The sequence below is a fragment of the Actinosynnema sp. NPDC059335 genome, from assembly GCF_042752395.1.
In the GTDB taxonomy this organism is placed as follows: domain Bacteria; phylum Actinomycetota; class Actinomycetes; order Mycobacteriales; family Pseudonocardiaceae; genus Actinosynnema.
The window spans coordinates 29,700-80,375 of record NZ_JBHYXZ010000018.1 but is presented as its reverse complement, the minus strand read 5'-3'; the positions used below and the strand labels follow the sequence as shown (position 1 = coordinate 80,375).

At 72.8% G+C, this 50,676-nt stretch carries 44 protein-coding genes; 38 read left to right on the top strand and 6 right to left on the bottom strand.

Annotated features, from left to right (window positions below; all coding sequences use genetic code 11):
* On the bottom strand, positions 1 to 587 hold a 587-nt coding region (locus tag ACFXGA_RS08755; RefSeq protein WP_378085686.1), incomplete at its 3' end, for a non-reducing end alpha-L-arabinofuranosidase family hydrolase.
* Between the two features lie 1,011 nt (positions 588 to 1,598).
* Between ACFXGA_RS08755 and ACFXGA_RS08750 the strand changes: the two genes are divergently transcribed.
* On the top strand, positions 1,599 to 1,820 hold the full coding sequence (locus ACFXGA_RS08750) for a PLDc N-terminal domain-containing protein (RefSeq protein ID WP_378085684.1): 222 nt from the start codon (positions 1,599 to 1,601) through the stop codon (positions 1,818 to 1,820).
* 5 nt (positions 1,821 to 1,825) lie between these two features.
* On the opposite strand, the gene ACFXGA_RS08745 is transcribed toward ACFXGA_RS08750, so the two are convergent.
* Positions 1,826 to 2,293, bottom strand: a complete 468-nt coding sequence (locus ACFXGA_RS08745) for a hypothetical protein (protein WP_378085682.1) — start codon at positions 2,291 to 2,293, stop codon at positions 1,826 to 1,828.
* Between the two features lie 801 nt (positions 2,294 to 3,094).
* Between ACFXGA_RS08745 and ACFXGA_RS08740 the strand changes: the two genes are divergently transcribed.
* The 22 genes from ACFXGA_RS08740 (at position 3,095) to ACFXGA_RS08635 (ending at position 25,748) form a co-directional block, all read left to right on the top strand.
* On the top strand, positions 3,095 to 4,270 hold the full coding sequence (locus ACFXGA_RS08740) for a LuxR C-terminal-related transcriptional regulator (RefSeq protein WP_378085680.1): 1,176 nt from the start codon (positions 3,095 to 3,097) through the stop codon (positions 4,268 to 4,270).
* A gap of 244 nt (positions 4,271 to 4,514) precedes the next feature.
* Complete coding sequence (locus tag ACFXGA_RS08735) at positions 4,515 to 5,009, top strand: nuclear transport factor 2 family protein (RefSeq protein ID WP_378085678.1); 495 nt, start codon at positions 4,515 to 4,517, stop codon at positions 5,007 to 5,009.
* A gap of 38 nt (positions 5,010 to 5,047) precedes the next feature.
* Entirely contained in the window at positions 5,048 to 5,482 is a 435-nt protein-coding gene (locus ACFXGA_RS08730; protein ID WP_378085676.1) for a hypothetical protein, read from the top strand.
* A gap of 90 nt (positions 5,483 to 5,572) precedes the next feature.
* A complete protein-coding gene (locus tag ACFXGA_RS08725) occupies positions 5,573 to 7,312 on the top strand; it encodes an acetyl/propionyl/methylcrotonyl-CoA carboxylase subunit alpha (RefSeq protein ID WP_378085674.1) in 1,740 nt (579 codons plus the stop codon).
* A gap of 29 nt (positions 7,313 to 7,341) precedes the next feature.
* The gene (locus ACFXGA_RS08720) at positions 7,342 to 8,793 is read left to right on the top strand and encodes an FAD-dependent monooxygenase (protein WP_378085672.1); all 1,452 of its coding nucleotides are present in this window, start codon (positions 7,342 to 7,344) and stop codon (positions 8,791 to 8,793) included.
* 15 nt (positions 8,794 to 8,808) lie between these two features.
* Positions 8,809 to 9,135: a TcmI family type II polyketide cyclase gene (locus tag ACFXGA_RS08715; protein WP_378085670.1), complete on the top strand. Its 327-nt coding sequence runs from the start codon at positions 8,809 to 8,811 to the stop codon at positions 9,133 to 9,135.
* Positions 9,132 to 10,403, top strand: a complete 1,272-nt coding sequence (locus tag ACFXGA_RS08710; RefSeq protein ID WP_378085668.1) for a beta-ketoacyl-[acyl-carrier-protein] synthase family protein — start codon at positions 9,132 to 9,134, stop codon at positions 10,401 to 10,403. The genes ACFXGA_RS08715 and ACFXGA_RS08710 overlap by 4 nt, the downstream gene beginning before the upstream one ends.
* Positions 10,400 to 11,614 carry a ketosynthase chain-length factor gene (locus ACFXGA_RS08705; RefSeq protein WP_378085666.1) on the top strand — a complete coding sequence of 405 codons (1,215 nt, stop codon included), beginning with the start codon at positions 10,400 to 10,402 and terminating at the stop codon, positions 11,612 to 11,614. The genes ACFXGA_RS08710 and ACFXGA_RS08705 overlap by 4 nt, the downstream gene beginning before the upstream one ends.
* A 21-nt stretch (positions 11,615 to 11,635) precedes the next feature.
* A complete protein-coding gene (locus ACFXGA_RS08700; RefSeq protein ID WP_378085664.1) occupies positions 11,636 to 11,899 on the top strand; it encodes an acyl carrier protein in 264 nt (87 codons plus the stop codon).
* A gap of 16 nt (positions 11,900 to 11,915) precedes the next feature.
* Complete coding sequence (gene fabG / locus ACFXGA_RS08695; RefSeq protein ID WP_378085662.1) at positions 11,916 to 12,698, top strand: 3-oxoacyl-ACP reductase FabG; 783 nt, start codon at positions 11,916 to 11,918, stop codon at positions 12,696 to 12,698.
* Between the two features lie 25 nt (positions 12,699 to 12,723).
* On the top strand, positions 12,724 to 13,668 hold the full coding sequence (locus tag ACFXGA_RS08690; protein ID WP_378085660.1) for an aromatase/cyclase: 945 nt from the start codon (positions 12,724 to 12,726) through the stop codon (positions 13,666 to 13,668).
* A gap of 4 nt (positions 13,669 to 13,672) precedes the next feature.
* Positions 13,673 to 15,592 (top strand): SDR family oxidoreductase, encoded by a 1,920-nt coding sequence (locus tag ACFXGA_RS08685; RefSeq protein ID WP_378085658.1) that lies wholly within the window; start codon positions 13,673 to 13,675, stop codon positions 15,590 to 15,592.
* 13 nt (positions 15,593 to 15,605) lie between these two features.
* The gene (locus ACFXGA_RS08680; RefSeq protein WP_378085656.1) at positions 15,606 to 17,177 is read left to right on the top strand and encodes an acyl-CoA carboxylase subunit beta; all 1,572 of its coding nucleotides are present in this window, start codon (positions 15,606 to 15,608) and stop codon (positions 17,175 to 17,177) included.
* The gene (locus tag ACFXGA_RS08675; RefSeq protein ID WP_378085654.1) at positions 17,174 to 17,527 is read left to right on the top strand and encodes an acyl-CoA carboxylase subunit epsilon; all 354 of its coding nucleotides are present in this window, start codon (positions 17,174 to 17,176) and stop codon (positions 17,525 to 17,527) included. The genes ACFXGA_RS08680 and ACFXGA_RS08675 overlap by 4 nt, the downstream gene beginning before the upstream one ends.
* Before the next feature lie 15 nt (positions 17,528 to 17,542).
* Positions 17,543 to 18,526: an LLM class flavin-dependent oxidoreductase gene (locus tag ACFXGA_RS08670; RefSeq protein WP_378085652.1), complete on the top strand. Its 984-nt coding sequence runs from the start codon at positions 17,543 to 17,545 to the stop codon at positions 18,524 to 18,526.
* Positions 18,519 to 19,700 (top strand): MFS transporter, encoded by a 1,182-nt coding sequence (locus ACFXGA_RS08665; RefSeq protein ID WP_378085650.1) that lies wholly within the window; start codon positions 18,519 to 18,521, stop codon positions 19,698 to 19,700. Before ACFXGA_RS08670 ends, ACFXGA_RS08665 begins: the two co-directional genes overlap by 8 nt.
* Entirely contained in the window at positions 19,697 to 20,281 is a 585-nt protein-coding gene (locus ACFXGA_RS08660) for an NADPH-dependent FMN reductase (RefSeq protein WP_378085648.1), read from the top strand. Before ACFXGA_RS08665 ends, ACFXGA_RS08660 begins: the two co-directional genes overlap by 4 nt.
* A gap of 11 nt (positions 20,282 to 20,292) precedes the next feature.
* The gene (locus ACFXGA_RS08655; RefSeq protein WP_378085646.1) at positions 20,293 to 21,141 is read left to right on the top strand and encodes a TIGR03621 family F420-dependent LLM class oxidoreductase; all 849 of its coding nucleotides are present in this window, start codon (positions 20,293 to 20,295) and stop codon (positions 21,139 to 21,141) included.
* A 51-nt stretch (positions 21,142 to 21,192) separates the two neighbouring features.
* Positions 21,193 to 22,020 carry an SDR family NAD(P)-dependent oxidoreductase gene (locus ACFXGA_RS08650; RefSeq protein WP_378085644.1) on the top strand — a complete coding sequence of 276 codons (828 nt, stop codon included), beginning with the start codon at positions 21,193 to 21,195 and terminating at the stop codon, positions 22,018 to 22,020.
* Between the two features lie 79 nt (positions 22,021 to 22,099).
* Positions 22,100 to 22,900 carry an SDR family NAD(P)-dependent oxidoreductase gene (locus ACFXGA_RS08645; RefSeq protein ID WP_378085642.1) on the top strand — a complete coding sequence of 267 codons (801 nt, stop codon included), beginning with the start codon at positions 22,100 to 22,102 and terminating at the stop codon, positions 22,898 to 22,900.
* Between the two features lie 55 nt (positions 22,901 to 22,955).
* Complete coding sequence (locus ACFXGA_RS08640) at positions 22,956 to 24,023, top strand: methyltransferase (protein ID WP_378085640.1); 1,068 nt, start codon at positions 22,956 to 22,958, stop codon at positions 24,021 to 24,023.
* 267 nt (positions 24,024 to 24,290) lie between these two features.
* Positions 24,291 to 25,748: a LuxR C-terminal-related transcriptional regulator gene (locus ACFXGA_RS08635; protein ID WP_378085638.1), complete on the top strand. Its 1,458-nt coding sequence runs from the start codon at positions 24,291 to 24,293 to the stop codon at positions 25,746 to 25,748.
* Between the two features lie 72 nt (positions 25,749 to 25,820).
* Here the strand turns inward: ACFXGA_RS08635 and ACFXGA_RS08630 are convergent, their stop codons facing one another.
* From ACFXGA_RS08630 to ACFXGA_RS08620, 3 genes are all read right to left on the bottom strand, one after another.
* On the bottom strand, positions 25,821 to 27,104 hold the full coding sequence (locus ACFXGA_RS08630) for a cation:proton antiporter (RefSeq protein ID WP_378085636.1): 1,284 nt from the start codon (positions 27,102 to 27,104) through the stop codon (positions 25,821 to 25,823).
* A 265-nt stretch (positions 27,105 to 27,369) separates the two neighbouring features.
* On the bottom strand, positions 27,370 to 28,488 hold the full coding sequence (locus ACFXGA_RS08625; RefSeq protein WP_378085635.1) for a glycoside hydrolase family 43 protein: 1,119 nt from the start codon (positions 28,486 to 28,488) through the stop codon (positions 27,370 to 27,372).
* A 134-nt stretch (positions 28,489 to 28,622) separates the two neighbouring features.
* Positions 28,623 to 29,243: a hypothetical protein gene (locus ACFXGA_RS08620; protein WP_378085633.1), complete on the bottom strand. Its 621-nt coding sequence runs from the start codon at positions 29,241 to 29,243 to the stop codon at positions 28,623 to 28,625.
* 553 nt (positions 29,244 to 29,796) lie between these two features.
* On the opposite strand from ACFXGA_RS08620, the gene ACFXGA_RS08615 reads away from it, so the two are divergent.
* The 8 genes from ACFXGA_RS08615 (at position 29,797) to ACFXGA_RS08580 (ending at position 41,024) form a co-directional block, all read left to right on the top strand.
* Positions 29,797 to 30,465, top strand: a complete 669-nt coding sequence (locus ACFXGA_RS08615; RefSeq protein ID WP_378085632.1) for a DUF1990 family protein — start codon at positions 29,797 to 29,799, stop codon at positions 30,463 to 30,465.
* Between the two features lie 419 nt (positions 30,466 to 30,884).
* Positions 30,885 to 31,790 (top strand): hypothetical protein, encoded by a 906-nt coding sequence (locus ACFXGA_RS08610; protein WP_378085630.1) that lies wholly within the window; start codon positions 30,885 to 30,887, stop codon positions 31,788 to 31,790.
* A 23-nt stretch (positions 31,791 to 31,813) separates the two neighbouring features.
* Positions 31,814 to 32,188, top strand: coding sequence for a hypothetical protein (locus ACFXGA_RS08605; RefSeq protein ID WP_378085628.1), 375 nt, complete (start codon positions 31,814 to 31,816; stop codon positions 32,186 to 32,188).
* Complete coding sequence (locus ACFXGA_RS08600) at positions 32,185 to 33,447, top strand: hypothetical protein (protein ID WP_378085626.1); 1,263 nt, start codon at positions 32,185 to 32,187, stop codon at positions 33,445 to 33,447. Before ACFXGA_RS08605 ends, ACFXGA_RS08600 begins: the two co-directional genes overlap by 4 nt.
* Entirely contained in the window at positions 33,444 to 34,496 is a 1,053-nt protein-coding gene (locus ACFXGA_RS08595; RefSeq protein ID WP_378085624.1) for a polyprenyl synthetase family protein, read from the top strand. The genes ACFXGA_RS08600 and ACFXGA_RS08595 overlap by 4 nt, the downstream gene beginning before the upstream one ends.
* A gap of 19 nt (positions 34,497 to 34,515) precedes the next feature.
* Positions 34,516 to 36,186: a hypothetical protein gene (locus tag ACFXGA_RS08590; protein WP_378085622.1), complete on the top strand. Its 1,671-nt coding sequence runs from the start codon at positions 34,516 to 34,518 to the stop codon at positions 36,184 to 36,186.
* Positions 36,183 to 39,743, top strand: a complete 3,561-nt coding sequence (locus ACFXGA_RS08585; RefSeq protein WP_378085620.1) for a hypothetical protein — start codon at positions 36,183 to 36,185, stop codon at positions 39,741 to 39,743. Before ACFXGA_RS08590 ends, ACFXGA_RS08585 begins: the two co-directional genes overlap by 4 nt.
* A gap of 12 nt (positions 39,744 to 39,755) precedes the next feature.
* On the top strand, positions 39,756 to 41,024 hold the full coding sequence (locus tag ACFXGA_RS08580; protein WP_378085618.1) for a hypothetical protein: 1,269 nt from the start codon (positions 39,756 to 39,758) through the stop codon (positions 41,022 to 41,024).
* Between the two features lie 306 nt (positions 41,025 to 41,330).
* On the opposite strand, the gene ACFXGA_RS08575 is transcribed toward ACFXGA_RS08580, so the two are convergent.
* On the bottom strand, positions 41,331 to 41,729 hold the full coding sequence (locus ACFXGA_RS08575; RefSeq protein ID WP_378085616.1) for a hypothetical protein: 399 nt from the start codon (positions 41,727 to 41,729) through the stop codon (positions 41,331 to 41,333).
* 111 nt (positions 41,730 to 41,840) lie between these two features.
* On the opposite strand from ACFXGA_RS08575, the gene ACFXGA_RS08570 reads away from it, so the two are divergent.
* The 7 genes from ACFXGA_RS08570 to ACFXGA_RS08540 all read left to right on the top strand — a co-directional run.
* Positions 41,841 to 42,485: a hypothetical protein gene (locus ACFXGA_RS08570; RefSeq protein WP_378085614.1), complete on the top strand. Its 645-nt coding sequence runs from the start codon at positions 41,841 to 41,843 to the stop codon at positions 42,483 to 42,485.
* Between the two features lie 284 nt (positions 42,486 to 42,769).
* Entirely contained in the window at positions 42,770 to 46,021 is a 3,252-nt protein-coding gene (locus ACFXGA_RS08565) for a glycoside hydrolase N-terminal domain-containing protein (protein ID WP_378085612.1), read from the top strand.
* 195 nt (positions 46,022 to 46,216) lie between these two features.
* Entirely contained in the window at positions 46,217 to 47,068 is an 852-nt protein-coding gene (locus tag ACFXGA_RS08560) for a fumarylacetoacetate hydrolase family protein (RefSeq protein ID WP_378085610.1), read from the top strand.
* Positions 47,069 to 47,085: 17 nt separating this feature from the next.
* Positions 47,086 to 48,387, top strand: a complete 1,302-nt coding sequence (locus ACFXGA_RS08555; RefSeq protein WP_378085689.1) for an enolase C-terminal domain-like protein — start codon at positions 47,086 to 47,088, stop codon at positions 48,385 to 48,387.
* Entirely contained in the window at positions 48,384 to 49,136 is a 753-nt protein-coding gene (locus tag ACFXGA_RS08550; RefSeq protein ID WP_378085607.1) for an SDR family NAD(P)-dependent oxidoreductase, read from the top strand. Before ACFXGA_RS08555 ends, ACFXGA_RS08550 begins: the two co-directional genes overlap by 4 nt.
* A gap of 31 nt (positions 49,137 to 49,167) precedes the next feature.
* Positions 49,168 to 50,214 carry a sugar ABC transporter substrate-binding protein gene (locus ACFXGA_RS08545; protein WP_378085605.1) on the top strand — a complete coding sequence of 349 codons (1,047 nt, stop codon included), beginning with the start codon at positions 49,168 to 49,170 and terminating at the stop codon, positions 50,212 to 50,214.
* A gap of 22 nt (positions 50,215 to 50,236) precedes the next feature.
* Positions 50,237 to 50,676: ATP-binding cassette domain-containing protein (locus ACFXGA_RS08540; protein WP_378085603.1), on the top strand; the 440-nt coding region annotated here is incomplete at its 3' end.

Below are 50,676 nucleotides of genomic sequence, written 5' to 3'. Positions count from 1 at the left end.
TAGGTGAAGTCCTTGAGCGAGACCCAGCCCGACCTCGGGTTCGCCAGCACACCCGACGACGACCAGCGGTAGGTCGACGGCAGCGAACACCCGCCGGGCGTCGTGGTCGTAGTGGTGGTCGATGTCGTCGTGCTCGTCGTTGTCGACGATGTCGTCGTCGTCGTGGTCGTGCTACCGGTGCACGTCACGCCGTTCAAAGCGAAGGTCGTCGGAACCGGGTTGCTACCCGTCCACGACCCGTTGAAACCGAACGACGCCGAGCCGCCGGTGGGGATCGAGCCGTTGTAGTCCACGTTCTTCGCGGTCACCGCCGAACCGCTCTGCGTCACCGACGCGCTCCACGGCTGCGTCACCGTCTGGCCCGCGCCGAACGACCACGTCAACGTCCACCCGTTCAGCGGGTCGCCCAGGTTCGTGATCGACACGTTGGCGCTGAACCCGCCTTGCCACTGCGACGCCACGGCGTAGTTCACCGAACACCCCGCGGCCGCGGCGCCCGCCGGCATCGCCACGAGCACCGCGCTCGAAGCCAGCACCACGGCGCTCACCGCCGCGGCGCCGACATGAGCCGCTCTGAACCTTGTCATGAAGCTGCGTCTTTGCACGGACATGACGTCTCCTTCGTGGACGTTGCGCAGGTCGATCGGGATCGGCCCGTCGGGCTCGGGATGCCGGGGGGCACGGGTGATCGCCCGAGTGCGCGGCTCCGGGTGGACGCCGGTTCGCCGTTCGTGCCCGAGGTTGATCGACCGTGAAGCACCGTGCCACCCGCCGAGTCCGAGGAAGATCAGGTACAGCGTCCGGGACGCCGGCTTCAAGACCGTGCGCTCGGCGTCCCCAGCGCACGGTCGCCGCAGCTCGGCGTCCCCGGCCGACCCTGGCGGCCCGGCCCGAATGTTTCGGGCGAAGCCCTTTACCTTTCGGTCAATGTAGCTACCCGAGCGCACAGCGTCAACGAGCTGGTGGCCTCTGGATGTGAGCGCTAACGGCAAGAGCGGTTCGTGAGGCATCCATCGAATGATGTCGAATCCGCAGTACAGGCGCGGTCTTTCGCGGCTGATTAGGCTCTACCCGTGGCCCAGGGTGGCTGCCACCGCCGCTGCGTGTTAGCGCAAACAACCGTGCTGGAACAGCGTTGCCGCCGGCGGCGACACGGCCGGGCGCGGAAACGGTGGGCGTGGAGCAGGTGAGGTGACTGGTGGACCTCACGTGCCGTGCTCACGGCTGATGGGTGCCGACACACGCGCCACGGGATTCGCGCCGGATCCCTCCGGTCACTGCCGCCCGGCGACGGGCGCGAGCGGTCGTCGTAAGACTCTTCGTGTGGCTCGCCACCGCAGGGCTCGCTACCGTCGACGGCAGGGGATTGCCCAGCGGAGGGATTCGCGATGTCCGCACGTGCTTCCCGACTCGGGCACGCGGCAGGACCGCGTGGTCACGATCAAGCGGTTCGAGGTGGGCGTGAATGACGTGCACCGTCGCGCACTCGCGGGTGCAGCGCTCCAAGATGGACGGAGACGCCGACCACCACCGGCCGGTCGGTCCCCCCGGGACGTCGCCGTCGTGACATCGGGCGGAGGAAGGGCGGCATCGTGGACGTGAGCGAGCACAAGTCGTGGGCGCGGTTGAGCACCGGCCGGCGGTGGGCCGTCGTGGTGGCGGGTGTGGTCGAGGTCGCGCTCGCGGGTGCCGCGTGGACGGACCTGGCCCGCCGCCCCGCCGCGGAGGTCAACGGCGGCAAGAAGTGGTGGGCGTTGGCGATCGCGGTGAACTTCGTCGGCCCGCTGGCCTACTTCCGCTGGGGCCGCAAGCGGCGCTGAGCCGGTCAGGTCGCCGGCCGGTCGCGCACCACGTGGCGGATCATCGGCCCGCTGCTCGCCTCGATGACGGCGCCGATCGGGGCGTCGGCCCGGACGCGCATCGTGACGCTGCCGTGGTAGGTGCCGGGGGACAGGGGTCCGTCGTAGACGACGCTGACGGTCGGCCCGCCCTGCGCTTCGGGGGAGTAGTAGCCGTCCGGTCGGACGACGACGAAATCGAGCAACGGCGACAGGCGCACGTCGCGCAGGCAGCCCAGCACGTCGCCGTCGACGACTCGGATGTCGACCTGGTAGATGATCACCTGTCCGCGTGACACGGAGGTGCCGTCGGGTGGCAGCGCGCTGAACCGCCCGCCTTCGCACGTCCCGGTGTTGTCCTGCGCCGTCGCCGTCGGGGGAGCGAGCAGGCCCGCCCCGAGCGCCAGGGCGACCGCGGCCACCGCCCGTCGGACCCCGTGCCTCGATGTGCGCATCGCTCCTCCGGTTCCTCGTCGGTTGACTGGGTTCTCCGCTGACGATGACGCGGTGGCCGAGGAGGCGCGAGTTGACGTTCACCCGCGGTGCCGGGCGCGAGGGGCGGACGCCGTGCCGGGCGGAGGTGGTGGAGGGCCGCGCCGCACGGCAAGCCGCGCCGCACGGCAAGCCGCGGTTCCCGGTGCCGGGGGTCGGTGGCGGGCGGCACGCGGCCGGCGTCGGGATGAGGTCGGGGGCGAGTCGGAACCGTGGTGCGGCGACGGCGCGGTGAGCACGTCGGCCACCCGGGCTACCGCCGCCCCGAGACCTCGACCACGCTCCTGTCCGTTCACCCGATCGAACCACTGCGCGCCCCACTGTGCGGCCCGGCGAGGCAGGCGCGCACGGGCGAAGGTCCCGACCGACCGGGGAACCCCTGGGCCTGCCGTCGGCGGACGGCTGTCTCGTCCCTCACACCCCTGGAATTCCGCCCGAAAGGGCAACGTGGCAGCTCGGCGCGTCGGCGACCGCGAGCGGAACCGGAAGATCGCTCGCGTTCACAGGATCGTCGCGGGCGCGGGGGGTGTGCGGCAGTGGATCCCTCTGGATACTGAAAGGGATGGAATCACTGTGGGTTACCTGTGGTTCGGCCGAGCGTGACCGGTTTCGAGGAGTGTGCCGTGAGTGAGGGGCGGCGCTGTGGGGACGTTCACGAGGGGGCCGGGATGGCGCATTCGGCGGGTCGGCCGTGGTCTCGGCGGAGTAGGGACGCCCCGCTGTTCGAGGCGTTCCTGCCTTTGGGGCACCGGACGTCGGTAGCCGTGAGGCACGGCGACGCGGCTTCCGGGGCGGTGTGCGCGGCCGAGCGGGCGCTGCGCCTGCTGGTGGCCGGGCGGGACTGGGGCGGCGCGGTGCGGTGCGCCGAAGAGGCGCTGGAGGACGAGGCTTGTCGGAGCCGTGAGGTGTGCGTCGCACGGGCGCTGTCGACGTTGATCTACGGCGGTGAACTGGTCGCCGCCGACGCCCACAGCCTGCTCAACGCCGACCGGCCCGAGGTCTCCGGGGTGGTGGCGTTGCTCCAGGCGCGTATCGCGCGGTTGTTCGGCGACGTGGAGCGCGCGCACGCGTTGCTGGAGCCGTTGATGTCGGCCGACACGCCGTTGGAGACCCGGATGGTCGCGGTCGGGTGGGCGGTGGAGCTGCTGGCCGAGTGCGGCGACGTGGACGGCGCCCGGGCGCTGGCCCGGGAGCGCCGGATGGACGAGGCGCTGGACTCCGGGGTCGGGTGCCGTCCGGTGCTGCTCGCCACCCGCGGGGCGGTGGCCATGGCGGAGGGGCGGCCGGGGCCGGCCGTGACCGAGTACCTGACGTGCGGCCAGGACCTGATCGCGCGTGGCGTGGCCAACCCGGCGGTGATGCCGTGGCGCAGCGAGGCGGCGCTGGCGGCGTTCGCGGCGGGGCGCGACGACCTCGCCGTGGCGTTGGCCCGCCAGGAGTACGAGGCCGCGGTGCTGTGGGGCGAGTCGCGCACGGTCGGGCGCGCGTTGTGCGCCCTGGCCGTCGTGGACGCCGACGGTCACGAGCTGGAGCGGCTCCGCGAGGCCGTGCAGCTGCTGGAGCTGGCGCAGGCGTGGCCCGAGCTGGGGCGGGCGCAGCACGAGCTGGGCGTGCGGCTGGCCGCGCGCGGTGACGTGGTGGCGGCCCGGCAGCGGCTGCAGTGCGCGTCCTCGCTGGCCCGGCGGACCGGCAACCCGCACCGGGCGCAGTCGGCCGAGCGGGCGCTCGCCGCCGTCGCCGCGCCGCCGCGGCGGCCCGCGTTGACCCGTCAGCAGGCGCGCATCGCCCAACTCGTGGTCGCGGGCTACTCCAACCGGGAGATCGCCACGAAACTGTTTCTGGCGCTGCGCACGGTCGAGTTCCACCTTTCCAACACCTACGAAAAACTGGGCGTCACCGGGCGTGACGAGCTGCGTGCCGCACTGGAACAGCTGGGGTGAAGGCGGTGCCCCGGCCGTCGCGCGGCCATTCGGCGACGTGCCCCGGTGACTTGGATCACAAGGCGTCGGCGGCGAGTTTGCGGGTGGACCGTAGTATCCGGGAGCGGCCCTTGTCGGTCCGGAAGGCACCGTGCCAGCATCAATCCCGTAGGAATGAGTCGGGTCCCCGGACGACACTTCCGGCCAGAAGTCCGGATCGGGACCGCGGCACTGATCGCGAATGTGACGAAGGGTTTGGTGTGCCATGCCCGGAGAACCCGATCTGGTCACCCAGCTGAAAGCGCTTACCGAGCGCGTCCACGAGTTGGAGCAGGTGCGCGCGCTGCACGAATTGCGCAACCGGCTGCCCCGGCTGGTGAACGAGGACGCGTGGGACCGCGTCGGCGAGCTGTTCACCGAGGACGCCCACCTCGACTACGGCGAGGTGGGGCGGGCCGACGGCCGCGCGGCCATCGCGGCGTACTTCGCCGGGCTGCCCGCGCGGATCGAGGCGGACAACCCGGTGGCGTCCGGGGTGCTGGTCAAGCAGTTCGTGCACGGGCACGACGTGGAGGTCGACGGGGACCGGGCGACCGGCGTGTGCTTCTTCGAGGAGAAGGTCGTCTTCGACAAGGAGACGTACCTGGTCGCGGGCCGGTTCGCCGACGAGTACGCGCTGGTGGACGGCCGCTGGCTGTTCGACCGGATCACGCTCACGCCGTTCTGGGTGATCCCGTACGACCGCGGCCACGGCCGCTAGCCGCCACCGCCGGCCGCCACCGCACCAGGGGAGGGTCCATGCTCCAGCAGAACACCACCAAGCGGATCGGCTACTGGCTGCTCCTGCTGCACCAGGCGTTCGACGCCGCCACCACGACCGCCCTGCGGGACGTGGGACTCAACCGCAGGCAGTGGCAGGTGCTGCACGCCATCCACATCGGCGTGCGCACGGTGCCCGAGATCGACGAGGCGTTCGCGCCGTTCCTCGTCGCGGACCGCGAGCGGTCCTACCGCCCGGTCGTGGAGGATTTCGCCGCCCGCGGCTGGGCCCGGTTGGACGGCGACGCGATCACGTCCACCGACGCCGGCGCCGCGGCGCACGCGAGGGCCGAGGTGCTGGTCAACGCGCACGCCGAGAAGCAGTTGCGCGGTATCACGCAGGACGAGTTCCTCGCGGCCAACGACGTGCTGCGGCGGATCGCGGAGAACATGCGGGAGAACGGTTCCGCCTGAGCGTCCGCGCTCATTTCCCCCGAATTCTTTTCGGGGGCGGTCGAACCTGCCCGGGCACGGTCGTGGTCGAAACGGGATGGGGGTCCAACCGTGCGAAAAGTGCTCATCGCCAATCGCGGCGAGATCGCGGTGCGCGTCGCCCGCGCGTGCCGCGACGAAGGACTGAAAAGCGTCGCGGTCTACGCCGAACCCGACCGGGACGCACCGCACGTGCGCCTGGCCGACGAAGCCTTCGCGCTGGGCGGCGACACACCGGCGACGAGCTACCTCGACATCGACAAGGTGCTCGCCGCCGCACGGGAGTCGGGCGCGGACGCCGTGCACCCCGGCTACGGCTTCCTGTCCGAGAACGCGGCGTTCGCCCAGGCCGTCCTGGACGCCGGCCTGACCTGGATCGGGCCGTCGCCGGAGGCGATCCGGGCGCTCGGCGACAAGGTGCGGGCCCGGCGCATCGCCCGCGAGGTGGGCGCGCCGCTGGTCGCGGGCACCCCCGCGCCGATCACCGGCGCGGACGAGGCGGTCGCGTTCGCCGACGAGCACGGGCTGCCGATCGCGATCAAGGCGGCGTTCGGCGGCGGCGGACGCGGCCTGAAGGTGGCCCGGACCCGCGCGGAGATCCCCGAGCTGTACGAGTCGGCGGTGCGCGAGGCCACCGCCGCGTTCGGCCGGGGCGAGTGCTTCGTGGAGCGCTACCTGGACCGGCCGCGGCACGTGGAGACGCAGTGCCTGGCCGACCGGCACGGCACCGTCGTGGTGGTCTCCACCCGGGACTGCTCCCTGCAGCGCCGCCACCAGAAGCTGGTCGAGGAGGCGCCCGCGCCGTTCCTCACCGCCGCGCAGGTCGCCGAGCTGTACCGGGCGTCCAAGGCGATCCTGGCGCACGTCGGGTACGTCGGCGCGGGCACGTGCGAGTTCCTGGTCGCCCGGGACGGCACGATCTCGTTCCTGGAGGTCAACACCCGGTTGCAGGTCGAGCACCCGGTGACCGAGGAGGTCACGGGCGTCGACCTGGTGCGGGAGATGTTCCGGATCGCCCGCGGCGAGCGGCTGGACGACGTGGACCCGGCGCCGCGCGGGCACTCCCTGGAGTTCCGGCTCAACAGCGAGGACCCCGGTCGGGGCTTCCTGCCCGCGCCGGGCACGGTGACGCGGTTCGCGCCGCCGTCCGGGCCGGGCGTGCGGCTGGACTCCGGCGTGGTGAGCGGCACGGTCGTCCGGCCCGCCTGGGACTCGTTGCTGGCCAAGCTGGTCGTCACCGGGGCGACGCGCGAGCAGGCGTTGCGCCGGGCGGCCCGCGCGCTGGCCGAGTTCGAGGTCGACGGCGTGCCGACCACGCTGCCGTTCCACCGGGCCGTGGTGGCGGACCCCGCGTTCGCGGGCGAGCCGTTCGCCGTGCACACCCGGTGGATCGAGACCGAGTTCGACAACCGCGTGCCGCCCTACGACGGCGAGCCGCACGGCGAGCCCTCCACCGCGCCGCGCGAGACGGTGGTGGTCGAGGTCGGCGGTCGCCGCCTGGAGGTGTCGCTGCCGTCGCTCGCGCCCGCGTCGCGCGGACCCGTCGCCACGGCGGTCCGCAAGCCGCGCGCGGCGCCGCGCAAGGCCGCCTCGACCGGCGACGAACTGGTCTCGCCCATGCAGGGCACCGCGGTGAAGGTCGCCGTCGAGGAGGGCCAGCGGGTCGGCGCGGGCGACCTGGTCCTGGTCGTCGAGGCGATGAAGATGGAGCAACCGGTCCTGGCGCACCGCGCCGGGGTCGTGCGCGGCCTCACCGCGAAACCGGGCGACGCGATCGCCGCCGGCGCCGTCGTCTGCCGGCTCTCCGAATGAAACCTTCCACCACCCCCGGGGAGGGGCCTGTGTACGCATCGGTCGTTGTCGTGGGCGCGGGGCCGGCGGGTCTCATGCTGGCCGGCGAGCTGCGGCTGGCGGGCGTCGACGTGATCGTCCTCGAACGGCTGCCCGAGCGCACCGGCGAGTCGCGGGGCATCGGGTTCACCATCCGCACCATGGAGGTGTTCGACCAGCGCGGCCTGCTGCCGCGGTTCGGCGGCATCCAGACCGGCACGTTCGGGCACTTCGGCGGCATCCCGCTGGACCTCGGCGTGCTCGGCGCGGCGCGGGAGTCGGCGAAGACGGTGCCGCAGTCGCGCACCGAGGCCGTGCTGGAGGGCTGGGTGCGCCAGCTGGGCGCGGACGTCCGGCGCGGCACCGAGTTCGTCGGGTTCGAGGAGGACGCGGACGGCGTCACCGTGCACGTCCGCGGCACCTCCGAGACGGTGCGCGCCCGCTACCTCGTCGGCTGCGACGGGGGCCGCAGCACGGTCCGCAAGCTGGCCGGGTTCGACTTCCCCGGCACGGACGCGACGACCGAGCTGCTCATGGCCGACGTGCGCGGCATCGAGATCGAGCCGCGGATGATCGGCGAGCAGGTGCCCGGCGGGATGGTGATGACCGCGCGCCTGCCCGACGGCACCACCAGGGTCATCGTGGGCGAGCGGGGCACACCGCCGCGCCGCCGCTCCGGTCCGCCGGCGTTCGCCGAGGTCGCCGAGGTCTGGAAGCGGCTGACCGACACCGACATCTCGCACGCCGAGCCGGTGTGGGTGAGCGCGTTCGGCGACGCCGCCCGCCAGGTCGTCGAGTACCGGCGCGGCCGGGTGCTGCTCGCGGGCGACGCCGCCCACGTGCACCTGCCCGCGGGCGGCCAGGGCATGAACACCGGCATCCAGGACGCGCTGAACCTGGGCTGGAAGCTCGCCGCCGTGGTCAAGGGCACCGCCCCGCTGTCCCTCGTGGACACCTACCACGCCGAACGGCACGAGGTCGGCCGCCAACTGCTGGTCAACACCCGCGCGCAGAGCATGCTGATCCTCGGCGGCGCGGAGGTGTCGCCGCTGCGCGACGTGCTCACCGAACTGCTCCGCTACCCCGAGGTGGAACGCCACCTCGCCGCCCGGGTGAGCGGCCTGGACATCCGCTACGACGTCGGCGGCGGTGCGAACCCGCTGCTCGGCCTGCGGCTGCCCCACCTGGACCTGACCCGCGGCAACCGCCGGACCAGCAGCACCGAGCTGCTGCGCCGGGGCCGCGGCGTCCTGCTCGACCTGGCGGACAACGCCGTCCTGCGCCGACGGGCGGCCCCCTGGGCCGACCGGATCGACGTCGTCACCGCGAGCGCGGCCGACGACCTCCCCGGCGGGACCACGGCGGTCCTCGTCCGGCCCGACGGCCACGTGGCCTGGGCCGCGCCGGGCAGTCACCACGACCTGCCGATGGCCCTGGACCGCTGGTTCGGGCCGACCGGCTGACGCACCGGAGGAGCGATGCACAGCAGTTTGATCGTGGCACGGATGGACCCCGGATCCGCGGGCGACGTGGCCGCGCTGTTCCGGGAGTTCGACCAGAGCGACATGCCCGCCCGCATGGGCACGCGGCGGCGGCAGCTCTTCCACTACCGCGGCCTGTACTTCCACCTGCAGGACTTCGACGACGACAACGGCGGCGAGCGCATCGAGGAAGCCAAGGGCGACCCGCGCTTCGTCCGGATCAGCGACGACCTCAAGCCGTTCATCGAGGCATACGACCCGAAGACGTGGCGCTCGCCCGCGGACGCGATGGCGAGCCGGTTCTACCACTGGAGCGCACCGTGACCAACCGTCGAGTGGTGATCACGGGGGTCGGCGTGACCGCCCCCGGCACCCCGGGCGTGAAGAGCTTCTGGGACCTGCTCACCGCGGGCCGCACCGCCACCCGCCGGATCTCGTTCTTCGACCCGTCGCCGTTCCGCTCGCAGGTGGCGGCCGAGGTCGACTTCGACGCCGAGCTGCACGGCCTGAGCCCCCAGGAGATCCGGCGGATGGACCGCGCCGCCCAGTTCGCCGTCGTCACGGCGCGCCAGGCGGTCGAGGACAGCGGGCTGGAGTTCTCGTCGGTCGACCCCGACCGCGTGGGCGTGACCATCGGCAGCGCGGTCGGCGCCACGATGGGCCTGGACCAGGAGTACCGGACGGTCAGCGACGGCGGCCGGCTGGAGCTGGTCGACCACCGGTACGCCGTGCCGCACCTGTACAACTACCTCGCGCCCAGCTCGTTCGCGACGGAGGTCGCCTGGGCGGTCGGCGCGGAGGGGCCGAGCACGGTCGTCTCCACCGGCTGCACCTCGGGCCTGGACGCGATCGGCTACGCCACCGACGTGATCCGCGAGGGCTCGGCGGACGTGATGGTCGCGGGCGCCACCGACGCGCCCATCTCGCCGATCACCGTCGCCTGCTTCGACGCCATCAAGGCCACCACGCCGCGCAACGACGACCCCGAGCACGCGTCGCGGCCGTTCGACGCGAGCCGCAACGGGTTCGTGCTCGGCGAGGGCGCGGCGGTGTTCGTGCTGGAGGAGCTGGAGAGCGCCCGCGCCCGCGGCGCGGCGGTGTACGCGGAGGTCGCCGGGTACGCGACCCGCTCCAACGCGTTCCACATGACCGGCCTCAAGCCCGACGGCCGGGAGATGGCCGAGGCGATCCGGGTCGCGCTGGCGCAGGCGCGGCTCAACCCGGAGGACATCGACTACGTCAACGCCCACGGCTCCGGCACCCGGCAGAACGACCGGCACGAGACGGCGGCGTTCAAGCGCAGCCTCGGCGAGCACGCCTACCGCGTGCCGGTCAGCTCGATCAAGTCCATGGTCGGGCACTCGCTGGGCGCGATCGGGTCGATCGAGGTCGCCGCGTCCGTGCTGGCCATGCGGCACGACGTGGTCCCGCCGACGGCGAACCTGCACCACCCGGACCCGGAGTGCGACCTGGACTACGTGCCGCTGGTGGCCCGGGACTGGCGGACCGACGCGGTGCTGTCGGTCGGCAGCGGGTTCGGCGGCTTCCAGAGCGCCGTGGTGCTGGCCGACCCGGGGTTGGTGCGGCGGTGAGCGTCGTGGTGACCGGCCTGGGCGTGGCCGCGCCGACCGGGCTCGGCGTGGACGCCTACTGGGCCAACACCCTGGCGGGCGTGGGCGCGCTGGACCGGATCTCCCGGTTCGACGCGTCGGGCTACCCGGCCCGGCTCGCCGGCGAGATCCGCGACTTCGTCGCCGAGGACCACCTGCCGGGCAGGCTGCTGCCGCAGACCGACCGGATGACCAGGCTCGCGCTGGTGGCCGCCGACTGGGCGTTCGCCGACGCCGAGCTGACGCCGTCCGACCTGCCCGACTACGACATCGGCGTGATCACCGCCAGCCACTCCGGCGGCTTCGAGTTCGGCCAGAACGAGCTGCGGGCGCTGTGGAGCAAGGGCGGCCAGTACGTCAGCGCCTACCAGTCGTTCGCCTGGTTCTACGCGGTCAACAGCGGCCAGATCTCCATCCGCAACGGGCTGCGCGGCCCGAGCAGCGTGGTGGTGAGCGACCAGGCGGGCGGCCTGGACGCGGTGGCGCAGGCCCGGCGGCAGATCCGCAACGGCACGTCGGTGGTGCTGGCGGGCGCGGTGGACGCGTCGATCTGCCCGTGGGGCTGGGTCGCCCAGCTCACCAGCGGCCGGCTCAGCGAGCGCGACGACCCGCGGCGCGCCTACCTGCCGTTCGACGAGGACGCCGCCGGCCACGTGCCGGGCGAGGGCGGCGCGCTGCTGGTGCTGGAGGACGGCGCCCACGCCCGTGCCCGGGGCGCGCGCGTCTACGGCGAGATCGCGGGCCACGCGTCCACGATGGACCCGGCGCCGGGCACCGACCGCGCGCCGACGTTGCAGAAGGCGATCCAACGCGCGCTGACCGACGCGGGCGCGGTGGCCGACGAGATCGGCGTGGTGTTCGCCGACGCCGCCGCCGTGCCGGAGCTGGACCGGGCCGAGGCGGAGGCGATCACCAAGGTCTTCGGCCCGCGCGGGGTGCCGGTGACGGCGCCGAAGACCGGGACCGGGCGGCTGTACTCCGGCGCCGCGCCGCTGGACCTGGCCGCCGCCCTGCTGTCGCTGCGCGAGGGCGTGATCCCGCCGACGGTGCACACCCGCCCGGCCGAGCGCTACGAGCTGGACCTGGTGACGGGCGCGCCGCGCCGCGCGGACCTGCGGGCCGCGCTGGTGGTCGCGCGCGGCCACGGCGGGTTCAACTCCGCGATGGTGCTGCGCGCACCGGACCCGTCCTGAGACCTGCCGAGAGGATCCACCATGTCCGTGACGTTCAGCATCGACGACCTGAAACGCATCCTCCGCGAGGGCGCCGGCGCCGACGAGACCGTCGACCTCGACGGCGACATCGCCGAGCGCGACTTCGAGGAGCTGGGCTACGAGTCGCTGGCGCTGCTGGAGACCGGCAGCCGCATCGAACGCGAGTACGGCATCTCCCTGGACGAGGACGCGCTGGCCGACGCCCGCACGCCCGCCGCCCTGATCGACCTCGTCAACTCCCACCTCGCCGCCCGAGCGGTCTGACCCGGAAGGAACGACCATGACCGACAGCGGAAAGGTCGCGCTGGTCACCGGCGCGACGAGCGGTATCGGCCTGGCCACCGCGCGGTTGCTCGCCGAGCAGGGGCACCGGGTCTTCCTGTGCGCCCGCGGCGAGGAAGCGCTGCTGCGCACCATCAAGGATCTCCAGGACGACGGCCTGGACGTCGACGGCACGACCGCCGACGTGCGCGACAAGGACGACATCGCCCGCGTCGTGCGGGCCGCCGTGGACCGCTACGGCCCGATCGACGTGCTGGTGAACAACGCGGGCCGCAGCGGCGGCGGCGTGACCGCCGACATCGCCGACGAGCTGTGGGAGGACGTCATCGAGACCAACCTCAACAGCGTCTTCCGGGTGACCCGCGAGGTGCTCAACGCGGGCGGCATGCGGGCCAAGGACCGCGGCCGGATCATCAACATCGCCTCCACCGCGGGCAAGCAGGGCGTGGTGCTCGGCGCGCCGTACTCGGCGTCCAAGCACGGCGTCGTCGGGTTCACCAAGGCCCTGGGCAACGAGCTGGCGCCGACCGGCATCACGGTCAACGCCGTCTGCCCCGGGTACGTGGAAACGCCGATGGCGCAACGGGTCCGGCAGGGCTACGCGGCGGCGTACCAGACCTCCGAGGAGGCGATCATGGAGAAGTTCACCGCCAAGATCCCCCTCGGCCGGTACTCCACGCCGGAGGAGGTGGCGGGCCTGGTCGGCTACCTGGCCTCGGACACCGCCGCGTCGATCACCTCGCAGGCGCTCAACGTCTGCGGCGGGCTGGGCAACTTCTGAGCAGCACCGACCGGGGAGGACACCCATGACCGGATTTCCCGTCCGCGAGGTCGAGCACGAGATCACCGTGCACGCGCCGGCCGAGGACGTCTACCGCATGCTCGCCGAGGTGGAGAACTGGCCCAGGCTGTTCCCGCCCTCGGTGTACGTCGACCACCTGGAGCGCGACGGCAACAGCGAGCGCATCCGGATCTGGGCCACGGCCAACGGCGAGCCCAAGAACTGGACCTCGCGCCGCGAGCTGGACCCGGACAACCTGCGCATCACGTTCGCCCAGGAGGTGTCGTCGCCGCCGGTCGCGGAGATGAGCGGCACCTGGGTGGTCGAGCCGCAGGGCGACCGGACCCGGCTGCGCCTGCTGCACACCTACCGCGCGATCGACGACGACCCCGAGGGCCTGGCGTGGATCGACGAGGCCGTGGACCGCAACAGCAACGCCGAGCTGCCGTCGCTGAAGGCCAACGTCGAGCTGGCCACCCGCACCGCGGAGCTGACCCTGTCCTTCGTGGACTCCGTCACGATCGACGGCGCGGCCAAGGACGCCTACGACTTCGTCTACGACGCGGGCCGGTGGACCGAGCGCCTGCCGCACGTGGCGTCGGTGGTGCTGACCGAGGACACGCCCGGCCTCCAGGTGCTGCGGATGGAGACCCTCACCAAGGACGGCTCGTCGCACACCACCGAGTCGGTCAGGGTCTGCTTCCCGCACCACAAGATCGCCTACAAGCAGACGACCCTGCCCGCGCTGATGACCCTGCACACCGGGTACTGGACGTTCGAGGAGGACGGCGACGGGGTCACCACGGCGTCGTCCCAGCACACGGTGGTCATCAACCCGGACAACATCGCCAAGGTGCTCGGCCCGGACGCGGGCGTGGCCGAGGCGCGGGCGTTCGTCCGCGACGCGCTGGGCAACAACAGCCGGGCGACCCTGGGCCACGCCAAGACCTACGCGGAAGCGCGGCGCTGACGCGATGGACACCGACGTCGTCGTGGTCGGGGCGGGCCCGGTCGGGCTGCTGCTCGCGGGCGACCTGTGCGCGGGTGGCGCGCGGGTCACCGTGCTGGAGCGCCTGACCGAGCCCACCACCGAGTCGCGCGCCTCGACCCTGCACGCCCGCACCATGGACGTGCTGGCCGAGCGCGGCGTGCTGGAGGCGCTCGGCGACCTGCCGCCGGGCGGCCCCGGCCACTTCGGCGGCATCCGGCTCGACCTCGCCGCGGCCGACCCCGGCCACCGGTTCGCGGGGCAGTGGAAGTGCCCGCAGGCCGTGCTGGAGAAGGTGCTCGGCGACCGGGCGACCCGGTTGGGCGCGCGGGTGCTGCGCGGCCGGGAGCTGACCGACCTGCGGCAGCACGGGGACCACGTCGTCGCGGTGGCCGGCGCGGACCGGATCACCGCCGGCTACCTGGTCGGCTGCGACGGCGAGGAGAGCACCGTGCGGGTGCTCGCCGGGTTCGACTTCCCCGGCCAGGACGCCACGCTGGAGATGCTGCGGGCCGACGTCGAAGGGCTCGACATCCCCGACCGGCGGTTCGAGCGGCACCCGAACGGCCTGGCCACGGCCCACCGCTGGCCCGACGGCAGCACCCGCGTGATGGTGCACGTGTTCGGCACGACGCCGTCGCCGCGCTCGGGCCCGCCGACGTTCGCCGAGGTCGTCGAGGCGTGGGCGGAGGTCACCGGCGAGGACATCGGCGGCGGCCGGCCGACGTGGCTCAACGCGTTCGGCAACACCCGCCGCCAGGCCGCGACCTACCGCCGCGGCCGGGTGCTGCTCGCGGGCGACGCCGCGCACCGGCAGATGCCGGTCGGCGGCCAGGCGCTCAACCTCGGGCTGCAGGACGCCGCCGAACTCGGGCAGCGGCTGCTCGCCCGGCTCGCGGGCGGCGGCGACGGCCCGCTGGAGCGGTACGACGCCGTGCGGCGCGCCGCGGGCGAGCGGACTTTGACCAACATCCAGGCGCAGGCACTGCTGCTGCTCGGCGGACCCGAGGTGGAGCCGCTGCGCGAGGTCTTCGGCGAGCTGATGCGGTCCGACGTCGTGCAGGCCCACCTCGCCGGGATGGTCAGCGGCCTCGGCACGCCGCCCGCGCCACGGGACAGACCCCAGGAGAGGACCACGATGGGCAAGCTCGACGGCAAGACCGCGCTGGTCACCGGCGCCAGCCGGGGCATCGGACGGGCCACCGCGCAGCGGCTGGCCGAGGAGGGCGCGCTGGTCGCCGTCCACTACGCCACCAACGACGAGGCGGCGGCCGAGACCGTCGCGCTGATCGAGAAGGACGGCGGCCGGGCGTTCGCCGTGCGCGCCGAACTGGGCGTGCCCGGCGACGTGCACGAGCTGTTCCTCGGCTTGGAGCAGGGCCTGCGCGAGCGCACCGGCGACACGGTGCTGGACATCCTGGTGAACAACGCGGCGGCGCAGACCGCGGCCGGCCTCGCGCCGGAGGACGTGACGCCGGAGGACTTCGACCGGCTGATGGCGGTCAACGCCAAGGCGCCGTTCTTCATCGTGCAGCGCGCCTCGCCGCTGCTGGCCGACCACGGCCGGATCGTCAACATCTCGTCCGGCGTCACGCGGGTCGCCAACCCCGAGCAGTTGGCGTACTCGATGAGCAAGGGCGCGATCGAGCAGCTGACGCTGCACATGGCGCGCCACCTCGCGCCGCGCGGCATCACGGTGAACACCGTCGCGCCGGGCATCACCGACAACGGCAGCCCGGTGTTCGACCTGCCGGAGGTCGTCGAGGCGATGTCCCAGCTGTCGGCGTTCAAGCAGGTCGCGAAGGCGCAGGACGTGGCGAACGTGGTGGCGTTCCTGGCCACCGAGGACGCGCGCTGGATCACCGGCGCGTTCATCGACGCCAGCGGCGGGACCCTGCTGGGCTGAGACGGGGGGAAGCATGACGACAGTCCGGGAACCGGGCACGCACGTCGACCGGATCGGCGAACTGGCCGCGGTGAAGGAGCTGACCAGGGTCGGCCCCGACCCGCGCGCCACCGAGCGGCAGCACGCGAAGGGCAAGCTGACCGCGTACGAGCGGATCGAGCTGCTGCTGGACAAGGGCAGCTTCAGCGAGCTGGAGCCGTTGCGGAGGCACCGCGCCACCGGGTTCGGCCTGGAGGCCAAGCGCCCGCACGGTGACGGCGTGGTGGCCGGGTGGGGCACGGTGGAGGGACGCCGGGTGTTCGTGTACGCGCACGACTTCCGCGCGTTCGGCGGGGCGCTCGGCGAGGCGCACGCCCAGAAGATCCACAAGGTGATGGACCTGGCCATCGCGGCGGGCGCGCCGCTGGTGTCGCTCAACGACGGCGCGGGCGCGCGCATCCAGGAAGGCGTGTCGGCGCTCGCGGGCTACGGCGGGATCTTCCAGCGCAACGTGCGCGCGTCCGGGGTGATCCCGCAGATCAGCGTGATGCTGGGGCCGTGCGCCGGCGGCGCCGCGTACTCGCCCGCGTTGACCGACTTCGTGTTCATGGTGCGCGACATCTCGCAGATGTTCATCACCGGGCCGGACGTGGTCCGCGCGGTGACCGGCGAGGAGATCTCGCTGGAAGGGCTCGGCGGCGCGGAGGTGCACGGCGGCGCGTCCGGGGTGGCGCACTTCGTCTACGACGACGAGGAGAGCTGCCTGGCCGACGTGCGGCTGCTGCTGTCCATGCTGCCCGCCAACAACCGCGAGCTGCCGCCCGTGGTGCGCGGCGACGACCCGGTGGACCGGCCCGGCGACGGGCTGCTCGACCGGGTGCCGGTGGACGGCACGCGGTCCTACGACGTGCGCGACGTGATCGAGGAGATCGTGGACGACGGGCACCACTTCGAGGTGCACGCGGTGTGGGCGCAGAACCTGGTGTGCACGTTCGGCCGGCTGGACGGGCAGCTCGTCGGGATCGTGGCGAGCCAGCCGTCGGTGCTGGCGGGGGTGCTGGACATCCGGGCGAGCGAGAAGGGCGCGCGGTTCGTCCAGTTCTGCGACTCGTTCAACATCCCGTTGCTGACCCTGGTCGACGTGCCGGGCTTCCTGCCCGGGGTGGACCAGGAGCACGACGGCATCATCCGGCGGGGCGCGAAGCTGCTGTACGCCTACTGCAACGCCACCGTGCCGCGGGTGTCGGTGGTGCTGCGGAAGGCCTACGGCGGCGCGTACATCGTGATGGACTCGCGGTCGATCGGCGCGGACGTCGCGTACGCCTGGCCCACCAACGAGATCGCCGTGATGGGCGCGGAGGCGGCGGCGGACGTCGTGTTCCGGCGGGAGATCACCGCGTCCCCCGATCCCGCGCGGACCAGGCGGGAGAAGATCGCCGAGTACCGGGAGCACCTGGTCCACCCGTTCCACGCGGCCGAGCGCGGCCTGGTGGACGACGTGATCGACCCGCGCCGCACCCGCGAGGTGCTGGTCCGGACGTTCGCGATGCTGGAGACCAAGGACGCCGACCTGCCGCGCCGCAAGCACGGCAACCCGCCGCAATGACGGCCGCGAACCGGCCGGCGGCGGCCGGCGGCGCCGAGGACCGGCGGGCGGCGGTGACGGACGGCGGCCTGCGGGGCGCGACCGCGGGCGGCGGGGAGCTGTCGGGGGTCGCGGGCGGTGTCGGGGACCGGAGGTTCGCGGTGACCGGCGAGGTGGACCCACCGCCCGGACCGCTGCTGCGCGTCGAGAAGGGCGAACCCGACGCGGTGGAGCTGGCGGCGTTGACCGCCGTCCTCCAGCGGCGCGTCACGGCCGTCGCGGCGGCGGAAGAGGCGCCCCGGCGGTCGGCGCGGTGGCGCAGGCCCGAGCGCGTCGCGGGCTTCGCGGGCGCGCGCACCTGGCGTAACTGACCAAGGAGACTGGATATGGACGTCGGCTTCCTCTTCGACCTGCGCAACCCGGCGCAGTGGGAACGACCGTGGGCGGATCACTACGCGCGCAGCCTGGAGCTGTGCGAGGAGGCCGACCGGCTCGGCGCCGACGGCCTGTGGTTCACCGAGCACCACCTGTTCCCCGACGGCTACCTGCCCCAGCCGTTGACCTTCGCCGCCGCGGCGGCGGCACGCACCCGCAACGCCCGCATCGGCACCGCCGTCACCCTGCCGGCGCTGCGCCGGCCCGCGCACCTGGCCGAAGAGGCGGCCGTGGTGGACCTCGTCAGCGGCGGGCGGCTGGAGCTGGGCCTGGGCGCGGGCTACCGCGTGCCCGAGTACGAGCTGGTCGGCGCGGACCACTCGCGCCGGTTCACCGAGACCGAACGGGTCATCCGCGAAGTCCAGCGGCTGTGGCGGGAAGGCGGGATCACGCCGCTGCCCGTGCAGGACCCGGTTCCCCTGTGGGGCGGGTTCTACGGCCCGCGCGGCGCCCGGATCGCCGGGCGGCTGGGGATCGGGCTGCTGCACATCTCGCCCGAGATGTTCCGGCACTACGTCGACGGGCTGGTCGAGGGCGGGCACGACCCGGCGTCCGCCCGCGTGTCCGACCTGCTGCCGGTGATGCTCGCCGACGACCCGGACGCGGCCTGGCCGCGCGTGGCGCCGCACCTGGCGCACCAGATGAACACCTACCGGCAGCTGTCCGTCGAGGGCACGGACGCGCCACCGCCGCCGTTGCTGGAGCCGGGCGAGTTCCGCGACCGCCGCGAGGAGGGGCCGTGGGGCGCGCTGGAGATCATGACCCCCGAGGAGGCCGCCGCGCGCATCCTCGAACGCACCCAAGGGCTCCCGGTCCGGCACGTCATCTTCTGGGCCAGCATCGCCGCGATGCCGGACGACCTGGTGACCCGGCACCTGGAGCTGGTCAGCCGCGAGCTGGCGCCCCTGCTGGACAAGGCGCCCGCCCGTGCGTGACGGCGTCGACCGGGACCGCAAGGCGTGGGCGCTGCTGTTCGTCCTGTCGGGCAACATGCTGCTCGACGCCCTGGAGGTCGCCGCGGTGCTGCCGGCGCTGACCCCGCTCAGCGCCGGGTTCGGCATCACGGCCCTGGACGCGCAGTGGGTGATGAGCGGCTTCGCGCTCGGGTTCGCGCTGCTGCTCGTGCCGGGACCGCACCTGGCCGCCCGCGTCGGCCGCAGGCGGCTCTACCTGGGCGCGATGCTGCTGTTCGCGGCCGCGTCCGTGGTCGCGGGCCTGACCGACTCGCTCGGCGTGCTCGTCGCGACCCGCGTGGTCAAGGGCTTCTGCGCCGCGCTCACCGCGCCCGCCGGGCTGGCGATCATCCTCTCGGTGTTCGAAGGCGCGGCACGGCGGCGCGCGGTCTCGGTGTACTCGCTGTTCGGCGCGGCGGGCTTCACCTCCGGCCTGCTGTTGTCCGGCGTGCTGAGCGCGGTCGACTGGCACTGGACGTTCCTGTTCCCCGCGCCGGTGGCGCTCGCGCTGTTCGTCGCCGGCCTGAAGGTCGTCCCGCGCTCGCCGGCCGAACCGCCGCAGCCCCTGGACGCCGCCGTCCTGCGGGACGGCTCGCTGCTGCGCGCCGGTCTCGGCGCGTCCGTGCTGAACGGCACGTACATCGGGCTGATGCTGCTGGTCACCACGCGGCTCGCGCACCTGCCGCCGTGGCAGCTCGCGCTCGCCCTGCTGCCCGCGAGCCTGCCGCTCGTCCTGGCCGCCCCGCACGGCCCCCGGCTGGTGCGCCGGTTCGGCACGGCCAGGCTGATCGCGGCGGGCGCGCTGTGCTGCCTCGCCGGCAACGCCCTCTACCTCGCCCGACCGGCCGCCGAGCCGTACCCGACCGCGGTCCTGCCGGTGCTGCTGCTGGTCGAGGCCGGGTTCGTGCTGTCGTTCGTCGCGCTGCACCTCCAGGCCACCGCGACCGTCCCGGCCGAGCGCCGCGGCGCGGCCGTGCCGGTCTACCAGACGTTCGTGCAGCTCGGCTCGGTGGTGTCGCTGCCGCTGGTCGCGCTGCTGCTCACCACCGGCGGGCCCCGCGCGGCGATGGTGCTGGTCACCTCGGCCGCGGCGGTCGGCGCCGCCGTCGCCCTCGCCGGACTCCGCACGGCCACCACAGGAAAGGTCTCGTCATGACCGGAGAACCGCTCAGCCTCGCCGTCGTCGTGGGCAGCGTCCGCGACGGCCGGTTCGCGCCGACCGCCGCGCGGTGGTTCGCGGAGGTCGCCCGGACCCACCCGGACTTCCGGGTGGACCTGCTCGACCTGCTCGACTACCCGCTGCCGCTGGTGCTGCCCGAGCCGGGCAGGCAGCCCGACCACGGCACGGCGCGGGTGCGCGACGCGCTCGGGCACAGGCTCGCCGCCGCCGACGCCTTCGTCATCGTCACGCCCGAGTACAACCACGCGCCGCCCGCCGCGCTGAAGAACGCGATCGACTGGTACAACGCCGAGTGGAACGCCAAGCCCGTCGGGTTCGTGTCCTACGGCGGCGCGGGCGCGGGCCTGCGCGCGGTTGAGCACCTGCGGCACGTGTTCGCCGAACTGCACGCCACGACCGTCCGCGAGTCCGTGAGCTTCACCAACGTCTGGGACCTCTTCGTGGACGGCGCGCCGCGCGACGCGGCGGGCAGCGAGGCCGCCGCGAAGGTCATGCTCGACCGGCTCGCCTGGTGGGGCTCGGCACTGCGCGCGGCGCGGGCCGCGCGCCCGTACTGAAGGGGGAGCGCGTGACCACCGTGCACGAGCGACCGTTCCGCTTCGCCGTCACCGTCTTCACGCCCGTCGACCGGGCCGAGTGGGTGGCCAAGGCCAAGCTCGCCGAGCAGCTGGGCTACGACGTGCTGCAGGTGTCCGACCACCTCGGGATGCCCGCGCCGCTGCCCACCCTGGTGCTCGCCGCCGAGGCCACCGAGCGCATCCGCCTCGGGACGCTCGTGCTCAACACGACGTTCTACGAGCCGGCGGTGCTGGCCCGCGACATCCGGACCCTCGACCGGTACTCGGGCGGCCGGGTCGAGGTCGGCCTCGGCGCGGGCTACGAGCGCGGCCAGTTCGACGCCGCCGGCATCCCGTGGACGCCCGCCGCCGAACGGGTCGCCCATTTGGAGCGCACCGTCGACCACCTCAAGGAGACGACCACGACGCCCGTCCTGGTCGCCGGCCGGGGCGACCGGGTGCTGCGGCTCGCCGCCGAGCGCGCCGACGTCATCGCGCTCACCGGCACCACCCGCGTCCGCGACGGCGACGGCCTCAAACTGGGCACCGTCGAGGAGTTGACACATCGCGTGGAATTCGTGCACGCGCACCTCGGCGACCGGGTGCACGACGTCGAACTCAACATTCCGGTGCACCGCGTATTGCCGCCGGGCGGTGATCACGCGGTCACCGATGTGTGGCAGAATGACCTGGACCTCACCACCGACCAGTTGGTCGAGTTGCCGTCAATGCTGATCGGCACGCTCGAAGAGTGCGTGGAGCAACTGCACGAGGCGCGCAAGCGATTCGGCATCTCCTACTTCAGCGTCCTCGAACCCGAGATGATGTCGTTCGCCCGGGTCATCGAGGCGATGCGTTGAGTTCGCCCTCATCGCGGCAAATACCGTAGAACGAGAACCAGGGAGCATGGGTTGAAGAGGACATTCGTGATCACGGGCGCCACCGACGGCATCGGCGCGGCCGTGGCGCGGGCGCTGTTTTCCCGCGGGGACCACGTCGTGGCGCTCGGCACGAACCCCGAGAAGGGCGCGGCGCTGGTCGGCGAGGCGGACGGCGCCCCCGGCTCCCTGGAGTTCGTCCGGGCCGACCTCAGCCTCGTGTCGACCAACCGCAGCGTGATCGACCGGATCCTGGACGCCAACCCGGCCATCGACGGCCTGGTGCTGTGCGCGCGCTTCTTCCGCACGTACCGGCGGGAGACGGCGGAGGGCCTGGAGGACAACTTCGCGCTGTTCTACCTGAGCCGGCTGCTGTTCAGCTACGGCCTGCGGCCCGCGCTGGAGAAGACCGAGCGGCCGGTGATCGTGAACGTCGCGGGCCCGGGGCACGACACCCCGGTCGCGTGGGACGACCTGCAGAGCACCCGCCGCTACGACGGCGTCAACGCCATGTTCATGACCGGGCGGCTGGACGACCTGCTCGGCGTCACGTTCGCCGAGCGGCACGGCGACGGGCCGGTGCGCTACGTGCTGTTCCACCCCGGCACCACGTCGACCGGGTTCGTGGGTGAGTTCGACCCGCAGACCGCGCTGTACATCGAGCAGCAGAAGGCGCTGGCCAAGCCCGCCACGGCCGTCGTCCCGCCGATCCTGCGGCTGCTGGACAACCCGCCGGCCGCACCGCTGACCGCGTTCAACCTGTACTCGGAGATGAGCGTGCACAACGGGCTGTTCTCGCCGCGGGACGCGGCCCGGCTGGCGACGCTGACCGAGGAGTTGCTGGCCCGCATCGAGGGCTGACTGGGGAAACGGCCCCTGGACGAAGACCGGGTTCACTCGTCCAGGGGCCGTCGGCGCACGACCGTCACGAGGAGTGTTCGTGGAGTTGGGGCTGAGCGGCAAACGGGCGCTGGTGACCGGGTCGAGTTCCGGCATCGGCGCGGCGGTGGCCGACCTGCTGGCCGCCGAGGGCGCGGACGTCGTGGTCCACGGCCGCGACCGGGACAAGCTCGCGGTGGTGTCGGAGAAGGTGCGCGGCCACGGCCGCCGGGTGGACGTGGCGGTCGGCGACCTGGCGACCGACGCCGGCGCGGAGGAGGTGGTCCGCGCCGTCCGGGCGGGCGGACCGGTCGACATCCTGGTCAACAACGCGGGCGGCACGGACCTCGTGCCGTGGCGGGACGCGGGCCCGGACCTGTGGGTGACCGCGTACCAGGTCAACGTGGTGTCCGCGGTGCGGATGATCCACGCGTTCGTGCCCGCCATGCGGGAGCGCGGCTGGGGCCGCGTGGTGCAGGTCGGCGGCGGCCTGGCCACCCAGCCGATCGCGTTGCAGCCGCAGTACTCGGCGGCGCTCGCGGCCCGGCACAACCTCGCCGTGTCGCTGGCCCGCGAGCTGAAGGGCACCGGCGTGACGTCGAACGTCGTGTCACCGGGGCCGGTCATGGTCGAGTACGTGCGGGAGTGGTTGGCGCGGGTCGGCCCGGAGCGGGGCTGGGGCACCGAGCTGCCGGAGATCGAGCGGCGCGCGGCGGCGGAATGGGTGGCGAACGACGTCGGGCGGTACGGCACGCCGGAGGAAGTGGCGGCAGCCGTGGCGTACCTGGCGAGCAGGCAGGCGGATTACGTGACCGGCGCGGTGCTGCGCGTCGACGGCGGGTTCGTGGCGGCGGTGTCCTGACCTCGCGGGAGCGCGCGGTGGACGGGGTCGATCAACCAACTGAGGGAGTCCGGTGATGGACGGCGCACAATTCGCGGCCGACGACGGGAACGCGCCCGTGCTGCCCGCGGCGGCTCGCGGCGACGCGCGCGCACTGGTGTTCCACCTGGCGGCGGTGAAGTGGTCGATCGGCGCCCTCCGCGCCGTGGTGCAGCTCGGCATCCCCGACCTGCTGGCCGACGGGCCGGGCCGGGGGGGGGAGCTGGCGGCGCTGGCGGGCGTGGACGCGTCCCGGCTGCGCCGGGTGCTGGCCGCCGCCGCGACGGCGGGCGTGCTGGTGGAGGACGGCGCGGGCCGGTTCTCGCTCACCCCGGCCGCCGAGGGCCTGCGCACCGGTGGTCCGGGCGGCTTCCGGGACGTGTTCCTGTTCCTCACCGACCCGATGATGTGGCGGCCCTACGAGGACGTGGCGCACACCGTGCGGACCGGCGAACCGGCGTTCGACCACCTGTTCGGCGAGCCGTTCTACGAGCACCTGCGCCGCGACCCGGTCGCCTCGGACCTGTTCGACCGGGCGATGGTGCAGAACGACGGGCCCGAGACGTACGACCTGTTCGACGACCTGGACGCGCGCCGGCACCGGCGCATCGCCGATGTCGGCGGGGGCCGCGGCAGCTTCCTGGCCGGCCTGCTGAGCCGCCACCCCGGGGTGACGGGCGCGGTGTGCGACCACCCGCTCGCGATCGCCGGCGCGGCGGACGAATTCGCCCGTCAGGGGGTGGCGGACCGGGCGGAGGCGATCGAGACCGATTTCTTCGAGAAGGTGCCGCCGGGGTTCGACGCGTACCTGGTCAAGCGCTCGTTGCAGAATTGGTCGGATGCCGAGGCAGTGCGCGTGCTGGCCCGCGTCCGGGAGGCCATCGGCGACGATCGTGACGCGCGGTTGTGGATTGTGAACCACCTTCTCACCCGTTCAGGCGTACCTGATCTCGGTAAGCTCTCGGATATCGAGATGATGTCCATTCTGGGTGGTCGGGAAAGAGGCTGGAGCGAGTGGACCCGGCTGGGGGCTGAAGCGGGTTTCGCGCCGGTCGGAGAACCGAGCGCGGGGCGTGTCACATTGTTGACGTTCCGCCCGATCTGAGCACGAACCGACAACGGACCGCGTACCGGGTCCGTGCACCGGCCCGCAGCGTCGCGGGACCGCGAATCCCACGGGGGTGGGAAGCGCTGTCGACCGCGGCGGACGCGGTGGCGGGACCACCGGCCGGCGGGCGTCCCGGCGCGCCCACACCCCCGTGGCCACGCACCCCTCGGCGGCGCCGCCGCGCGCCGGGGGGATCGCAGAGGCGAAACGACAGCGCCGTGCCCGTGGCCGTGGTGCCCGGGCGCGCGGATCTTGGGGGTGTGTGTGGAGCACGACGTCGAACGGTCCGCCGGTGCTCGCCGCCGTGTGCCGGCGGAGCGCCGACTGCCCGACAACCTCGGTGTCGACGGGTTGTCCCTGGACCAGGTGCGGCGGACCCGGGCCCGGCTGGTGGAGCGGGGCCGGTGGGGTGAGGCCGACCAGGTGGTGCGCGAGGTGGTCGACCTGCTCGCCACCGGCCCGGACGGGGTGAGCGGGCCGCAGCTGGGCGGCCTGGTGTACGTGCCGGGAGGCCCGTCGCCGGAGGACGCGCAGTGCGCGCGCGTGGACGTCTCGGCCGTGCCGGAGGAGCAGCGGCTCGCCGCGCGGGCCGCGCAACTGGCCAACCGGGGCGTCGACCGGGCCGAGACGATCGCCACCGCGCGGGAGCTGCTGGCGCTGCCCGGCGTGCGCGACCCGGGCGCGTTCTGGTGCGCGATCCTCGCCCTGGCCTACGCCGACGAGCTGAACACCGCGATGGATCACAGCCTCCGCGCGGTGCGCAGCCCGGACGTGATCGGCCTCGGCGAGGCGCGGGGCGTGGTGGTGCTGCTGGTGGCGCGGTTGATGTGGTTGGGCGGCGATCCGGGCGGGGCGGCCAAGGTGCTCGCCGGGGCGTTGCGGCGTGACGTCTGCCGGCAGATCCGCAGCGTGGCCGTCGCGTGGCTGGCGTCCGCGCTGGTCGACGTGGGCGAGCCGAACCGGGCGCACGACCTGTTGCTGGAGCACGGGTTCGGCGGCGCGCTGGCCGACGTGCAGGACCGCGCGGAGCTGTTCATGGCGCGCGGTGCGGTGCGGTTCGCGCTCGGCCAGTACGACCGGGCGTTGGAGGACTTCCTGGACTGCGGGCGCGACCTGACCGCGTGGGGCGTGACCAACCCGGCGGTGGCGCCGTGGCGGTCGCGGGCGGCGGTGTGCGCGAACGCGGTGGGCCGGACCGACCTGGCCCAGGCGCTGGTGTCGAAGGAGATGGCGGCGGCACGGCGTTGGCGCAGCCCGCGCGCGGTGGGCCTGGCCTCGCACGCGGCGGCGCTGGTCGCGGGTGGCGAGCCCGCGTCCCTGCGCGAGGTGGTGACCCTGCTGGACGGCACCTGCGCGGTGGGTGACGCGCTGCACGCCCGGTACGACCTGGCCCAGGCGCTGGGCACGCGCGAGCTGCACGGCGAGGCGCGCAAGACGCTGGAGGCGGTGCGGGACACCGCGAACCGGACGGGGTACGCGCTGTGGTCCGGGCGGGCGGAGGAGGCGCTGACCAGGATGACCGTGCTGGACCGGGCCGGCGGCCTCACCCGGCAGGAGCGCAAGATCGGCGAACTGGCCCGCACCGGCCGCAGCAACCGGCAGATCGCGGAGGAGCAGTACCTGACCGTCCGCACCGTCGAGTTCCACCTGTCCCGCGTCTACCGGAAGCTGGGCTTGGCCGGCCGGCGCGACCTGAAGGCCATCCTCACACCGCTGTCCTGAGCCACCGGGGGGCGTCCGACACCGTTCGGACGCCCCCCGACCGGTTCCGCGCCGGGCCGACCGGTCGCGGGGTCAGACCGGCGTGTTCGGGGCCTGGTCGGGGTCGCCGTGGCGGACGCGGGCCGCCCGGTTGCGGAGGCGGTCCAGGAGGGTGATCGCCGGGGTCGCGGTGACGCCGTGGAGGATGATCGAGCCGATCACCACCAGGCCCACCACGCGCCAGACGGCGTCCTGGTCGGCGAAGTGCCCGGACTGCACCGCGTAGGCCACGTAGAACAGCGAGCCGACGCCCCGCACGCCGAAGAACGAGATGACCGCCCGTTCCCGCGGGCCGGTCTTGCCGCGCGCCAGGCCGACCAGGCCCGCGACGGGCCGCACGAGGAGCAGGACCGCCGCGGCCACCAGCACCTCGCGCCACCCGACCCCGGCCAGCAGGCCCGTCACCGCCGCGCCGCCGAGCAGGAAGATGATCAGCACCGTCAGCATCCGCTCGACCTGCTCCACGTACTGGTGCAGGACGCGGTGGTAGCCGTGGGAGCGCTCGCCCGCCCTGATCGTGCACGCGCAGACGAACACCGCGACGAAGCCGTACCCCTCGGCCAGCTCGGTCAGCCCGTAGGCCAGGAACGTGGCGGCGAGCGCGACGAAGCCCTCCGCGTGCTCGGCCAACCGCAGCTTCTCCGACGGCGCGGCGAAGAACAGCTTGCGCAACCCCCACCCGGCCAGCAGTCCGACGAGCACGCCGCACGCCAACCGCCACACCACGTCCACGGCGAGCCAGTGCGGCAGCCACTCCTGCGGCGTGACGCTGATCGCCACGGCGGCGTAGGTGAACGGGAACGCCAACCCGTCGTTGAGCCCCGCCTCGGAGGTCAGCGCGAACCGCGCCTCGTCGTCGTCCTCGTCCCGGCTGTCCGCGGGCTCGGCCACCTGCACCTCGCCCGCCAGCACGGGGTCGGTGGGCGCCAGCACCGCCGCGAGCAGCACCGACGACGCCAGGCCCCAGCCCAGCGCGCCCCACCCGAGCAACCCCACGGCCAGCATCGACAACGGCATCGTGAGGCCGAGCAACCGCCAGGTCGTGGACCAGCCCCGCAGGCTGAACGGCCGGTTGAGCGCCAGACCCGCGCCCATCAGGGAGATGATCACGCACAGCTCGGTCAGGTGCAGGGCGAGCGAGCCGTGCCGCGTCGGATCGGGGTCGGGCAGCGAGTCGAAGACCGCGAACACCGCCGCGCCGGCCGCCAGGAAGACCAGGGGCATCGAGACCGGCACCCGGCCCAGCACCCGCGGCAGCAACGCCGCCAGGAGCGTCGCGACCCCGGCACCGGCGTACGCCACGGCAGCCGGATCCACCAGCGACTCCTCTCGGCAGCCCCGCCGTCGAACACCCATTCGACCGGGCGTGCCCCGGACAGGTACCCCCGTGCCCGCCGCGCCAACCCTCCGACGCGACGGGCCGCTGCCCGCCCACGAAGCGGCGGGCAGGCCGCTCGACCGCATCACGCCCTGACCGCCCCCGGTGGCCGCCCCCGGAGGCGCCGCGGGCGACCGGGCCTGTGCTTGCGGAACTCCGGGGGAGACCTCGACGGCCCGGTGCGACCGCCGGGCCGCCGCCGCCCTATTCGAAGAACTTCAGGCTCCAGCCGGTGTCCGCGGTCGGGCCGGGGACGTTGGCGCGGCGGTAGGTGGTGTTGCCCCACCAGACGAAGGTGCCGGTGTACCAGTAGCGGTTGTCCCAGTGGTAGGGCGTGCCCTTGGCCACGGCGTGGTACATCATCGGGAACTTCGGGCCGGCCGGCGGGCTGGTGGCGATGTCGCCGTCGAGCAGCGCGAACGTGTGGTGGCCGGGGCCGTTGACGTACAGGGTGGGGTCCCACCCGGTCATCATCGTGGCCCGGTTCGAGCCGAACAGGCAGCCGTTGGACTTGTACCAGTCCCACACGTAGGTGGGGTCGCCCCCGGCGCGCAGCCGCAGGTCCGCGACGCAGTACTGCTCGCTCCAGCTGCCGTTGGCCGAGTACGTGACGTGCAGTTGGCCGTTGGGGTCCTTGATGACCTCGGGTGCTTCGTTGATGAACGGGTCGCCGACCACCCGCTCCCACGGTTCGCGCGGCTGCGAGATGACGTAGCGGTTGCCGACCGGGGTCAGCGGGTCGGCCATGCGGGCGATGTAGAGGTTCTGCTCCACGTTGGTGGTGCACTCCCAGCCCGACCAGATGAAGTAGCGCTGCCCGTTGTAGGTCACGGGCACGCCGTCGATCGCCCACCGGTCGCCGGGCAGGGCCAGCCGGACCTCGCGGGTGTAGCCGGTGTCCGGCGAGGTCGAGCTGATCGCGTACATGCGGTGCGCGGAGTCGTTGCCGGCCGTGAAGTAGATGTAGTACCGGCCGTTGTCGCGGACGATCTCCGGCGCCCACACCGAGCCGAGGTTGTCCGCGTCGCGCCAGACCAGGCGCGCCGGCGCGGCGGCCAGGCCGTCCGGGGACGACGCCTGGCGGACCTGGATGCCGCCGCCGCCGACCTGCGCCGAGATGTAGTTGCCGCCGACGCGGATCACGCTCGGGTCGGCGGCGCGCAGGCCCGTCCGGCCCAGCGCGGAGAACCCGCAGGCGTCGGCCGCGTCCGGTTCGGCGGCGAGGGCGGGTGGCCCGGAGAGCAGCAGTGCGGCGGTGGCGGCGGCTGCCGCGAGTCGCCTGATCGGTGTCGTGGTGCGTCCGATGCCGGAGGAGGTGCGCATGGGGGCTCCTTGGCGGTGCAGGGAACCGCGCGTGCCCGCACGTCCTCCGGCGGCTGCGGTCGTGGGACGGTGGCGCGACAGGGAGGTCAAGACTAGCGAGCCGGACGCCGCTCCTGAAGCCGAGAGCGGGCAGGTCAGGGTGAGGGCACCCGATCGCCTGACGTGACGTCGTCCCGGCCGGCCGCAGGCTCCCGGTCGGCGACGCGCGGGCCGACCAGCACGACCGGGATGGGGGAGCGGTCGAGCAGGCGGCGGCTCGTGGACCGCTCACCCGTGGGGGTGCAGCCGACGACCAGCAGGGCGGCGAGCCTGGCGTGGCGGAGGAGTCCGCTCACGGGGTGGGACCGGGCCACCCGCGCGTCGACCGGCACGCCTGGGTGCCGGCGTGCGCAGTCGCCCAGCACGGCGGGTGCGCCCGGCGTTCCGGCGGCGGGTCGCCCACCCGTGCAGCGGACCGCGCGCAGACCCGTGCCCAGCACCGCGGCCAGGGCGAACCCGGTCAGCGCCGTCGTCACGGCGAGGTGCTCGTCCACGCCGATCAGCGCGGGCAGGTCGTCCCGCCACGCGCCGCCGGGCGGGACGGCGACGACCGGGCACCGCGCCGAGGCGGCCACGGCGAGCGCGAGCGCCCGGTCGGCCCCGGTCTGCGACCCGGTGACGATCAGGTCCGCGGTGGACGACTCGGCCACCAGCGCGTGGGCGACGGACGGGTCCGCGCCGGGGTGCCCCGGCGCCGGGCCCAGGGGCCGTGCCACGGTGGTGCCGTCGCCGCGGCGCCGGGCGTACGCCGTCGCCCACCGCGCGGCGTCGAGGTCGTCGAACTCGCCGGCCCTCCCGAGGACGACCCGCGCGACCCTGCTCGGTGTGGTGATCGTGGCGACCTCCGGTGCCTCCTGAGCACGCGACGGCGGGAGCCGCGGGCGTGTTCGGCGATGGTCCGTCGAACGGTGGCAGACCGGCGAGCGCCCCGATAGGGTCCTACGACCCTGCGCCGCGCGTGGTCGGGCGACGGGCAGCGGGGTGGCACGAGCACGGACAGGGTGGCCGAGTGCCGCCGGTCGGCGTTGACCCGGCCATCGGCCGGTGCCGCTCGGTCGGTGCCGCGTGCTCGGTGCCGCGTGGTCGGGTCCGACGGCGCGTGGTCGGGTCCGACGGCGCGTGGTCGACCGTTGCCGGCGGGGTGGCCCGTCACGCGGCGGCAACCTGGCCGCCCTCCTCCCGTCACACTGCCGTGTCCAGATCGGTGGCCGCCCTGTCGTGTCCCGGGCGCGGGCGCGGGTACCCGTGGGCGGTCGCGGGAGGTTCGTCGTGCGGGTGGTCCGGTCCGGTCGGGTGGAGGTCGGGTCGTTGCTGCGGGCGCTCGCGGGGCGCGGGCTCAACTACGACCCGGTGGAGGTGCGGGGGCCGGCGTGGACGTTCGACGTGCACCGGCACGAGTTGGGCCGGGAGGCGGTCGGGCCGCCGGTCGAGGACGGGGTGTGGTGGCGGGCCAGGGCGCTGGTGGCCGGGTACGAGTTCAGCCCGCCCGGGATCGTGCGCGCGTACTACGAGCCCGGCTCGCCGTTGGAAGGGCGGGACATGCTGCTGCAGGCGCGGCTGCCGGGGCTGCGGTTCCTGATGGGCGTGCGGGTGACCGACGTGCGGGACGAGACCGGCGGCGGGCGGACGACGTGGGGCTGGGGCTACCAGACCCTGGAAGGCCACCTGGAGCGGGGCCGGGTGGACTACTCGGTGGTCAAGGACCACGCCACCGGTCGGGTGGAGTTCGTCGCGCGCAGCCACTCGCAACTGCACCCGCGTGCGCCGTGGTGGATGCGGTGGGGGTGGCGGTTGTTCGGGCGGCGCGTGCAGCTGCGGTTCTACCGGCGGGCCGGTCTGCGGTTGCGCCGCCTGGTCCACGAGCCGGTGGCGGTCGCGCCGGCCGCGGTGGAGCGGGTCACCGGATGGGGTGTGTGCGTGCCCGATCCGGTGCGGTGACGGCGGCCGCCCCGTCGGACGGGTGGCCGGTGGCGACCGCGGCCCGCCCTGCGACCGCCTCGACGACGAGCGCGCCGTCGCCTTGACGTGACCACCGGGCGGGATCCCGGCGTCGTCGGGGAAGGGGACGCCGTGCCCTGGGGGCCGGGCGGTTCTCCTCGCCGCGGACGCGCCGTCCTGGCCGGGAGCGTGCCCGGCACGGCTGTCCGCGGAACCCATCCGGAGGTGGCGCGACCATCCTTTCGGGACACGACGCGCGACCGGCGGTGACGACCGGGTGCGAACCCGGCCTCGTAGGTGTCGAGTTGCCGGCACGAAGGTGTCACGGCTCCGCAGGCGTGCGCCGGCCTGGACACACTGGCACCGGAAGCGGGCGAACCGGTCCGGCCACGGGTCGGGGAACGGGAGGTCTTCGGGTCGTGGACTTCGACGTCGTGCTCGGCATCGACTCGGCGAGCTTCTCCGCCGGGGTCGACAAGCTCAACAAGGACCCCAAGACGCACGCCGCCTTCTTCAAGGGCGACTACCGCAACGACACCGTGTCGGGCACCTGGGAGGTCGAGGGGAAGTCGCCCGCCTTCGAGTTCCGGCCACCGGACCCGGCCCGGTGGCGGCAATCGGTGAACGCCAAGGGCGAGCACCCGACCGGCGACCCGCCGACCGGCAACGTCTTCGTCCTGGCGATCCCGAAGCTGCGCCTGGTGTTCACGATCGACGGCGCGCAGGCCGACCTGGCGCCCGGCGTCGAGTTCTACGGGCAGGCGGCACTCGCCGACGGCACGTTGTCCATCACGCCGCTGTCCATCTGGGCCGACCCGTCGACCATGAGCACCGCCGAGAAGGCGATCGTCAACGGCCTGATCCTGCCCAAGGTGTACGACAAGCTGGGGCCCGTCCTGAGTGGCCACAAGGTGCCACCGCAGACCATCACCATCGGCGACCTCGGGTTCACGCTGACCGTCGTGGAGGTCCTGATCGCCGGCGGACGCCTGGTGATCGTGACCACGGGCGACACCTCGACGGCCGTGCCGCTGCCCGGGGAGTGGCCCGCGAAACCGGTGTTCGCCGTGGTCAACCGCGCGTACGCGCAACGCCTGGCGACCGAGGTGGCGCGGGCCAACAGGAACAAGACGCTGTACGACGGGACCGAGAAGAACGACCGCGCCAAGCTCACGGTCCACGCGGTGCTGGCGAGCGTGGACGACATCGCGATCGACAAGGACGACGCCACGGTGTGGTCCGGAGCCCTCGACGTGGCGTTCGACGCGGTGGCCTCCTACCTCGGCATTCCGTGCGCGTTCAAGAAGTCCAGCGACAGCCTCTGACCGGACCCAGGACGGTGACCACGATGCAGTACCGGGTGACCCTGACACCGCCGAAGCCGAAGCTGACGGTGAAGATCTCGGCGGACTCGGCCCAGAAGTTCTCCGCCAAGATCATCGACTTGGACTTGAGGGAGGTGCACCTGCGGCCGGACGGCAGCTGGATCGACAAGGCCCTGCTGGAGCTGGTCAAGTTCCTGGTCGACGCGGTGATCAGGAAACTGCTGCCCGCTCTCCGGGACAAGATCAAGGGCAAGGTCATCCCGGTGAACCTCAAAGACCCGATCGGCTACACGGTCACGGTCGGGGGCACGCCGATCACGTTCACGGCGAAGGACCTCGACCTCGGCACCCACGAGGGCAACCTGCTGGTGACGGGCAGGATCGAGGTGGGGTCGTGACGTCGCCCCGGGCGTTCACCGTGCCGCCACCGCCCGCCCTGCCGCTGGCCCGCACGGTGCGGATGCCCGAGCACGTCGGCTACCCGTCGGGCGCGTTGTCGCTGCGGTTCGCGGAACTGACCGTCGAGCCGGAAGAGGGGCCCGCGGCCGTGCCGGTGTCGGACGGCGACCGCACGGTCGTGGCGCTGCCCCCGCTGGTGGTGCGGGCCCGGTACGCGATCGACGCGACCCCCGACCGGGTGGCGACCGTCGACGGGGGCGGCGACCTGTCGGTGCTGCCGGCCGAGGCCACCGCGCCCAGGTCCGCGGACGAGGACGACAAGCACCCCGCGTGGCTGGACAACGCGCGCAACCAACGCATGCGGCTGGCGCAGACCGAGAACGGCCGCAGCCTGCTCAACCTGTACGGGCTGCACGAGGACGTGTACGCGGAGCTGTTCGACGAGAACCTGAGCAGCTTCACCCGTGACGTCTGGACCGTCAACACCGGCACGACGCACATGGCGACGGACACGCACGGCGCGGTGAAGAGCGGTGAGCCCGCGGTCAACGACCCGGAACGGCGCTACGAGGACCCCCTGGGGGGACAGGGCGACTACAACCACAACGCGTTCGTCCGGCAGTTCGCCGCCGCCAACTACGTCCTCATGCTCGATCCCGACTACGACCCGCTGGACCCGCCCACGTCGGGCAAGTACTACGACGCCAGCATGGCGACGTTCGCCTTCGGGGACCTGGTGGAGCGGACCGGGAACAACAAGGACCAAACCCACCCGATGACCCGCGAGCAGGTCTACGTGGCCGTGGACGACCACGAAGCCGACCTCCCCGCCATCACCGAGGAGGTCCGGCGTCGGTTCCCGGCCGTGCTCAGGCCGTTCGCCGACGACGTCGACTGGGACGGCTGGGACGAGCAGGAGCGCGAGCTGATCCAGCGGTTCCACCGCATGGCGTGGGAAGGCCGCCGGGCGTTGCGGGCGGCGGCCGTGCCGACGACGTTGTTCGAGGGCGCGGGCTCGGGTCGGATCACCGGCGCGGCGGCGGTCACGGACCCGTCCGGTGTGGTGCGGGTCGAGTTGCCGGTGTTCGACCTCGTGCTGGACGACGAGGGCTGGAGCGGCGCGGCGGCCGGGGTGGCGGGGGAACGGCTGGCCGCGGCGGGGTTCGTGGCGGATCTGGTGCGGGACTCGGTGGCCGAGCGGCTGCGGGTGGCGGTGGTGGCCGGGGACCCGGCCCTGGTCGGGGATCCCGGCCGGTGACCGCGACCGACGCGGTGCCGTCCGTGACCACGCTCGGGTCGGGAACGCGGGCGGACCCGGTCACCGACGCGTGGCGGACCTTGCTGTCCGGTGATCTGGACCGGTACCACTCGCTGCTGGACAAGGCGTTGGCCCCGCAACGCGACTACCTCACCGACGCCGAACGCGCGCTCTACGACGGCGGGAAGAGGCTGCGGCCGTTGTTGTTGGCCCTGTCGGCGCGTCTGGTCCACGGTCCGGGTGGGTTGCCGGACAAGGTGGTGCGGGGTGCGGTGTCGTTGGAGATGTTGCACGTGGCGACGTTGATCCATGACGACGTGGTGGACGAGTCGGCGGTGCGGCGGGGTTTGCCGTCGGTGAACGCGGCGCGTGGGCCGGGCGAGGCGGTGATCGTCGGGGACATGCAGTTCGTGCAGGCGGTGCGGGGGTTCGTGGACTGCATCGACACCGGGCGCGACCTCGGCCTGGTGAGGTCGGTGCTGGACGTGGCCTACCGCATCTGCTGCGGCGAGCTGGACGAGCTGCGGGTGGACCCGTCGTGGGGGACGGGGGTGTTGGTGGAGCGGTATTGGCGGACGATCGACCGCAAGACCGCGGTGTTGTTCGGTTTGGCCTGTGAGTGCGGTGTGGCGTTGGTCGACGGGCGGACCCGGGACGTGCGGCGCATCGGGCACTACGGTCGGCGGGTCGGGCGTGCCTTCCAGGTGATGGACGACCTGTTCGACCTGACGCAGGACGAGTCGGCGTCCGGCAAGCCGCGTGGGGTGGATCTGGCGCGTCGTCGGTTGTCGTTGCCGATCGTGTACGCGATGGCCGAGTTGGGCGAGGACCACCGGGTGAGCCGGTTCCTGCGGGGTGAGCTGCCCGCGCCGGAGGACGTGACGCCGTTGGTGGACGAGGTGCGGGCGACGGCGGGGTTCGCCCGCGCGTATGCCGAGGCGCGTCGTCAGGCGTTGGACGCGGTGGAGTACCTGCGTCCGTTCCCCCGCAACCCTTACCGCGACGCGTTGGAGCGCATCGCGTTGCACGTCGTGGACCGTGGCCGCTGACCACCACCGGGAGCGCACCGTGGGCGAAGGCTTGTTCCGATTCGTGTTCAACACCCTCCAGCCGAGGATGGCCAGGGCGGGGACCAGGTTCTACCTGCCCACCGTCCTGACCAACCTCACCGACTCCGGCGGCGGCAAGGTGCTGCCCCTGCACGCCGACCGGTGGGAGATCGGGGGGATCGGCGGCGAGAGCGGCAACACCATCAACAACATGTTCGCCTCGGCGTTCAACGCGGAGTTCGACAGGCAGGTCCGGAGGCAGCCCGAACTGTACGACCCGCGCGTCCAGATCGGGCAGTACAAGGGCATCCCGACCCCGGACCGGAAGCCCGCCACGCTGAACGTCGCGGAGGTGACCGTCGACGGGCTCCAGAACGCCTGCCTGCGGCCGGAACCGGCGGTGCGCCGGCAGGGCTCCGGCTACACCTCCCGGCTCACCATCGCGTTCGGCACGTTCCCCGAACTGCCCGCGGCGATCACGGTGACCGGCGGCTTCCGGCTCGACCAGTGGCTCAGCATCGCCGACGCGAAGACCGGCGAGGTGACGACCAACCACCACAAGGCCCCCTTCGACTGGCCCACCTTCAACGTGGCGGGCAACGGGACGTTCGTGCTGCTCGTCACCGACCTGTGGGCCGACGTCGACTGGACCGTCACGGTGGACGACGAGGGACGGCCCGCCATCGGCGTCCAGGCGCTGCACACCCGCGGCGGGGAAGCCGAACGGCCCACCCTGGAGCTCGACGACGTCCGGTTCGAGAAGGGCAACCCCTACGTCAACCCCGAAACCTGGAAGCGCGCGGCCACCCTCGCGCTCAACAGCGACGACGGCCAACGGGAACTCGTCGCGCGCATCCAGGACACGCTCAACGAGCCCGAGCACCGCCGGAGCCTGGCCGTCGAGCTGACCAAGAACCTCCGCTCGACGCTCGACCGGTCCATCGGGGCGGCGAGCGGGTCCACCTCCGTGGACGACGACCTGTTCCAGCGGTTCCGCCGAGCGGTCAACAACCCGAAGAGCGACTACTACCTGCCCGTCGGCGTCTTCTCCGTCACCTCGCCGCCGCTCGACCCCTACCGGCCCAAACCGTTCACCTTCCCGGTGACCGTGCTGGACACGCCCACCGACATCACGTTGCAGGGCAACGAGCTGGTCGGGGCCGCCAACGCGCTCGCGCCGGCCGACGAGCTGGTGTTCGACCCCGGCGTCGAAGCCGTCGTGCGGCTGTCGACCCTGCCCGACGGGACCGAGGTCGAGGTCCCGGACGCGGGCGGGCACAAGCGAACGCGCACCCTCAAGGCGCCCCTCAAGCTCACCGGCACGGTCGTCGTCAAGATCAAGGGGCAGGACCCCTTCGACGGCCCGTACTCGGTCAGCGTCACCAAGTCCGAGGTCCACGTCGTCCTGGCGACGAGCGGCGGCGAGCACGACGCCCTCGACACCCTGACGATCAGGTGCACGGGACTCGACGTCCGCGCCGAACCCGCCGACATCACCGTCACCGCCGAGGTCGGCGACAGCTTCGAGCAGATCATCAACAAGGAGCTGAACAAGCCGGAGAACAAGCGGAAGGTGGTGGACGGGATCAACCGGGAACTGCGCAAGGAGGAGATCCTGGACGAGCTGAGCGCCGCGATCACCACCAACGCCCGCGCGCTGCTGACGGCCCGACTGGACGGTCCGGCATGACCGGCCGGTCGCCCGAGCGGTTGCTGGAGGAGGTGAAGGGGTTCGTCACCGGGAGCGGCGCCGAGCGCACCTTCGCGATGGCGCCCGACGCGCTGGGCTCCGACAGCGTCCGCGACCTGGTGCGGGGTTCGTTCCCCCTGACCGACGGCAAGTGGGTGCTGACCGCCGTGCCGTCGGACGAGCCGCGGTTGCGGGACGGGACGGTCGTGCTGACCGGCACGTCCACCACGCTGCTCGGCGTCGAGGCCCCCCGGCTCCACCTGTCGTTCGACCTGGCCGACCAGGGCAAGGTCGCGTTGCTGGTCACCCTGGAGCCGAAGGACTGGAACCCGGGCGTGTCCTTCCCGTCGTGGCGGGACGTCGCGCCGGAGGTGGTGGGCCTGGTGTTCGACCAACCCCGGCTGCGGTGGTCGAGCATCACGCGCGACGGCACGTCCACCGGGTTGAACCTGGCCGCGGCCGAGGTCCGCAAGCAGGGCACCCTGGCCGCGCTCGCGGTGTTCCCCGACCTCAGGCTGCGCGAGCCGCGCGGTGCGCTCGACGCCGACCCGGTCCGGATCGGCACGGTCCCGTCCGACCCGCTGGTCGTCGGCGGGCTCCGGCTCCCGCTCGCGTTCACCGCGGTCGTGGTGCCCGCGCCGGAGCCGTGCCTGGAACTCGGCAGCAGGATCGTCGTCGGCCACGGCGTGCCCGACGTCCCGGTGTCGATGCGCACCCGCGACCTGAAGACCTACCTCATCCTGGACTCCGACCTCACCGCGCTGTCGCGGTACGCGCTGACCGCGTTCGCCGACTTCCTGCACGGCGCGAAGGTCGCCGACGTGGTGAAGGACGTGCTGGAGGTGCCGGAGACGATCGTCCTGCGCCACCTGAGCGCGGTCGTCGGCCTGGACCCGGTCCGCCTGGCGTCCGTCGCGCTGAAGGTCGGCACCGGCAAGGCGTTGACCATCATCCCCGACCAGGTCGCGGTCCCCGACGTGGTCCTCACGTTCACCGTCGAGGACCCGACCGGCGAGCGCGAGATCACCGCCCTGCTCGCCGGCACGTTCCGGTTCCTCGGCAAGTACGACCTCGACGTCTCGGCCTACTACACGCCGACGCGGCTGACCTTCACCGGCGTGCTCGACCCCACGACCGAGATCCCGCTGTCGGAGGTCGTCCGGAAGTACCTGCCGAGCACGACCTGGCTGCCCGATCTCACGCTCAACCGGCTGGAGCTGTCCGCTGACCTGCGCACCAGGCAGTTCTCGTTCGGGCTCGCGGTGGTGGGCGACTGGGCGATGCCGGTCGGGGCCGCGGCCCTGCACCTCACCGAAGGCACGCTCGACCTCGCCTACCGGGCGGGCGAGGGGTTCGACGGCGCGATCAGCGGCAAGGCCACCGTCACCGGCCGCGATCAGGGGAAGGTCGCGTCGTTCGCCGCGACGATCGCGGTGCGCTCGGCCGGGTTCGAGCTGAAGGGCACCCTGTCGGAGGTGTCGCTCACCAAGCTCGCCGACGCGTTCGCCGACGCGGGCGTGGTCACCGGCTCCGGCGTGCCCGAGATCACCCTGCGCAAGGCCGCCGTCGTGGTCCGCCGCAGCAAGGACGCGGCACGCGCACTGCGCGTCACGGGCGCCGCCGGCTACGAGTTCGCGGCGGGCGCCTCCCTCGACATCGACAAGTTCGGGCAGGTCACGGTGCTGTTCGCGGCGCGCCGGACCGGCGCGTCCCCGGTGCGCCTGGCCTACGCGAACGCCGCGACCGGCGGGACGGGGCAGGCGGGCTTCCTGGTCGGCATCCTCCTCGTGCCCGACTGGAACCCCAAGGCGATCTGGCCGCCGCTCGGCGACGTGTTCGACCACGTCACCGTCCGCGACGCCGCGCTGCTGCTGTCCACCGACCGGTGGACCGACCCGTTGCCCGGCCTGGAGGACCTGCCCTACCCGGTCGAGCAGGGCGTGACGTTCGCCGGGTCGCTGCTGCTCACCGAGAAGGCGCTCAAGGTCCTGTCGGACATCCTGCCCCCGCGCACCGAACTGGACCTGGCGGCGATCATCGACACCGCCGAACCGCTCAAGTCCACCATCCGCGGCACCCTCCCCGAGCCCGGAACCATCGGCGCGGTCGAGTTCACCAGGCTCGTCGTCAGCCTCGCGCCGACGAAGTTCTCGCTCGAGGCCGACGCGAAGTTCACCGTGCACGGCGAGACGCTGCACCTCGTCGGCCGCGGCGCGATCGACCTGAAGCCGCCGGCGCTGGACCTGTCGGTCGCCATCGAGAACTGGGTCAACCCGTTCGGCATCCACGGGCTGACCGTCAAGTCGTTCGGCCTCGGCTTCACCGTGGACGCCTCCGGGCTGTCGATCGGCCTGATCGGCACGTTCCTCATCGGCTCCGGCGACGACGCGTTCACGCTCACCCTCGGCGGGCGGGTGGTGAACTTCGAGGCGCCCAAGGCGTTCGTGTTCAGCCTCAAGTCCCAACCCGGCCACGACCTGACGCTGGCCCGCATCGTCGGCCAGTTCACCGGCACCGACCTCGACCGCGTGCCGCTGCTCAAGGACGTCGTCGTCCACGCGCTGAGCTGCTTCGTGGTCGCCGACCCCAACGGCTGGGACGCGCCCGACGGGACCCACTACGCCAAGGGTTTCGGCTTCGACGTGGACGTGGAGTTCTTCGGCTGGGCGCTCAAGGTCAAGGGCGCGCTGGCGCTGAAGGGCGTCGTCGCCTCCGGGTCGATCGACCCCGCCGTGAAGTACCACGACCTGTTCGAGCTGACCGACGCCACGAACCACGACGCCGGTCCGCACGTCGACCTCGACACCACGGTCATCGGCCAACCCGGCCGCACCTACTTCGACGCCTCCGGCCGGGTCAAGCTCCTCGGCGTGACCGAGACGTTCAGCGGCCACGCCGACTCCGCCGGGTTCTGGTTCACCTTCAGCACGGACCTCGCCGGCCTCTTCCACACGACGATGAGCGCCACGCTGTCCACGAAGGACGGGTTCGCCGGCGCGTTCAGCGCCGGCACCTACGGCTTCGACCTCACCCTCCGGGGCGACGTCCGCGTGGCCGGGATCACGATCATCCCCAAGGGCGTCCGGATCAAGGTGCCGAACGCGCGCCTGACGCTCTCGTGCCGGGTGTCGGCGCGGTCGGCGGGCCTGCACGCCGACCTCCGCCTCGACTGGAAGTCCGTACGGCTCGACCCCGCCATGGACCTCGCGGTCAGCGCCGACGTCCTCACCGACGTCCCGAAGGCGATCGCCGCCTGGGTCTCCGAGCACGCCGCGGAGTTCTTCGAGGTCGTCCTGGAAGACGTCGGGAAGTGGCTCGCCCTGCTCCTCGACGGCGCGCTGTGGGTCGGGCAGAGCGCGATCGACATCGTCAAGGTGCTCTACACCCACTTCCGGCAGTCCGTGGCGGCCGTCGCCGACGCCCTGCTCGACCTCGGGAAGCACGGCATCGACGAGATGGCCAAGGCGCTGGTCGACGTCTGCGGCATCACGATGAAGGAAGCGTGGAAGCTGCTGGAGAAGAACTGCGCCGTCACCAAGGCCGCCAACGCCCTCTGAAGGGAAGACCGCATGAGCGACGTCGCCTTCGGCCTCTCGGCCGGCACCCTGAACGACATCGCGGGCACCGTGTACCGGCGGCAGTACCCGCGGTACTTCAAGGACGGCAGGACCTTCACGAAGGACGGCAAGGAGTACTCGCTGTCCTGGGACGTCAGGCAACCCCCGGCGTTCGACCTGAAGTCCCCGGTGGACCGGCACCGCCTGGCGCACGACCTGCTCGGCGACGCGGACCCGCCGGGGATCGGCCGGGACGAAGTCCTGCGGATCCTCTCGGCGTCCGACCGGCGCGACGCCTTCCACGTCGACCTGAAGCAGGTGGACCTCACCCTCACCATCGACGGGACACCCGCGCACAACACCGTCTCGGTGCGCGTCGTCACCTCGATCAACGGGTCCGGGCACAAGCTCGTCATCACCCCGCTGAGCGCGAAGGTGTCGACCGGCCAGCAGCTCCCCGACTGGGTCTACAACGAGCACGTCGTCCCGATCGTGCTGGAGGCCGCGCGCCAACTGCTCGCCGGCATGCCCCTGCCGATCCCGACCGTCGCGGGGATCGCGCTGGGCCGGCCCGTCGCGCACGTGGCCGACGACCACCTGGTGATCACCGCCAACCTGTCCGGGAAGTCCCTGCCGACCGACGAGGCGGGTCCGTGGCCCGCCACCCCGTTCTTCGCCCAGCTCGGTCCCGACACGATCCGGGCCGTGACCGACGTCGGCACCCGGTACCTGGAAGGGCGGACCGCGTCACCGCACGACCAGACGGGCATCGGCCTCGGCACGGCCTACTACAAGGCGACCGTGGCCCTGCACGGCGTGCGCGCCGACGGCCGGGTGTCCGACGACCGCACGATCACCGTGTCGGCGCGGGTGACCGGCGGCGGGGCGGCCGGGATCAACTGGTTCTTCGGCGGGTCGACCGACGGGTTCTTCGCCCTGGAACTGATCCCGGACCCGGTCGCGGACGTGCGGCTGGACCTGGACGACGCGGTGCTGTCCGCGAAGACCGTGCACGTGGGTCACGTGACGCTCAAGCTCACGCCGACGCGGGGCGACATCGTCAGCGCCGTGCTGGCGTGGGTGACCAACGCGCTGTCCGGGCTCATCAGCCCGTTCGTCCGCCAGGCCATGACGGGCATCAGGTTCGACGTCTACCGCGTGCCCACGCTCCACGTGGACCTGGAGGGCGTCCACTTCGACGTGTCGCCGAAGGACCTGGACCTGTCGGCGCACAACGGCACGGTGGAAATCACCGGCCGCCTGCACGTCGCCCGCCGCTGACCGCCCACTGCGGACTACCCACGGCCGAATCCCGCCGCCGGCCGCTGGATCTCCGCCGCCGGCCTCCCGCCGCCGGCCTCCCGCCGCCGAATCCACTCCGCCGCCTCCCGCCGCCGACTTCCCGCGGCGGCAGCCCGGGGCGGTGCCCGCCGCGTCGCGCGTGGCTGCTGCGGCGGCACCCGAGGCGTGCGGTGCCACCCGGCCGCGTGGCCCGGGGGCGGTTGACGGTGGGGCGCCTGGGGACCGCCCACGTGCGACCTCGCCGCGTGTCCGCCGTGCCACCTCGCCGCGTGGCCGCGCGGAGGTTCAGGGCGGCGGCACCTCGGGGCCGTCCACGCGCCAGCGGTTCTTGTAGTTCCCGCCGATCGGCTCGTCCCACCCGGTCGCGCGGTACGTCACGCCGCCGAACTCGAACTGGAACCTGTTCAGGCCCACGAGCGCGTGCCGGGGACCCAGCACCCGCCACGCCACGGATTCCGCGGCGTCGTGGTAGAACTTCGACTTGCTGCGGTCGTTGTACGCCGAACTCTCGTGCGGGTTGGGGTAGAACTTGTAGGTGCCGCGCAGCTCCTGCAGCTCCGGCTTCCCCTCCTTCCGCGTCACCTCCACCTCCACGACGGCCTTCACGCCGCGCACGAGCCCCTTGCTGCTCAACTCCACCCCCTTCACGCTCACGATCTTCACGCCGGTGATCGCTGCGGTCATCTGGTCCTCCTCGGGTGGTGGTCACCAGAGTTCGGTGCCCGGGCCGGACCGTCAATCACCCCGTCCGGTGGTGCCGAACCGGGATGTCGGGCACCGCGTAGCCTGCTCGGCATGGATCTCGGTCGGGTCTTCGCCGGCGTGCCCCGGGTCGGGAGGGTGGACGGCTGCGCGTACTGCTATTCGCCGTCCGACCTGGAGCTGCTGGGCGGCGATCCGGCGGCGGTGCCGGACGACCTCGTCGGCTCCTTCGCGCGAGAGGTCACCGACCACTGGTCGGAGGACCAGTACGGCTTGATCTGGCGCGGCCTCGCGCCGCGGATCCTCGCGCTGGTCGAGGCGTCGCCCGACCGGCTCTTGCTGCGCGGCTTGACCCATGCCCGCTTCCCCGCGTGGCCGGACGACGAGCAGCGCGCGGTTCGGGCCGCGCTCCGCGCGATGCTGGCGGACGCCGTGACCGATGGCCGACCCGCGTCCTCCGTGGAGGAGTTGATCTGCGCGGCGGCCCACGTCGACCACGACCTGACGCCGTGGTTGGCCCACCTCCACACGATGACCGGTGACGACGCGGACGCCGGGATCGCGCGCCTGGCGCGGTACTGGGCCGCAGACCTCGCGGCGGGCGGCGAGCCGAGCCTGTGGTGGTTCCCCCGGGACCCGGCCGCGCCGATCCGGGACTGGCTGCGCTCCGACGAGTTGCACCGGCGTCTGTCCCGGACGGGTGACCGCGACGCGCTGATCGCCATCGCCGAGGTGTGACCCGATCCCCGGGCATCGGTCACCGGTAGTGCTCCTACGTTTACGGTCGGCCTGGCGGTCGTCTTCACCTGTTTCCCGAGAGATTGCACCCTTGACGCTGTAGAGATCGGATGTCTAGCCTTCGAGCCGTCGTGTTGCCCCGTGAGGAACACAGGTGCGAAGACATGAGCGTTCAACGGAGAGCGCTACGGCGGCGTGCCGCCGTGGTGACGGCCATAACCGGGTTCTCCCTGATCACAGCGACTGGCGCCGCCCCGGCGCAGGACATCGGAGGGCGTGAACGGGTGCCCGCCTCCTCGGCTTCGACCCTCTGGTACGACGAACCGGCCGCCAACTGGGAGTCCCAGGCCCTGCCCATCGGCAGCGGCGCGCTGGGCGCGATGGTGTTCGGCGGTCTCCAGAACGAGCAGCTCCAGTTCAACGAGAAGACGCTGTGGACCGGTGGTCCCGGGTCGCCCGGCTACGACTTCGGCAACTGGCGCACCCCGCGCCCCGACGCGATCAAGCAGGTGCAGGACCGGATCGCCGCCGAGGGGAAGGTCAGCCCGACCTGGGTCGCCTCGGTGCTCGGCCAGCCCAAGACCGGGTTCGGCGCCTACCAGACGTTCGGCGACCTGCGCATCTCCCAGCCCGAAGCGCCGCAGGGCGTCACGGGCTACCGGCGCAGCCTCGACATCGCGAACGCGACGGCGGGCGTCACCTACCAGGCCGGCGGCACCACGTTCTCCCGCGAGTACTTCGCCTCCGCCGCCGACGAGGTCGTGGTCGGCCGGTTCAGCGCGTCACGGCCGGGCAGCATCAGCTTCACGGCGTCGGTCACGACACCCGACAACCGCTCGAAGACCGTCACCGCGCGCGACGGCCGCATCACCGTGGCGGGCAACCTCAACGACAACAAGATGCGCTTCGAGTCGCAGGTGCAGGTCCGGACCACCGGCGGCACCCGCACGGACAACGCCGACGGGTCGGTCACCGTCTCCGACGCGGACGAGGTCGTCCTCGTCCTGGCCGCGGGCACCGACTACGCCGACCGGTACCCGACCTACCGCGGCGACGACCCGCACCGCGCGGTGACCTCCCGGGTGGACGCCGCCGCGCGCAAGCCGTACTCGCAGCTGCGCTCGCGGCACGTGGCCGACCACCGCGCGCTGTTCGACCGGGTCTCGCTGGACATCGGCCAGTCCATGCCGGACATGCCCACCGACGACCTGCTGCGCGCCTACCGCGTCGGGGAGCTGCCCGCGCCGAACCGCAAGGCGCTGGAGGCGTTGTTCTTCCAGTACGGCCGCTACCTGCTGATCGCGTCGTCCCGGGCCGGGTCGCTGCCCGCGAACCTGCAGGGCGTGTGGAACAACTCGACATCGCCGCCGTGGAGCGCCGACTACCACGTCAACATCAACCTCCAGATGAACTACTGGCCGGCCGAGACCACCAACCTCTCGGAGACCACGACGCCGTTCTTCGACTACGTGGACTCCATGGTCGCGCCCGGCACGAAGACCGCCGCGGACATGTTCGGCAACGACGGGTGGGTCGTGCAGAACGAGACCAACCCGTTCGGCTTCACCGGGGTGCACGACTGGGCGACCTCCTTCTGGTTCCCCGAGGCGGGCGCGTGGCTGGCCCAGCACTACTACGAGCACTACCTGTTCACCAAGGACGTGAAGTTCCTCCGCACCAGGGCCTTCCCGGTGATGAAGGCGCTGACCGACTTCTGGGCCGACGAACTGGTGGTCGACCCGCGGGACGGCAAGCTCGTGGTGAGCCCGAGCTACTCGCCCGAGCAGGGGGAGTTCACGGCCGGCGCGTCCATGTCCCAGCAGATCATGTGGGACCTGTTCACGAACACGCAGGAGGCCGCGCGGGTGTTGGGGGACAAGGCGGTCGTGAAGTCGACCGGCGACGTCCTGGCCAAGCTCGACCCGGGCCTGCGCATCGGCCGCTGGGGCCAGCTGCAGGAGTGGAAGGACGACCTGGACGACCCGAACAACGACCACCGGCACGTGTCCCACCTGTTCGCCCTGCACCCCGGCCGGCAGATCACCCCGCGGGACCACCCGGAGTTCATCCGGGCGGCCGAGGTGTCGCTGGCCGCGCGCGGCGACGGCGGCACCGGCTGGAGCAAGGCCTGGAAGATCAACTTCTGGGCGCGGCTGCTGGACGGCGACCACTCGCACCTGATGCTGGAGGAGCTGCTCAAGAGCAGCACCCTGGACAACCTGTGGGACACCCACCCGCCGTTCCAGATCGACGGCAACTTCGGCGCGACCGCCGGCGTGGCGGAGATGCTGCTGCAGAGCCACGGCGACGCCGTGGACGTGCTGCCCGCCCTGCCGTCCTCCTGGTCCGAGGGCAAGGTCACCGGCCTGCGCGCCCGCGGCGACGTCACCGTGGACGCCGAGTGGGCGGGCGGCGTGCCCACCAGGATCGTGCTGGACCCGGGGGCGTCGGGGGAGCTGAAGGTCTCCAGCGAGCTGTTCACCGGTCGGTACCGGCTGGTGGAGGAGAAGTCGGGCCGTGCCGTGGAGCACCGGCGCGACGGCCGGACGATCACCTTCGACGCGCACAAGAACCGCACGTACGTCGCCGTGTCGCAGGCGTCGGTCACGCTCAAGGCCCCGGAGCTGGTCGTCGCGGGCACGCCGTTCCAGGCCACGGCGACCGTCACCGCCCGCGACGCCGACCTGCCCGCCTCCCGCCTCGCCATGGCGCTGCCGGACGGGTGGACGGCCACGCCCGCGAACGTCGACGTCCCGGTTCTCCGCCGCGGGCAGTCGAAGGAGTTCACCTTCACCGTCACCCCGAAGACCGGGGCGACGACCACCCGGCTGGCCGTGACGTGGCAGGGAGCGGGCTGGCAGACCGGTGGCGTCACGCTGGTCCGGGTCGAACCGCCGCTGCCGTGCCCGGCGCCGCCGCCGGACGAGGCGCTGGTCGCGTGGGACCCGACCACCGGCGCCGTGGTGGCCGACAAGTCGACCTATGGACGCGACGCGACGGTGGACGGGACCGCCGCCTACGACCCGACCGCGCCCTCCGGCTCCGGTCTGGTGCTGGACGGCCAGACGTACCTGCGGACGCAGCCGCTGACGCTCGGGTTCCTCAAGGAGGCGACGTTCGCCGCCGAGGTCAAGGTCGGCGGCGCCGGCTACCGCCGCCTGTTCGACTTCCAGCCCGGCGGCAACCCCGGCACCGACGGCGTGCTGATCGACCTGACGCCGTCGAACAACGTGCGGTTCATCGGGGCGAACCAGAACGTCACCACCGACGCGGTCGTCCCGACCGGGCGCTACGTGGACCTCGTGGTGGTCATGGGCAAGGGCGGTGAGATCGACGTCTACGTCGACGGTGTCCGGGCCGGCGGGGCGCGGGTCTCCGGTGCGGGCATCAACGGCTGCGCCACCCGGCAACTCCGGTTCGCCGCCGACCAGGACGGCGGCCAGCGGCTGACGGGCGCGGTCGACCGGGCCGCGGTCATCCCGGCCGCGCTGTCCGCCGACCAGGTCGGGAGCTGGCGCACCCGCGCCTTCGGCTAGGCGGTCATCGGATCACCCGCGCCGGTGACGGGCCGCCGGTGGGTGGCACGTCGGCGCGGGGTGCGGTAGCCGGTCCGAACGCGGACGGACCGGCCACCACATACATCCGATCTATTCGCCGAGAACCATGGACACCGTCCGCACAGCTGGGTATAAATCCCTCAAGAGATCCGATGTATGACGAGGTGGTCGAGCGTGAAGCTGCTACGGGTCGGAGCACCGGGTGCGGAGCGGCCCGCCGTGCTGGACGGGACCGGGGTCCCGCGGGACCTGTCGGGCGTGGTCGCCGACATCGACGGCGCGCTGCTCGCCGGGGACGGGCTGGACCGGGTCCGTGCGGCGCTGGCCGGCGGCGCGCTGCCGGCCGTCGCGCCGGGCGAGCGGATCGGGCCGCCGGTCGCGCGCCCCGGCAAGGTGGTCTGCATCGGGTTGAACTACTCCGACCACGCCGCCGAGACCGGCGCGCCGCTGCCCGCCGAGCCGGTGGTGTTCCTGAAGGCACCCTCCACGGTGGTCGGGCCGGACGACCGGGTGCTGGTGCCCCGGCGCAGCACCAAGACCGACTGGGAGGTCGAGCTGGCGGTCGTCATCGGCCGCACGGCCCGCTACCTCGACGGCCACGCCGAGGCGATGGCCTGCGTGGCGGGCTACGCGATCTCCAACGACGTGTCGGAACGGGAGTTCCAGCTCGAACGGGGCGGCCAGTGGGACAAGGGCAAGTCGTGCGAGACGTTCAACCCCCTGGGCCCCTGGCTGGTCACCGCCGACGAGGTCGCCGACCCGCAGGACCTGGGCCTGCGGCTGCGGGTCAACGGCGTCACCCGGCAGGACGGCAGGACCTCCGACATGGTGTTCGGGGTGGCGGAGGTCGTGCGCTACCTGTCCTGGTTCATGGTCCTCGAACCGGGTGACGTGATCAACACCGGCACCCCGGCCGGCGTCGCCCTCGGGCAACCCGACCCGAAGCCGTACCTGAGGGAGGGAGACGTGGTGGAGGTCGAGATCGACGGGCTCGGCCGGCAGCGGCAGGAGGTGGGGCAGGCGTGACGTCCAGGATCACCGGGATGGCGACGCACGACATCCGGTTCCCCACCTCGCTGGAGCTGGACGGGTCCGACGCCATGAACCCCGACCCCGACTACTCGGCCGCCTACGTCGTCATCACCACCGACGACCCGGACGGGCACGAGGGCCACGGGTTCGCGTTCACCATCGGGCGCGGCAACGAGGTGCAGGCCGTCGCCATCGACGCGTTGCGCGAGCACGTCGTCGGCCGCGACCTGGAGGCCACCATGGCCGACCTGGGCCGCGTGTGGCGGGACATGGTGCACGACTCGCAGTTGCGCTGGCTGGGCCCGGAGAAGGGCGTCATGCACATGGCGATCGCCGCGGTCGTCAACGCGCTGTGGGACCTCAGGGCCAAGCGCGCGGGCAAGCCGCTGTGGGTGCTGCTGTCGGAGCTGAGCCCGGAGCAGGTCGTGGACCTGGTCGACTTCCGGTACCTCACCGACGCGCTCACCCGCGAGGAGGCGCTGGACATCCTGCGCCGCGCCGAACCGGGCCGGGCGGAGCGCCGGGCGCGGCTGCTGGAGACCGGCTACCCCGGCTACACCACCTCGCCGGGCTGGCTCGGTTACGACGACGCCAAGCTGCGCCGGTTGTGCCGGGAGGCGGTGGCCGCGGGCTTCACCCAGATCAAGCTCAAGGTGGGCACCGACCTGGTCGACGACGTGCGCCGGATGCGGATCGCCCGGAGCGCGGTCGGACCGGACGTGCGCATCGCCATCGACGCCAACCAGCGCTGGGACGTGGACACGGCCGTCCGGTGGGTGCGGGAGCTGGCCGAGTACGAGCCGTGGTGGGTGGAGGAGCCGACCAGCCCGGACGACGTGCTCGGGCACGCCGCGATCGCCCGCGCCATCGCGCCGATCAAGGTCGCCACCGGGGAGCACGTGCAGAACCGGGTGGTGTTCAAGCAGATGCTCCAGGCCGGGTCGCTGTCCTACCTGCAACTGGACGCCGCGCGCGTGGCGGGGGTGAACGAGAACGTCGCGATCCTCCTGCTGGCGGCCAAGTTCGGCGTGCCGGTGTGCCCGCACGCGGGCGGGGTGGGCCTGTGCGAGCTGGTGCAGCACCTGTCCATGTTCGACTACGTCGCGGTGTCCGGGACCATGGACGACCGGGTCATCGAGTACGTCGACCACCTGCACGAGCACTTCGTGGACCCCGTGCGCGTCGTCGGCGGCCGGTACGCCGCGCCGACCGCGCCGGGGTTCAGCGCCACCATGCGCCCCGAGAGCATCGCCCGCTTCAGCTACCCGACCGGCCCGGCGTGGGCGGCGGCCGACCACCGGAGCGCCTCGTGACCGCGGACTTCGCCGGACTGCGCGCGATCGTGACCGGGGGCGGCTCCGGCATCGGCCTGGCCACCGCGACCCTGCTCGCCGCGCGCGGCGCGCGGGTCGCCTGCCTCGACCTCGACCCGACCGCCGTCCCCGGGCACCTGGTCGGCGTCACGGCCGACGTGACCGACGCCGAGTCGGTCACCGCTGCCGTCGACCGCGCCGCCGACCTGCTCGGCGGGCTCGACGTCCTGGTCAACAACGCGGGCGTCGGCGCGCAGGGGACCGTGGAGGCCAACCCGGACGACGAGTGGCACCGGGTGTTCGACGTGAACGTGGTCGGCATCGTGCGCACCACCCGTGCCGCCCTGCCCCACCTGCGCCGGTCCGCGAGCCCGTCGATCGTGAACACCTGCTCCATCGCGGCCACCGCGGGCCTGCCCAACCGCGCCCTCTACAGCGCCACCAAGGGCGCGGTGCTGTCGCTGACCCTGGCGATGGCGGCCGACCACGTCCGCGAGGGCATCCGGGTCAACTGCGTCAACCCCGGCACCGCGGACACGCCCTGGGTGCGCAGGTTGCTGGCCTCGGCCGACGACCCCGACGCCGAGCTGGCCGCGCTGCGCGCCCGCCAACCCACGGGCCGCCTGGTGACCGCCGACGAGGTGGCGGGCGCGATCGCCTACCTCGCCGGACCCGACTCCCGGTCCACCACCGGGACCGCGCTCGCCGTCGACGGCGGCATGCAGGGCCTGCGCCCCCGACCCCAGTAGCACCACACCGCCGCACAACCGGAGAACATCGATGAGGATCCCTTCCCGGACCGCCGCCGCGCTCGCGGTCGCGACCATGACCCTGGCCCTCGCCGCGTGCACCAAGGAGTCGCCGGCCGGCAGCGCCCCGGCGGGCGGCGCCGGACCGGGCGGCGTCGGCGTCGACCTGCCCCGGGCCGACTCCGACTTCTGGAACGCCTACGCCCGCTACGTGCCGCAGAAGGCCGAGGAGCTGGGCGTCGAACTCGTGTCCACGACGAACTCCCAGAACAACATCCAGACCGTGATCTCCAACGTGGACAGCATGGTCACGCAGGGCGCGAAGGCCATCGTCATGGCCCCGCAGGACACCGGCGCGATCGGCCCGAAGCTGGACGAGCTGGCGGGCAAGGGCATCCCGGTGGTCAGCGTGGACACCCGCCCGGACAGCGGCAAGCTCTACATGGTCGTCCGCGCCGACAACCGCGCCTACGGCACCAAGGCGTGCGAGTTCCTCGGCCAGAAGCTGGGCGGCAAGGGCAAGGTCGTCGAGTTCCAGGGCGCGTTGTCCTCGATCAACGGCCGGGACCGCTCCGAGGCGTTCAAGGAGTGCATGGACACCAAGTTCCCGGACATCACGGTGTTCGAGGAGCCGACCGACTGGGAGGGCAGCAAGGCGCAGGCCGCGCTGGAGACCCGCCTGTCCACCGACCCCGACATCAAGGGCATCTACATGCAGGCGGGCGGCGTGTTCCTCGACCCGACGCTCCAGGTGCTCAAGCAGCGCAACCTGCTGGTGCCGCCGACCGACCCCCGGCACATCTTCGTCATCTCCAACGACGGCATCCCCCAGGAGTTCGACGCCATCCGCAAGGGCGAGATCGACGCCACGGTCTCCCAGCCCGCCGACAGCTACGCCGGCATCGCCTTGTACTGGGCGAAGCAGGCGATGGCGGGCGTGACGCCCAAGGCCGGCCCCACCGAGCACGGCAGCACCGTCATCGAGCTGCCGAACGGCTTCGAGGACCAGCTCCCCGCGCCCCTGGTGACCAAGGACAACGTGGACGACCCCGCGCTCTGGGGCAACAGCGCCCGGTAGGGCGGACGGAAGGGTGTCACCGATGGACCGATCGACACCCGTCGTCGCGGCGGTCGGCATCGCCAAGAGGTTCGGGCCGACCGTCGCGCTGGCCGACGGGAACATCGCCGTGCTGCCGGGGGAGACGCACGCCCTCGTCGGCCGGAACGGGGCGGGCAAGTCGACGCTGGTCGGCGTGCTGACCGGGGTGCTCAAACCGGACGCGGGCCAGGTCCTCTTCGACGGTGAGCCGGCCCCGCCGATCGGCGACCGGACGGCGTGGCGGCGGCGCGTGGCCTGCGTCTACCAGCACCCGTCCGTGGTCAAGGACCTGTCCGTGGCGGAGAACCTGTTCCTGCACCGGCAGCCGCGCGGGCGGTTCGGCCTGATCTCGCCCCCCCGGTTTGGCCCCGCGGCGGGCCGGCTGCGCGAGAGCGCGCAGGGGCCCGGGGGCCCCCCCCCCCCGCCCCCGGGCCGGGCGGG

Coding starts and splice junctions, on each gene's coding strand:
- ACFXGA_RS08675 (WP_378085654.1), top strand. CDS start 17,174: ATGACGGCCGCGAACCGGCCGGCGGCGGCCGGCGGCGCCGAGGACCGG.
- ACFXGA_RS08570 (WP_378085614.1), top strand. CDS start 41,841: ATGGATCTCGGTCGGGTCTTCGCCGGCGTGCCCCGGGTCGGGAGGGTG.
- ACFXGA_RS08625 (WP_378085635.1), bottom strand. CDS start 28,488: ATGCGCACCTCCTCCGGCATCGGACGCACCACGACACCGATCAGGCGA.
- ACFXGA_RS08715 (WP_378085670.1), top strand. CDS start 8,809: ATGCACAGCAGTTTGATCGTGGCACGGATGGACCCCGGATCCGCGGGC.
- ACFXGA_RS08685 (WP_378085658.1), top strand. CDS start 13,673: ATGGACACCGACGTCGTCGTGGTCGGGGCGGGCCCGGTCGGGCTGCTG.
- ACFXGA_RS08680 (WP_378085656.1), top strand. CDS start 15,606: ATGACGACAGTCCGGGAACCGGGCACGCACGTCGACCGGATCGGCGAA.
- ACFXGA_RS08585 (WP_378085620.1), top strand. CDS start 36,183: ATGACCGGCCGGTCGCCCGAGCGGTTGCTGGAGGAGGTGAAGGGGTTC.
- ACFXGA_RS08555 (WP_378085689.1), top strand. CDS start 47,086: ATGGCGACGCACGACATCCGGTTCCCCACCTCGCTGGAGCTGGACGGG.
- ACFXGA_RS08640 (WP_378085640.1), top strand. CDS start 22,956: ATGGACGGCGCACAATTCGCGGCCGACGACGGGAACGCGCCCGTGCTG.
- ACFXGA_RS08690 (WP_378085660.1), top strand. CDS start 12,724: ATGACCGGATTTCCCGTCCGCGAGGTCGAGCACGAGATCACCGTGCAC.
- ACFXGA_RS08735 (WP_378085678.1), top strand. CDS start 4,515: ATGCCCGGAGAACCCGATCTGGTCACCCAGCTGAAAGCGCTTACCGAG.
- ACFXGA_RS08670 (WP_378085652.1), top strand. CDS start 17,543: ATGGACGTCGGCTTCCTCTTCGACCTGCGCAACCCGGCGCAGTGGGAA.
- ACFXGA_RS08580 (WP_378085618.1), top strand. CDS start 39,756: ATGAGCGACGTCGCCTTCGGCCTCTCGGCCGGCACCCTGAACGACATC.
- ACFXGA_RS08660 (WP_378085648.1), top strand. CDS start 19,697: ATGACCGGAGAACCGCTCAGCCTCGCCGTCGTCGTGGGCAGCGTCCGC.
- ACFXGA_RS08605 (WP_378085628.1), top strand. CDS start 31,814: ATGCAGTACCGGGTGACCCTGACACCGCCGAAGCCGAAGCTGACGGTG.
- ACFXGA_RS08575 (WP_378085616.1), bottom strand. CDS start 41,729: ATGACCGCAGCGATCACCGGCGTGAAGATCGTGAGCGTGAAGGGGGTG.
- fabG (WP_378085662.1), top strand. CDS start 11,916: ATGACCGACAGCGGAAAGGTCGCGCTGGTCACCGGCGCGACGAGCGGT.
- ACFXGA_RS08700 (WP_378085664.1), top strand. CDS start 11,636: ATGTCCGTGACGTTCAGCATCGACGACCTGAAACGCATCCTCCGCGAG.
- ACFXGA_RS08545 (WP_378085605.1), top strand. CDS start 49,168: ATGAGGATCCCTTCCCGGACCGCCGCCGCGCTCGCGGTCGCGACCATG.
- ACFXGA_RS08730 (WP_378085676.1), top strand. CDS start 5,048: ATGCTCCAGCAGAACACCACCAAGCGGATCGGCTACTGGCTGCTCCTG.
- ACFXGA_RS08745 (WP_378085682.1), bottom strand. CDS start 2,293: ATGCGCACATCGAGGCACGGGGTCCGACGGGCGGTGGCCGCGGTCGCC.